The organism is Bradyrhizobium sp. CSA207 (assembly GCF_029051685.1).
Classification (GTDB): domain Bacteria; phylum Pseudomonadota; class Alphaproteobacteria; order Rhizobiales; family Xanthobacteraceae; genus Bradyrhizobium.
Window position 1 is genome coordinate 1 of sequence record NZ_JAACFT010000047.1, and the last position, 52,452, is coordinate 52,452.

Sequence of the window (52,452 nt, forward strand, 5' to 3'; positions counted from 1 at the left end):
GTCCGAGGACGGCAAGGAAGACAACCCCGTCAACCTCGATCCCCGCATGGCCAAGCTCGCCGGCGGCGTCCACCGCCTCGACGGACAGCTCATGGTCGTCCTCGACGTCGATCGCGTCCTCGAGCTCGCGCCCGAGATGATGGCGGCGTGATACGGCGGCATCGCCGCCGGACTTGCAATTGGAAGTGCCCCCGCAAAAAGGGGGAAGGAAGCAGAGGTTCACATGCGCACTTGTCTCGTCGTTGATGATTCCAGCGTCATCCGCAAGGTTGCGCGCCGGATCCTGGAGGGCCTCGACTTCCAGATTCTCGAAGCCGAGGACGGTGAGAAGGCGCTGGAGGCCTGCAAGCGCGGCCTGCCCGACGCGGTGCTGCTCGACTGGAACATGCCGGTCATGGACGGCTACGAGTTTCTCGGCCATCTCCGGCGCATGCCGGGCGGCGACCAGCCCAAGGTCGTGTTCTGCACCACCGAGAACGACGTCGCGCACATCGCGCGTGCCCTGCACGCCGGCGCCAACGAATACATCATGAAGCCCTTCGACAAGGACATCGTGACGGCGAAGTTCCAGGAAGTCGGCCTGATCTGAGCGACCGTCCGAACGTCGAACGGAGCCTCCGGCGCTTGTTTTTCAACTGTACCGTTTCAGTCTGAGTTGGTGAGTAATGAGTGTTGCGTTCGCAGGTAGTTCGACCACGAGCCCGTCGCGCGAAGCCGGGCCGCTACGCGTGATGATCGTCGACGACTCCGTCGTCATTCGCGGTCTGATCTCGCGCTGGGTCGGCGCCGAGCACGACATGGAGGTCGCAGCTTCGCTGCGCACCGGGCTCGAGGCCGTCAACCAGATCGAACGCATCAACCCCGACGTCGCCGTGCTCGACATCGAAATGCCCGAGCTCGACGGCATCTCGGCGCTGCCGCAACTGCTGGCGAAGAAGCGCGATCTCGTCATCATCATGGCTTCGACGCTGACCCGCCGCAACGCGGAGATCAGCTTCAAGGCGCTGTCGCTCGGCGCTGCCGACTACATTCCGAAGCCGGAATCGACGCGCGAAGCGTCCGCTGCGGACATCTTCCACCACGATTTGATCCAGAAGATCCGCCATCTCGGTGCGCGGCTGCGCAGGAAGGCCGCGGTCGCGAGCCCGCCGCTGGCGCCCGCCAGCCCAACTCCCGCCGCGCGCGGACCGGTTGCGCGCCCTGCCGCGCCGGCACCCGCCGCGCATGCTGCGTCGTCGGTATCATTGGTCACGCGCCCGTTCTCGACCCAGGCACCGAAGGTCCTGCTGATCGGCTCTTCGACCGGCGGTCCGCAGGCGCTGATGTCGCTCGTGACCGAGCTCGGTCCGGTAATCGACCGCGTTCCGGTGCTGATCACCCAGCACATGCCGCCGACTTTCACCACCATTCTTGCCGAGCATCTGGCGCGATCGAGCCGCAAGCCGGCGAGTGAGGCGGTCGACGGCGAACCGGTGAAACCGGGCCGCATCTATCTCGCGCCGGGCGGCAGGCACATGCGCGTCGTGCGCAGCGGTGCCGACGTCGCGATCTCGCTCGACGACGGCGCCGCCGTCAATTTCTGCAAGCCCGCGGTCGATCCGCTCTTCACCTCGGCCATCGACATCTGGCATGGCGCTATCCTCTCCGTGATCCTGACAGGCATGGGCTCGGACGGCATGCGCGGCGCCAAGGACATCGTCGCCGCCGGAGGCAGCGTCATCGCCCAGGACGAAGCCTCCAGCGTGGTTTGGGGCATGCCGGGCGCCGCCGCCAATGCCGGCATCTGTTCGGCGATCCTGCCGCTCAACCAGATCGGATCCAAGGTCAACCGCCTGTTCGCGGGAGACCGCTCGTGACGCCCACGGACTATGAGTATCTGCGCAAGTTTCTGAAAGAGCGTTCCGGTCTCGATCTCTCCGCCGACAAGCAGTATCTGGTCGAAAGCCGGCTCTTGCCGCTGGCCCGAAAGGCGAGCCTTTCAGGCATTCCGGATCTCGTCCTCAAGATCAGGAACGGCGACGGCCGGCTTGCGAGCAGCGTGGTCGAGGCGATGACCACCAACGAGACCTTCTTCTTTCGCGACAAGATCCCGTTCGATCATCTACGCGAGACCATCCTGCCCGGACTGATCCAGGCGCGCGCGGCGCGCAGGTCGCTGCGCATCTGGTCGGCGGCTTCCTCGACGGGACAGGAGCCCTACTCGATCGCGATGTGCCTGAAGGAGATGAGCGCCTCTCTCGCCGGCTGGCGCATTGAGATCATCGCCACCGATCTGTCGCAGGAGGTGCTGGAGAAATCCAAGGCCGGCGTCTACAGTCAGTTCGAGGTGCAGCGCGGCCTGCCGATCGGGTTCCTGGTCAAATACTTCACGCAGTCGGGCGACATCTGGCAGCTCAACGCCGACATTCGCTCGATGGTGCAGTTCCGCCAGCTCAATCTGTTGCAGGACTTCTCCCATCTCGGCACGTTCGACGTGATCTTCTGCCGCAACGTGCTGATCTATTTCGACCAGGACACCAAGGCGGTGATCTTCGAGCGCATGGCGAAGTGTTTGGAGGCCGACGGCACGCTGCTGTTAGGAGCCGCGGAATCCGTGGTCGGAATCACCGATGCCTTCCGGCCCGTCGCCGACCGCCGTGGCCTCTACCAGCTCAATCCCGTTCGCTCCGGACGCCCGATGGGCGGATTGATGCCGCAGCCGCTGAAGATCGCAGCGGCGAGATGATCTCTTATTTCTCTCTCCCCTTGTGGGCCTCTTGTGGGAGAGGGTGGCATAGGCGGCCTTCGGCCGCCGTCCTTAGAACGCCGATGCTTCGCATCGGCTATGGCGTAGCGGCGAGACGGGTGAGGGGTTATCTCCGCGAATCCGTCTCTTACGATTTGAGTTTGCCGATGCAACCCCTCATCCGGCGCTTCGCGCCACCTTCTCCCGCAAGGGGAGAAGGAAGAAGAGCAAGCCTCACAAAATCGCGTGCGGCAGGAAGCGCGAGCCGTTGCCGGTGATGGGGCTCTCGTCCTCGCGGATCGACAGACCGCATGGCTCATGGTTCACCAGCCAGCTTCCGACCACCGGATAGAAGTTTGAAAAGTTCGGCAGCGGCGCGAGCGCCTGGTGCACGAAGCCCTCAGTGCCGTAAGGGCCTGCGTGCGCGTCAAGCGGCACGCCGCCGCAGACCAGCGTGACATTGGCGCCCTCGCGCGACAGCAGCGGCTTGCGCACATAGGAGCTGCCGAGCTCGGCGGCGCGCGGGTCGTCTTCGAAGAAGGCCGGCAGCAGATTGGGATGGTTCGGAAACATCTCCCATAACAGCGGCAGGATGCCCTTGTTGGAGAGCACCGCCTTCCACGGCGGCTCGATCCAGCATGTCCGCGCCTCGTCGAGCCTTGCGCCGAAGTCGTCGTGGAACATCCATTCCCAGGGATAGAGCTTGAAGGCGAGCGCGATGTCGCGGTCGTCGAGATCTACGAAGCCGCCGGCCTCGTCGCGCCAGCCGATCTGCGCGATATCGAGCAGCGTGGTCGATAGCCCCGCCTGGCGCGCGGTGTCCTCGAGATAGGCCAGCGTACCGGCGTCCTCGTCATTGCCGGTGGTGCCGGTGAGATGCAGATGGCGGCCCGCGCCGATCGCCTTCCATGCTTCGATCAGCCGCTCGTGGATGGAGTTGAACTGATCGGCGCGCGCGGGGATGATGCGCCGTTCGATGGCCTGCTCCAGCCAGGTCCACTGAAACACCGCGGCCTCGAAGATCGAGGTGGGCGTATCTGCGTTGTATTCGAGCAGCTTCGCCGGGCCTTTGCCATCGAACTTCAGGTCGAGCCGGCCGTAGAGGCTGCGGTCGTCACGCGCCCAGCTCGCCGCGATCAGGTTCCAGAACGCCTCCGGGATCTTCAATCGCCGCAAGTGGCGCTCGTCGCCGATGACGCGGCCGGCGAGCTCCAGGCACATCGCGTCGATCTCGCCGGTCGGTGTCTCGATTCCGCGCTCGATCTCGTCGAGCGTGAAGGCGTAGTAGGCCCGCTCGTCCCAATAGCGCTCACCGTCGATGGTGTGGAATACGAAGCCGCATTGTTCGGCGGTCTGGCGCCAGTCGTCGCGTTCGGGGCAGACGATGCGTTGCATGCCTCAGCCACCGCCCGAGAAGCCATGGGCAAAGGAGCCAAAGCCTCCGCGCGTGACGCCGCCCGAACCCGAATCGGACGACGTCCCCGACGACGAATGGCCGGAGGAATCGCTGCTGAAGAAACTCGATCGTGACGACCATCGCGAGCCGCTGCTGCCGCCCGACGAGCTGCTGCTGCAAGTGGTGCTGGTCTGCGCCGGCGTTCCGGGAGGAGGGGGCTCGCAGCTCTGCCGCGGCATCAGCGTGTAGGCGGTGGTGCCGATCGCGATCGTGCCCATCACCAGCAGCGCAACATGGCCGGAGCGTTTTACAGGTTGTCGCGGTGTCGGCGGCGGGAGCGCCTGCCGGCGCTTGCCGAACTGCTTGCTGGGAGGTTTCTCTGCCATGTCAGTAGATCATGCAGGCTGCGTTCAGGAGGCCCGCGGCCAGCGAGGACAGCCCGAGCCAGATCGCCGGTGCAAGCTCGCCGGCGCCGATCCGGGCTGACAGGTTCGGCACCGGGACCTTGACGAGAAAGAACACGACGATCTGGACGATCAGCGCGATCGTGGCCCAGATCAGGCAGTCCAGCACATTGGCCGAATGGGCAATCGCGCTGACCAGCGGGGCCACGAAGCCGAGCAGGCTGAGGCCGAGCGCAATCGCCGCGGCCGGTTCGTTGTCGCGGATCAGCTGGAATTCGTTATGCGGGGTGATGCGGGTATAGACGAACAGATACGCCACGATCGCGATCAGCCCGGTGCAGAAATAGACCAGGAAGGCGGGCAGGCCGGCGAGTGATTGCAGGATCATCGTTCCCCCATCGTGCAGCGACCATTCGTCGGCGGGAGGAGGATAGCGGTTCAACGACGCCAGGGCGATGAAGTCCTGATCGCGTCCCCAAAAACAAAACCCCGCCATTTGCGGCGGGGTCCAGGCTGGGAGGAGCGAGCCCGAAGGGCTCGCGACGTAAACTGATCAGGCCGGAATGCGCTCTTCCTGCTCGTGCGGCTCGCGCAGCACGTAGCCGCGGCCCCACACGGTCTCGATGAAGTTGCGGCCTTCGGAGGCGTTGGCGAGCTTCTTGCGGAGCTTGCAGATGAAGACGTCGATGATCTTCAGCTCGGGCTCATCCATGCCGCCATAGAGATGGTTGAGGAACATTTCCTTGGTGAGGGTCGTGCCCTTGCGCAAGCTGAGCAGCTCCAGCATCTGGTATTCCTTGCCGGTCAGATGCACGCGCTGTCCGCCGACTTCGACCGTCTTGGTGTCGAGGTTGACGACGAGGTCGCCGGTCTGGATGACCGACTGGGCATGGCCCTTGGAGCGGCGCACGATCGCGTGGATGCGGGCAACCAGCTCGTCCTTGTGGAAGGGTTTGGTCATGTAGTCGTCGGCGCCGACGCCGAGACCCTTGACCTTGTCCTCGATGCCGGCGAGGCCGGAGAGGATCAGGATCGGTGTCTTGATCTTGGAGACCCGGAGCTGCTTGAGCACGTCGTAGCCGGACATGTCGGGCAGGTTGAGGTCGAGAAGAATAATGTCGTAATCGTATAATTTACCGAGATCGACGCCTTCTTCCCCCAAATCGGTCGTGTAAACGTTGAAGCTCTCAGACTTCAGCATCAGCTCGATCGACTGCGCGACGGCGCTGTCATCTTCAATCAGCAAAACGCGCATGCCAGTTCCCCATAGTCGCCGCTCCTGGGCGTCAGGTCGGCCGCATTCGCGGCACTCAACAAAACGCCTTTGAACAACTGATTCGGATCCTGACGACAGATGGTTAACAAACTCTGATTCTGGAACGCAAGTCCCCTTGGTGCAATTTTTGTCGAATCGCCCTAAGGTCTTGCGCGTGAAGCAGCTTTCGTCACCCGATACCGTTCAAGTTCCACTTTAAGAGACGGGCCTAACCGACTCTCGCGACTCAGCCTTCTTCTGAAGGGGAGTCACGCTCAGTCACAAAGACAGTGACGCAATGATTAACGATGCGGGTAAACACGAAGTTAAGCGCCGTTCAGAAATATGGCGAAACTTAAGGTTTGGGCCATGAAGCTCCAATGGATGAAGGCCTTAATGAAGGCTCAGCCCTTATGAAGGCTCTGGCCGAGCAGATCGGCGACATCGACGGTGTCAACATCTATGGCCGCGTGGTCGGCGTTCGCGGCCTGATGGTCGAGGTGGCGGGCCCGATTCACGCGATGTCGGTCGGTGCCCGGCTCGTGATCGAGACCGGCGCCAACCGTTTCATCCCCTGCGAAGTGATCGGCTTCTCGGGCAACAATGCCGTGGTGATGCCGTTTGCCGGGCTCGACGGCGTGCGCCGCGGCTGCAAGGCGGTCATCGCCAATGCCGCCAACCAGGTGCGGCCCTGTGCGGCCTGGCTCGGCCGCGTCGTCAATGCACTGGGCGAGCCGATCGACGGCAAGGGCCCATTGCCGCAAGGCACCTCGCCGATGCCGTTCCGCAACGCGCCGCCGCCGGCGCATTCGCGCAAGCGCGTCGGCGCCCCGCTCGATCTCGGCGTGCGCGCGATGAACACCTTCCTCACCTGCTGCCGCGGCCAGCGCATGGGCATTTTCGCGGGCTCCGGCGTCGGCAAGTCGGTGCTGCTCTCGATGCTCGCGCGCAACGTCGATGCCGATATCAGCGTCATCGGGCTGATCGGCGAACGCGGCCGCGAGGTGCAGGAATTCTTGCAGGACGACCTCGGCGAGGAAGGCCTGGCACGCTCCGTCGTTGTGGTCGCAACCTCGGACGAGCCCGCCTTGATGCGACGGCAGGCCGCATATCTGACACTGGCGGTCGCCGAATATTTCCGCGACGAGGATCAGGACGTCCTCTGCCTGATGGACTCGGTGACGCGCTTTGCCATGGCCCAGCGCGAGATCGGGCTGTCCGCCGGCGAGCCGCCGACCGCCAAGGGCTACACGCCGACCGTCTTCACCGAGCTGCCGAAGCTCCTGGAGCGCGCCGGCCCCGGCCTCGGCGTCGGCGCCATCACCGCGATCTTCACGGTGCTGGTGGACGGCGACGATCATAACGAGCCGATCGCCGACGCCGTCCGCGGCATTCTCGACGGCCATATCGTGATGCAGCGCTCGATCGCCGAGCGCGGCCGCTACCCGGCCATCAACATTCTCAAATCCGTCTCCCGCACCATGCCGAAATCGGCCGATCCGCAGTTCTGGCCGACCATCCAGCGGGCGCGCCAGGTGATGGCAACCTATGCCGACATGGAGGAGCTGATCCGGCTGGGCGCTTACCGGGCCGGCTCCAGCCCCGAGGTCGACGAGGCGATCCGCCTGCACGAGCCGCTGGAGGCCTTCCTGCGTCAGCGCAAGGACGAAAGCGCCTCGCTTGCCGACGGCTACCGGCAGTTGGCGCAAATCATCGGTAATTTGGAAACGGAACGCTAACTTTGTCCCGTCATCATCCGTTCCACAGAGTAGCCAAGCCGGTCTGGGCCCAAATCGGCCCTGTGGGGAGACCGGTGTTGTCCCACGCGCAGCCAGGGGACTTCTGGGGAGTACGAGTCGATGAAGTCACGTGATACCCTTATTCGCCTGAAGAAGTTTCAGGTCGACGAGAAGCGCCGCAGGGTCGCCCAGATCGAGTCCATGATTGCCGACTTCCAGCGGATGTCGGTCGATCTCGAACGGGAGATCCAGACCGAGCAGGACCGCGCCGGGATCAACGATCCCTCGCATTTTGCCTATCCCACCTATGCCAAGGCCGCGATCCAGCGCCGCGAGAACCTGACCCGCTCGGCCGACGAACTGAAGGGCCAGCTCGAGGAAGCCAAGGCTGCGCTTGGCGAGGCCTTCGAGGAATTGAAGAAGGTCGAGCTCCTGGACGAGCGCGACCAGGCCCGCGAACGGGCCGAGGAAAGCGCCCGCGAGCAGGCCGATCTCGACAGCATCGGCCTGATGCGTGCGCGCATGGGCGCCATCGCCTAAAGCGCAGCCAGCGGGCCAACCGCCGAGAATTTGAAAGCCCGGACCCGCAAGGTCCGGGTTTTCGTCTTTGCTGTCCACAGTGTGGCGCTCCCGCCCCTTGGTGGCGGGCTTTGCTGCGCGCTATGGTAGCAAGGATGAAAGCGAGCCAGCGGCCGAGGTGTGTCCACCTCTCCATTTGGGAGAGGTCGGCGCGGAGCGCCGGGCGAGGGGTTACGGTCTGCCGTTAGCCCCGAGCCCCCTCACCCGATTTGCTGCGCAAATCGACCTCTCCCCGTCGGGGAGAGGTGAAGGAAGAAGCGACGGGGCCGCGCGTTGGGGGGCTGAATGCTGACGCCAGCAGAGCTGGTCGGGCTGATTGGGACGGTGGCGAAGGGCGATCAGGTCGCGTTCGAGCGGCTCTACGTCGCCACGCGCGCGAAACTCTATGGCGTCGTGCTCCGTATCTTGCGCCGACAGGATCTCGCAGAGGAGGTCATTCAGGAGACCTACGTCAAGATCTGGAACAGCGCGGGCCAGTTCAATCCGGCGCTGTCATCGCCGATCACGTGGATGGCGTCCATCGCGCGCAACCGCGCCATCGACGTCGTGCGCAAGAAGACGGAAGTCTCGATCGAGGAAGAGCCCCAGGCCATGGAGGTCGCCGCCGACAGTCCCGATCCGCTGGCGCGGCGGGAAATGTCCGAGGAGTTGAAGCGGCTCCTGGAATGCATCGGCCGGCTCGAGCCGGACCGTCAGAGACTCGTGCTTCTCGCCTATTACAACGGCTGGAGCCGCGAGCAATTGGCGGAAAAATTTTCCGCGCCCGTCAACACGGTGAAGACGTGGCTCCGGCGCAGCATGTTGGATATCCGGGAGTGCCTCGGACTATGACGGTGGCTTTGGACTGCAACTGATGGCCTACACGGAGGACCATATCGCGCTCGCCGCGGAATACGCGCTCGGCACACTTGATGCCGACGAGCGCGCGCAGGTCGCGACCATGATGGCGGTGGACGAGGAGTTCGCTGCGATCGTGCGAGCCTGGGAATACCGGTTCGGCGTCCTCAACCAGATGGTCGGCACGATCGAGCCGCGGCCGGTCGTGTGGGAGAATATCAGGTCCGAGATCGCGCGGACGGCCCATGCCCAGGAGCCCCATGTCCAGGAGCCGCCGGCGCTGCCGGAAGCCGCGCCGCCCCAGCCTGTGCCGGAATCGTCCTCGGCGGACACCCCGTCGCAGGAATTTTCATCTGAAGAGGTATCGCAGCCGCAGCCGCCCCAACCGGATGCTATTCCCGACCTCGTCCCGGTATTCATTCCGCAGGTCCATGCGCCGGACCTTGAGGTCGCGCGCGCGCCGCCGGCGCGCGTTGCTGACAATAGCAATGTGATCCGTCTCGAGAGCCGCGTGAAGCGCTGGCGCAGCATTGCCTCCGGCGTCGGCGCGCTCGCTGCCGCGCTGTTGGTGACGATGTCGCTGCAGATCTTCCAGCCCGATGCGCTGCCGGGGCCGTTGCGACCTGCGCCGCGCATCCAGACGGTCGAAGTGAAGACGCCGTCGTCGCCGCTCACTGCGTCCGCGCAATATGTCGCGCTGTTGCAGGGCCAGGGCGGCGGACCCGCCTTCATCCTCACCATCGACGGCGCGACGCGCAATTTCACGGTGCGCAAGGTCGGCGCGACTCCGGAGCCCGGCAAGAGCTTCGAGCTCTGGCTGATCTCCGACAAGCTGCCGCGCCCGCGTTCGCTCGGCGTGATAAGCGCCGGCGATTTCACAGCGCGGCCGGTGCTCGGCTCCTACGACGCCGACGTCGTCAACGGCGCGACCTATGCCGTCACCATCGAGCAGGCCGGCGGCTCACCCAACGGCCAGCCGACCTCGGCGCCGGTGTTTTCCGGCAAGCTGATCGAGACGGTGCCATCCACGCAGCCGCAGGCGCCCGCGAAGAAGTAGTCTGCATCTAAGTGCCGTCATCGCCCGCCTTGTGCGCACTTGCGCACTGGGGCGGGCGATCCAGTATTCCGTGACGGCCGTGATGAACTGATAAGCCGCGGCGTACTGGATACCCCGCCTGCGCGGGGTATGACCGCGACCGTTGGGCTCGAAATTCCATGATGTCGCCACGGTCCATCCCATCGTCGCATTTCGACAAGTCCAACCGAATCCACCCCCGATTTGAACCTCCCCCCGGTTCGCAGCGTCAAATCCGCGCAATCGAGTGTCGGCGTCGATGTTTACGGCGCCCGAGAGGGGCGAGAAGTCAGATGGATGCAGCGAAGACGCCAGGCATCTTCATTCACCAATATGCAGGGCTGCCGCACGGCCCGGCGTTCGAGCATTGGCGCGACAGGGCCTGTGGTCCCTGCGGTCTCGATATCGGACCGAGCCATGGCGACAGCATCGATTGCCGGCTCCAGATCAGCGTGGTCGACAATATCGCGCTCGCCGTTCCCGAAGGCGCCTCCGCGCAATACTCACGCACGCAGAGCGGCCTTGCCGACGGCAACGACGATCTCGTGCTGATATCGGCACATGCGGGCCTCGTCCGCGTTCGGCAGAACGGCCATGCCGTCGAGCTCGCGCCCGCACAGATGATGCTGGTCGACATGAGCGTCACGGGCACCATCGGCCACACCGACGAAGATCGCTTCACCACCATCCGCATGCCGCGCCGCGCGCTGCTCGACATCAATCCGCGCGCCGAGGACAAACTGTCCCAGGTGCTCTGCGACGGTGCGGTTGCCGAGACCGTCTTTCGCTATCACGCGCTCGCCGCCAATCACGCGCCGCATCTCGACGCCGTCGGCCAGCGTCTGACCGCGCAGCACATGGTCGATCTCGTCGGCCTCCTGCTCGGCACCGATGCCGAGCATGCAAGTCTGGCGCGTGGCCGGGGACATGCGGCAGCGCGCCTCGATCTCATGCGGGCCGATGTGATGGCTGGGCTTGGCCGCAGCGATCTCTGCCTGTCCGAGATAGCGACGCGCTCAAGCCTGAGCCCGCGGCAGGCGCAGCGCCTGTTCGAGCAGGCCGGCACGACGTTCACCGAATTCGTGCTGGAGCAGCGCTTGCTGCTGGCGCGAAAGCTGCTCGGCGATCCCCGCGCCAAGGCGCGCAAGATCAGCGATATCGCGCATTCGTCGGGCTTCTCCGATCTGTCCTATTTCAACCGCGCCTTCCGCAAGCGCTTCGGCGCGACGCCGTCGGAGGTGCGGCAAGCCTGAGCTGCGTTCGTGAATGCGTCTTGAGACCGATGTTGGCGCTGTTGGTCCATCGCAGCGGGTAGGCTATATCTATCTGTGCGGGCAGACCGCTCGATCGCATATCGATCTCTAGGGAAAGCGCAGTAGACGGACATGGCGCGTATCGTCGTGCTCGGTGCCGGATTTGCAGGCCTGTGGGCGGCCATCGGCGCCGCGCGCATGCGTGACGAAATCGGCGCGGGCAGCGACATCGATATTCAGGTCATTGATCGCAACCCCTATCACAATATTCGCGTGCGCAATTACGAGGTCGATCTCAGCGAGGTCGTCATTCCGCTTCCGCAACTGCTCGATCCCGTCGGCGTCAGTCATAGCATCGGCGAAGTCGAGGCCATCGATCCCGCACGGCGCGAGATCGCGCTGGTCACGAGCAGCGGCGAAGAGACGCTGGCCTATGACCGGCTCGTGTTCGCGCTCGGCAGCGAAGTGATGCGTCCCGGCATTCCCGGCCTTGCCGACCACGCCTTCGACGTCGACACCTATGCTGCGGCGCTCCGCCTCGAGGAGCATCTCGCCTCGCTCGGACGCAGCGCGCCGTCGCCTGGGCGTTCGACGGTCGTTGTGGTCGGTGCCGGGTTTACCGGCATCGAGGTTGCAACCGAGATGCCGGGCAGGCTGGCGCGTGCGGGCATCACCGGCAGCCGCCGTATTATCCTGGTCGATTCCAATCCCGCCGTGGGCGCCACCATCGGCGCGCATGCGCGCCCCGTGATCGAAACGGCGTTATCGTCGCTCGAGGTGGAGATGCGTCTTGGCGCCCGCGCCGTGTCGGTTGAGGCCGCCGGCATTCGGCTGAACTCCGGCGAGTTCATCGCCGCGCAGACCGTGATCTGGTGTGCCGGTATGCGCGCGAGTCCGCTCGCGGCGAGTTTTCCGGGCGCGCGCGATCGGCTCGGGCGCCTCCTGGTTGATCCCTTCATGCGGGTTGCGGATCAGCCCGGCGTCTTTGCGGCTGGCGATGTCGCCTCTAGCGTGGTCGACGGTCTGCATCCGACCGTGATGTCCTGCCAGTTCGCCCGTCCCATGGGCCGCTTCGCCGGCCACAACGCGGTGGCCGATCTCGCCGGCCTGCCGCTCTTGCCGCTGCGGATCGACTGGTACGTGACCGTGCTCGATCTCGGGAAGTGGGGTGCGCTCTACACGGAAGGGTGGGACCGGGAGGTGCGGACGACCGGCCAGGCCGCGAAGGCAACCAAACAGATCATCAACCGCAAGCGCATCTATCCGCCGCTCACCGGCAACAAGGCCGATCTCTTCGCCGCGGCAGCACCGACCGTGCAGGCGCCGCCGCCGACCTATGGGGCACGGTAGTTGGAGGATGATCGCCGTGCATCCTGCGAGTTTAAGGCGTGCGCTCCCAACCGAAACATTGGTCCAGACATGAGAAAGCGCCCGTGGGGGGCGGGCGCTTTCTGTAGTCGACTTGGGGTTGGGGTCGTCTACATATCCACGTGGCGACTTTGGGGGGCTGGTAAAGAGCCGCGTGAATTCCTGAAACTCAATTCTCCTTAGCGAACGAGCGAAACGTTCGAGCTGGTGATAGCGACCGGCTTGCCGGCCTTCATAACGCGAGCGGTCTGGGTCAGGCCTTCATCTGAACTCGTACGCGCGGTGATGCCGAGACCCGCCACCGTGATGCCGGCGACGAGCGCGACGACCACGATCTTGAGATGGGTCGAGCGATCCGCGCTGTAAATCGAGTGGTTCATGGAAGCCTCCTGCCGCCATCTACCCGAAGTAGTCACCCGCCAGTCCAGGCGGGTTCATGCTTCCGGTCGCCAACAACCTAGTATTGGGCGGATTCGTTCCCAAGGGGCGGTCACAAGAGCGTGACAGGACGTGAACTGCCGCGATCAAAAGCGGCACCTGATCATGCGATTTTACAATTATTTCAATGCTGTAATGTGCATGCAAGGCGCCTTGTCGGCCTTTGGTCCACAAGGCGCCAGGAACTCAAAAACCATTTGCCTGTGGCCAAAAAACATACGGCTTCTTGAGGCAAATCAGACGCTTCCGACCGTTTTCAACCTCGCCCTAGGGTGGATTTCTGCCTGCGACAGCACCGTGGTCTGGGCACGGAACCGCTCGACCAGCGAACGCACGAACGGACGAATTGCCGCAGATGTAACCAGTACCGGCGCCTCGCCTTCGCGGGCCGCGCGCTCGAACGCCTCGCGCACGGCGGTCATGAACTCCGACAGTTTCGACGGCTGCATCGCGAGGCTGCGCTCCTCGCCCTGGCCGATGATGGATTCGGCAAAGGCCTGCTCCCACCGCGCCGACAGCGCGATCAGCGGCAGATAACCGTTATAGGAGGTGTTCTGCGCACAGATCTGCCGCGCCAGCCGGGCACGGACGTGTTCGACCATGGTCGCCGGATTGCGCGAGAAGGCCAGAGAGTCCGCGATGCCTTCGAGAATGGTCGAGAGGTCGCGGATCGAGATGCGCTCGGCGAGCAGAAGCTGCAGCACGCGCTGGATGCCGGAGACCGTGACCTGCCCGGGCACGATATCCTTGACCAGCTCTCCCTGCTCCTTCGGCAGCTCCTTGAGCAGCTTCTGCACCTCGCCATAGGACAACAGGTCCGACATGTTGCCTTTGAGCAGCTCGGTGAGGTGGGTCGAGAGCACGGTCGCCGCGTCGACCACCGTGTAGCCCTTAAGCGAGGCCTCTTCCTTCAGGCTGGCGTCCACCCAGGTCGCGGGCAGGCCGAAAGTCGGCTCGGTGGTGTGGATGCCGGGCAGCTGCACCTGGTTGCCGCCGGGGTCCATGACCATGAACTGGTTCGGCCAGATCTTGCCGGTGCCGGCGTCGACCTCCTTGATCTTGATGATGTAGGTGTTGGCCTCGAGCTGGACGTTGTCGAGGATGCGCACCGACGGCATTACAAAGCCCATCTCGATCGCGAGCGAGCGGCGCAAGGCCTTGATCTGCTCGGTGAGGCGGTCGGTGCCATCGGGACCATTGACGAGCGGCAAGAGCGCATAGCCAAGCTCGATCTTGAGGTCGTCGATCTTGAGCGCTGCCGAGATCGGCTCTTCCTGAGCGGCGGCGCCCGGCGCACCGGGCGTGCCGGCGGCGGGCGCGGCCTTGGCGGCTTCGTCGGCTTTTGCGGTGGCACGGTTGCGTTTGCGCGCCGACCAGGCCAGCGCGCCGGCGCCCGCGCCGAGCGCGAGGAAGGGGAGGGTCGGAATACCCGGCAGCGCCGCCAATACCAGCATGACCGCGGAGGACATCGCCAGCGCCTGCGGATAGCCGGAGAACTGCTTCATCAGCGCCTTGTCGGCCGCACCCGAAACGCCCGCCTTGGAGACGAGCAGGCCGGCCGCGGTCGAGACGATCAGCGCCGGCACCTGGGTGACGAGGCCGTCGCCGACGGTCAGCAGCGTGTAGCTGCGGCCGGCATCGGCAAAAGACAGGCCCTGCTGCGCCACGCCGATGATCATGCCGCCGACGACGTTGATGAAGACAATCAGCAGGCCGGCGATGGCGTCGCCGCGGACGAACTTGGAGGCACCGTCCATGGCGCCGAAGAAGCCGCTCTCGTCCTCCAGCGCCTTGCGCCGTTCCTTGGCGACCTTCTCGTCGATCAGGCCGGCGGAAAGGTCGGCGTCGATCGCCATCTGCTTGCCGGGCATGGCGTCGAGGTGGAAGCGCGCGGCGACTTCGGCGATACGGCCCGAGCCCTTGGTGATGACGACGAAATTGACGATGACCAGGATAGCGAAAACGATGATGCCGATGACGAAATTGCCGCCCATCACGAAGCTGCCGAAGGCTTCGATAACATGACCGGCGGCATCCGTGCCCTCGTGCCCGTGCGACAGGATCAGGCGGGTCGAAGCCATGTTGAGCGACAGGCGCAGCATGGTCGAGATCAAGAGGATGGTCGGGAAGGCGGAGAATTCCAGCGGCGCCTGAATGAACAGCGACGTCATCAGGATCAGGATCGAGAGCGTGATCGAGATCGCCAGGAACAGGTCCAGCACGATCGCGGGCAGAGGCAGGATCAGCACCACCAGGATGGTGAGGATGCCGAGCGCGAGCGCGATATCGCCGCGCTTGAGGACGTTGACGATCTCGGTGAGGGAGGGGAGGCCGGGCCTCGCCCCGCCTACGCCCTGTCCCGCGGTGACATCGACCATGGTAGCTGCCTCCCCGCGCGATCGTCGCCCGCGCGCCCCAAACGTCTGCGCGGCGGCCGATGGGCCGCCGTTTCGAAAGTGAGGCACCGCACTGGCGTCCACGGGAGCTCCCGTTCTACGCGGCTGACGACACTCGACTCCACTGGGCAATTTTTGCCCGGTGTATGGTTAGCAAAGGGTTAACGCGGGGTGCGGCAAGAGTGCGGGCTGGGTGCTTTAGCCCGTCATTCCGGGGCGCGCGTAGCGCGAACCCGGAATCCATCGTGCGGCAAGCGATGTAGAGACATGGATTCCGGGCTCGCGCCAAGAGGCGCGCCCCGGAATAACCCCTGGGGGAGGGGCCCCTATTTCGCCTTCTCGATCTTCGTCACTGTGTACCCCGCCGCGGCCTCCTCGGCCTCGAAGGTCACCTTGTCGCCGACCTTGACCTGCTTGAGCACCGCCGGGTCCTTGACCCGGTAGACCATGGTCATGGGTTCATCCATGCCGAGGTTCTTGGCGGGGCCGTGCTTGAGCGTGATCTTTCCCGCGCCCTCGTCGATCTTCTTCACCTCGCCATTGACGGACGCGGCTTGCGCGGGTGCGCCTGCGGTCAGGCCGAGCGCCAGTGTGAGGGCTGCGGTCATGCGGATGATCGGTTTCATGGTTCTCTCCATTGGTTATTTCACCGTGACGCGGCCGACCATGCCGTAGTCGCGGTGGTCGGGGATCAGGCAGGAAAATTCGAACGTGCCGGCCTTGCTGAACTTCCAGAGGACCTCGGTCGTCTTGTTCGGCGCGAGTCGCACTCCGTTTGGCTCGTCGTGCTCCATGTGCGGATGCTTCTTCATCACCTCGGCGTGTGCGAGATTCTCTTTGGTGGTGGCGAGCAGGAATTCATGGTCCTCCTTGCCGACGTTGCGCAGCACGAAGCGGATCTGCTCGCCGCGTTTGACCTCGATCCTTGACGGCTCGTAGTTCATCTCGCTCATCGCGATCTCGATGACGCGCGCGGGCTTTTTGGGATCGCCTGGCTCGCCGGCCGAGAAAGACTCGTGGCCGTGATTTTCATGCGCGCTGGTGGGCGCAATCGAGAGCGCAGCCAGCGCCAGGACCAGTTTGATCGTCTTCTTCATTGTCGTCTCCAGTTGGTGGTTCATCGAAACGTTCACATCTTCATCTTCTGCATCGGCGTCCCCGGCTGCCGTGCAGGTTCTGCCGCCGGTGAGGCGACCTCGTAGGCGACGGTGCCTTGCGGGAACTGGTAAGGCCCGGGATCGCGGTAATCGTCGCGCGCCATTCCCTCGCGGATCTTCATCACCGTGAACATGCCGCCCATCTCGATCGGGCCGAACTGCCCGGTGCCGGTCATCATCGGCAGCGTGTTGTCGGGCGCGGGCATCTCCATGTTGCCCATCGCCATGCCTGTCGAACCCATTGCCATGCCGTCCGGCGCGAGCTTGCCGACGGCCTTCGCGAGATCCTTGCGCGACACGCCGATCATGTTGCGCATGTCGTGGCCCATTGAGTTCATGGTGTGATGCGACTTGTGGCAGTGGAACGCCCAGTCGCCGGGATTGTCGGCGAGGACATCGAACACGCGCACCGCGCCTACCGGAACGTCGGTGGTCGTCTCCGGATATTGCGCGCTCTCCGGAATCCAGCCGCCGTCGGTGCTGGTCACCGCAAAACTGTGGCCGTGCAGATGGATCGGATGGTTGGTCATGCTGAGATTGCCGATGCGCACGCGCACCTTGTCGCCGAGCCTGACCGGGAGCGGATCGATGCCGGGAAACACCCGCGAATTCCAGGTCCACATGTTGAAGTCGGTCATCTCGTTGACTTTCGGCAGATACGTGCCGGGCTCGACGAGGTAGGTGCTCATCACGAAGACGAAATCGCGGTCGACGTGACGGAAATTCGGGTCGCGCGGATGCACGACGAACATGCCCATCATGCCCATCGCCATCTGCACCATCTCGTCGGAATGCGGGTGGTACATGAAGGTTCCGCTCTTCTTCATCTCGAACTCGTAGACGAAGGTCTTGCCGGGCTCGATGTGCGGCTGGTTCAGCCCGCCGACACCGTCCATGCCGCTCGGCACGATCATGCCGTGCCAGTGCACGGTGGTGTATTCGGGCAGTCTGTTGGTGACGAAGATGCGGACCTTGTCGCCCTCGACCGCCTCGATGGTCGGGCCCGGCGACTGGCCGTTATAGCCCCACAGGTTCACCTTCATACCTTCGGCGAACTCGCGCACCACCGGCTCGGCGACGAGATGAAATTCCTTCCAGTCGCCGTTCATGCGGAACGGCAGGGTCCAGCCGTTCAGCGTGACGACGGGGCGGTAGTCCGGGCCGCTGGCCGGATGCAATGGCGGCTGCATCACCGCCTTGTCCATATGCGGGGCTTCCGGAATGCTCGCGGCCTGGACGCGGCCTTGAATCGCGCTCGCGCTCACGAGCGCGGCGGTGCCCAAAAATCCTCGGCGGGAAAACATGTTGGCCTCCATCTCAGTGGCCGCCCTCGGCAGGTGCTGCCGCGGCGATGGTGGTCGGATTGTCGCCGCTGGAAGCCGGCGAGCCGCCGCCATTGACGACAGTCTGCAACTCGGACTGGGCGAGGAAGTAGCTTTGCTTCGCATCGATCGCCCCGCGCAGCGATGCCAGGCGCTGCCGCGCTTCGGTCAGTAGCGCGAAGATATCGACCTGCATGCTGGAGAAACGGAGCTGCATCTCCTCGGTGATGATCTTGCGCAACGGCACGATCTCGCGCTGATAGTGGCTGGCGATGTCATAGGTCGATCGGTAGGTGCGGTAAGCATCGCGCGCTTCGGAGCGGACGTTGACGGCGCGCTCGGTCAGACGATTGAAGGCGAGATTGTAGGTCTCCGCCGCCTGCCGCACCCGCACCTCGCCGCCGTCGAAGATCGGGATCTGGAACTGCACGTCGAAGCCGCGCTCGCGGAACGGTGCGCTGTCCGGATCCTGGGTGCGGCGGGAAATGCCGGCCAGATCGAGCAGCGTCACGAAGCGCGTCGCCTCGGTAAGGTTGAGCGCTTTGGCCAGCGCGGTCAGCTCGAGCCGCGCGATCTGCAAGTCGATGCGATGACCAACGGCGTCGGCCTCGATCGAAGGCAGCGCCAGCGGCCGGCGCGGTAGTGGCGGGAGCTGACTGGGCAGACGGAAGTCAAGGCCGTCGTCCCACAGCCCCATCAGGCGCGCGAGCCTTTCCCGCCCGCTCGTCGCGGCCTGACGCGCGGCGGCGAGATCGGCGGTGGTCTCGGCGTAAAATACCTGCTCGCGGGCCTGGTCGAGCTTGTTGATCGAGCCGGTCTCGCCGAGCTTGGCGGCGAGCTGCGCGGTCGATTCCGCCATCGACTTGGCGTCCGTCAGCAGCACCACCATCTCGTTGGCCGCGACCGCCCTGACATGGGCGCGCCGAACATCGGCGGCGAGCCGGAGGGTCGCCAGCGCTGCGCGCAACTGCGCCTGTCGGAAACGCTCGCGCGCGATGTCGGAGCGGAACGGCAGTGTTGCCAGCGCCAGGATGTCGCCGACCACTTGGCGTTCGATTTCGTTCGCGCCGTTGCCGCTGATGCGCGAGACTGAGAACACCGGATTGGGCGGCAGGCTCTGTTCCACCAGATCAGTCTCGGCCAGTGCCAGCTCGTTATAGGTGGCTTGAAGTCCCTTGTTGTTGAGCAGCGCGATCTGCACGGCCGCGTCCGTGCTCAGCGTGCGCGACAACAGCCGGCGGACGGTTTCATTGGCTGCCTCCGCACCCTCAGGCGACCGGACGAAGGCCACGTCCTTGTGGATGGTCTGGCTGGTCAGGTCCGAGACCGCGGACATGCCGCTGTCAGGCGAGAAGGCGGCGCAGCCGGCAAGACCGGGTACGGAGAGGCCGAGCGCAGCCAGCAGCAGGCCGCGCGCAAAATGGTGTGCCATGGCGCGCTCCTACCGGGGTTGCTTGGGCTGCGGCGCAACGTTGTCGTTGCGCTCGAGCCATGGTGCCGGTGTCGCGGGCCGCAGACTGGTGTAGGGCGCGATCGTCGAGCGATAGCCGACAGGCGCGACCTTGGCCGCTGGATCGGCCGGGTCGGCGCTGGCGAGCGGCACGGCGGCCGGCATGCAGCCTGACAGCGCCAGTCCAACCGCCGCCAGCAACAGCCATCTGAATCGAAAGTATCGTCCGCGCGCCGAGAATACGGCAGCGGATCTCGCTCCGAAAAGCGTAAGCATGAATCATCCCTGATCTGTCCGAGGACCACGGGCGTGCGCGCGCAGACGCGCGACGCCTCAAGTCGTGACGTTGCTCAGATCAGACGATGGGAGGGCGGTAGAGTAGGGGCGGCGCCTCGCTGTGCACGCGAACGGCGATCTCCGGGGCGCAAGTGGAGATCGGCAGGATCGGCTTTGCGATACCAGGCAGATCGGCCGGCAGCGCCGTCACGCACATCGTCCCGCAGCACGGGCTCAGCTTGCCCTTGCCGTCGTGATGATGCTGTGCGGGCGCGTCCTGCGCAGCGGCGTGGTCATGACCATGGCTCTTGGCATGATCATGCGCTGTGTTGCCCGCGTGAATATGGCTGGTCTGATGATGTGCCGGCACAAGATCGGCCAGCACGGCGTCATCGGTCAGGCATGGCGCCGCCGTGCCCAAGGCAAGTGCCGCGGCCGGCGCGACGACGCAGAACAGATAGGCGAGGGCAACGAGCCATCCCGCCCTTATCCGTACTGATCGCGTCAACCGAAGGAACATGCGTCCGAAACACCTGTCGCGCGCCATGATGCACACGCAGATTGCAGACTAATGGCAAATCGCGATTTCGCCAAGCACTTCTTACCGCAGTGCACCGCGCATGCCCAATATCGCGGCACGATGCTTGACCGTGCGGCGATCACCGAACATGTTCCGCGCGTGCACGCACCAAATCCAGGACAAAGACCGGCTGCTTTCAGCCCTGACTCGCGTCAGGCCTGGGTGCGGCTCATTATTGCGCTTCTGATCGGCTCGATCGGCGCCGTCGGCATGTGGGCGGTCGTTGTCGTGATTCCCGTGGTGCAGGCCGAGTTCGCCGCCACGCGCGGCGCGGTGTCGCTCGCCTTCACCCTCATGATGTTCGGCTTCGGGATAGGCGGCGTGATCGCCGGCAAGATCACCGACCGGTTCGGCATCGTGCCGGCGATGGCGATCAGCATCGCCTTCCTCGGCGTCGCCAATATCCTGGCGGGGCTCTCGACCATGCTCTGGCAGTTCGTCGCCGCCTACTTCCTGATCGGCCTCGGCACGTCGGCGACGTTCGCGCCGCTGATGGCGGAGGCTTCGCATTGGTTCGAGCGCTATCGCGGGCTGGCCGTGACCATCGTCGCCAGCGGCAACTACGTCGCCGGCACCATTTGGCCGCCGATCGTGAGCTTTGGCATGCAGAACTACGGCTGGCGCTACACCCATATCGGCATCGGCCTCGTCTGCGCCAGCCTGATGACGATGCTCGTGCTGGTCCTGCGTTCGCAGATGGGTGACGACAAGGTCCGCAATCACGCCAACGCGACGCCGCCGCGGGTCGACCTCAAGCTTTCGACCAACACGCTGACGGTGCTGCTCTCGATCGCCTCCATCGCCTGCTGCGTGGCGATGGCAATGCCGCAAGTGCACATCGTTGCCTATTGCGGCGATCTCGGCTTCGGCGTGGCGCGAGGGGCGGAGATGCTGTCGCTGATGATGGCCTGCGGCATCGTCAGCCGGATCGGCTCAGGATATCTCGCCGACAAGATCGGCGGCATTCCCACGCTGCTGATCGGATCGGTGGCCCAAGGCTTCGCACTGGTGTTTTACCTGTTCTTCGACAGCCTCGCCTCGCTCTATCTGATCTCCGCGATGTTCGGCCTGTTCCAGGGCGGCATCGTGCCGAGTTACGCCATCATCGTGCGCGAGGCGATGCCGGCCAGCGAGGCGGCAACGCGCGTCGGCATCGTGATCTTCGCCTCGGTGTTCGGCATGTCCTTCGGCGGCTGGGTGTCCGGCGTCATCTTCGACGGCACCGGCTCCTACGCCGCGGCCTTCGCCAACGGCGTCGCCTGGAACGCGCTCAATGTCGGGATCGTCGTGCTGCTGCTGATCCGCTCGCGCATGAATTCGGTGAGAGCCGGACCGGGCTTTGCGACCTAAACCGCCTGTCCCGCCTTCAAGAGCGAGCAGCCGGTGTAGCTGCCGTCGCCCTGCTGCTCGAGCGTGTAGAGCGCCTCCCAGGCTTCGCCATTGGCATCGACGATGTGGACGCGCTGCGCGATCCGGTTGCCTTCGATCCTGCTCTCGCCGAACTCAAAACTCTTGTGCCGGTAGACCGGCGCGTAGCCGTTTTGCACCATGGACATAAAGATGTCCGGCGCGGGAAAGATTTCCCTGATCGCCGGTGCGGCGTGGGAATAGGCAGCAGCCGAATCGTCGCGGACGAATGCCTGCTCCTGGGCGCGAATCACGCCTTGTGCCGCTGCGACATCGTCGGCCGTGCGTGCGGATGCGCCGCCCAGCAGCACAAATATCACGACAAGGACCGCACGCACGGCAAAACCTCGCTTGGCCATCCCGGTTCAGCAAGCATATCGCCAGGCGGATGCCCAGGCAAACGGCCTAATGTGACAGCGGATCGAGGAAGGGGGTGTCGACCGCGCTGACATAAAAGATCACGACCCTGGTCTCGCCGCTCGTCCGATTGTAGCCGGTCATCGCCACGTTCGGCGGTTCCACCAGTGCCTCGCCGGCCTTCACCGTTAGCGGCGGCTTGCCCTCGAGCTCGAGTGTGAAGGCGCCTTCGAGCACATAGACAGTCACCGGGAAGCGGTGGCTATGATAGGGCGTCTTGTCGCCCGGCTTGAACGACGCGGTCATTACCCGCACGGACTGCTTCTCGTCCTTCGGTAAGCCTTCAACCACTTGGCCAAGCACCAGATTCGGTTTGGCGAGACCCTGTGCCCCGTGGTCCTGCGCGGCGGCTGCGGCTGACCATCCCAGAACGATTGCGGCGCTGAGAACGAAACGGGGGCGCATCCGAAGTCTCCATTTGTAAGGTCGCTGAAGACATCAGCCTAGGTGCCGTCGCTCAGGCGCGGGAGCCGCAACATTGCGGTCGGCGGCCGCAGAAGTGCATAATCCCTTTATGTTCGACTGGAATGACCTCAAATATTTCCTGGCGGTCGCGCGGCACGGCAGCACCATTGCCGCCGGCAAGGCGCTCGACCTCAGCCAGTCGACCGTGCACCGGCGGCTCGAGGAGCTGGAGCGGCGGCTCGGCCGCACTCTGGTGACGCGTCAGCCGAGCGGCTACCGCCTCACCGAATTCGGTCACATCATGCTGCCTTATGCCGAGCGGATCGAAGCCACCATCGACGACTTCCAGCGTCGGACGATCGACGCCGAGCAGGATATGAAGGGCGTGATCCGCGTCACCTGTCCCGAGCCGATCGTCGCCCGGCTCATCCAATCCGGTCTCGTCGGCAATTTTCACGGGCTGCATCCCTCGCTGCGCGTCGAATTCGTGATGAGCGACGGCTATCTCGACCTGTCGAAGGGCGAGGTCGATATCGCTTTTCGCTCGGGCGATACCGACGACGAGCTGGTCGGGCGCAAGATCGCCGAGTCGATCTGGGCGGTTTACGCCAGCCGCGACTATCTCAACCGGCACGGCCCCCCGGAGCGTGTCGAGGATCTCACGCGTCATTTGCTGGTCGGGCTGGACGAATCCCTTGCCAATCACCGCGCCGTCAAATGGCTGAAGGAGGTCGCGCCCAATGCCAAGATGGCTGCGCGCGTTAACAGCGTGCTTGGCCTCGTTTCCGCGATCAAATCCGGCGTCGGCATCGGTCCGCTTCCCGTCGCGCTCGGCGATGCCGAAGCCGATCTCGTGCGCGTACTTGGCCCGATTCCGGAATTGACGCGGAGCTGGCGCATCCTGACGCACCCCGATCTCCGGCGCGTGCCGCGGATCGCCGCCTTCTTCGACTTTATCGTGCACCAGCGCGAGGCGCTGAAGCCGATCCTGACAGGGTGATGCTATCGACTCCGCTTCGCGGCTGGCTTCGCCGGTTTGGTGGCGCGCGGTTTTGCCTTGACGGCGGTCTGAATGCACAGCCCATCGACGAGCACGCCAAGCATTCGCAGCACCGAGGATTGCCAGCCGGGCTGGTCGTGCATGTAGCACATCCCGATCAGCGCCCGGAGCAGGTCTTCCGGGCTGATGTCGGCACGCATCTGCCCGGCCGCAACCGCGCGGTCGAGCAGTGAGCCGATCGCCTTGGTCAGCCGGTCCATTGAGAAGGCGGCGAGCTCCGACGAACTCTGAAAGGTCAACGCCAGCGCGGCCGACATGCCCTTTTTCGTGGCAACGAATTCGACGGCGGAACACAGCCAGCGGCGCAGCGCGTCGACGGGGTCCTTGGCGCTTCGCAGATGCTCGGCGAGTTCGCTGAGCTGCTCGACCTCGCGACGGTACACCGCCTCGTATAAATCCTCTCGGGTCGGGAAGTGCCGATAGAGCGTGCCGATGCCGACGCCGGCGCGCTTCGCGACGGCCTCGAGGCTCGCCTCGGGCCCGCCCGCATTGAACACGGTTTTCGCCGCCTCAAGCACGCGCTCGCGATTGCGCACGGCATCGGCGCGGGGTTTGCGGATCTGGTCGGCGTGGTCGTCCATGCCGGCAATGTAGATCACGAATTGGTTAGATTGAACCCTTGCAGGGCTGCATCGCGTTGTCTGCGCACGGGCTTTTGACGAATTCCAAATATTTTCGGGCAGCTCTTGTTAAACGGAGGGAGCCTCCGTATCTTCGTTCAAACGTCGGCTCGGATCGCGTCCGGTCGGCGCAAAAATCGACGGCGGCCACGGCGGTGGCGCGACGCGCGATCACTCATGTCCATATCTGATCGGAGCCTTGTATGAACCACTCCATCAGCCTCACCGTGAACGGTGCGCGGCGCGACTTCGTCCTCGACGATCCGCGCGTCACGCTGCTCGATCTCCTGCGTGAGCGCCTCCATCTCACCGGAACCAAGAAGGGATGCGACCGCGGCCAGTGCGGCGCGTGCACCATTCTCGTCGACGGCAAGCGCATCAACTCCTGCCTGGCGCTCGCCATCAGCCATGACGGCGCCGATATCCTCACCATCGAAGGTGTCGCGCACGGCGACCAGCTTCACCCCGTACAAGCCGCCTTGATCGCCCATGACGGCTTCCAGTGCGGCTTCTGCACGCCGGGCCATATCATGAGCGCGATCGGCATGATGCGCGAAGGCCAGGCTGGCAACGATCCCGAGCGGGTCCGCGAATGCATGAGCGGCAATCTCTGCCGCTGCGGCGCCTATGCCGGCATCGTCGATGCCGTGCTGGAGGCGCAGGCCGGCATGGACGAATCCAATCAGAGGCGCTCCGCATGAAACCGTTCGATTATGTCAGGCCGGCCACGGTCGCCGAGGCCGTTGCCGCCGCCGCCCAACCGGGCGCCGTCTATCTTGCCGCCGGCACCAATCTGCTCGATCTGATGAAGGGCAATGTCAGCCGCCCGGATCGCCTGGTTGATGTCACCCATCTCGGAGGGCTCGACCGCATCGAGCATCTCGCCGACGGGGCGCTGCGCATCGGCGCGCTCGTGCGCAATGCCGATCTGGCGCATGATCCCGAATTCGCAAGCGCCTATCCCGCCATCGCTGAAGCGCTTCTCTCTGGCGCCTCAGCGCAACTGCGCAACACCGCGACGGTCGGCGGCAATCTCCTGCAACGGACACGCTGCGCCTATTTCTACGACACCGCCAGCCGCTGCAACAAGCGCGAGGCCGGCAGCGGTTGCGACGCCCGCGACGGCGAGAACCGCTCCCACGCCGTGCTCGGCTGGAGCGACAGTTGCATCGCCACGCATCCTTCCGACTTCTGCGTTCCGCTGGTCGCACTCGATGCGGTCGTCGAGATCGAGGGCGGGAACGGCCGGCGCGAAATCGCCCTTGACGAATTGCATCGCTTGCCCGGCGATACACCGGAGCGCGACACCACACTTGAGCCCGGTGACCTTATCGTCGCGGTGCGTCTGCCGCCTGCGGCCCGCGGCTTCGCCGCGCATGCGCGCTACCTCAAGGTTCGCGAGCGCACGTCCTATGCCTTTGCCGTCGTCTCGGCCGCCGCTGCGTTGCTGATCGAGAATGGCAAGATCAAACAGGCGCGGCTCGGGCTCGGCGGCGTCGCCGCAAAGCCGTGGCGGGCTCGTGCTGCGGAAGACGTTCTCAAGGACGTCGCGCCGACCGCAGACGCTTTCCAGGAAGCCGCCTGGCGCGCGCTCAGTGACGCAAAACCGTCCGGCGACAATGCCTTCAAGATCGAGCTCGCGCGCCGCATCGTCGTGCGCGCGCTGACACTTGCCGCCGCCGGTACGCCGGCGCGTATGCCGGCGCTGCCGGCATCTCCCTTTGCCTCGACCTCCGGAGCCCTCCATGCCTGAGCTCAATCTCACCAGCGCGCCCGCCCATCTGCGGCACGGCTCGAACATCGGCCAGCCGCTGACCCGCCGCGACGGCGTTCTCAAGGTCAAGGGGCAGGCGACCTACGCCGCCGATAACCATCCATCCGGGATGCTGTTTGCGGTGATGGCCGTGTCCAGCATCGCGCGCGGCCGCGTGACCTCGCTCGATGTCGCCGCCGCCAGGCGCCATCCCGGTGTGGTCGACGTCATGACATCAGACCACAAGCCGCCGCTCGCGATCGATCCTGAGATCAAGACCAATCCGTTCGTGTTCCGGATGGAAGTGTTGCAGAGCGACGAGGTTCGCTACGCTAACCAGCCGATCGCCGTGGTGATCGCGGAAACGCTGGAGGCGGCGACGGAAGGCGCGGCGTTGCTGGCACCGCGCTATGAGACGCTGCCTGCGCTGATCGGGCTCGACGCCGGCGACAGCTTCGTGCCGCCGGTCGTCGGTGTCGGCAACCCGACCGAGAATCACCGGGGCGACGTCGAGGCGGGCCTTGCTTCAGCCGAGAAGCGGATCGAAGCCGTTTACGAGACGCCGCCGCAATATCACAACGCGATGGAGCCGCATGCGATCGTCGCCGCGTGGGACGGCGACAATCTGTCGGTCGACATGCCGACCCAGGGTCTATTCCTGTCGCGCGCCCGCATCGCCGAACTGTTCGGCATAGCGCCGGACAAGATCCATATCCGCAGTCCGTTCCTCGGCGGCGGCTTCGGCTCCAAGGGCCTGATGGCCGGCCCGCAGGTGCTTGGCGTCATGGCCGCAAGGCTTGTCGGCAAGCCCGTCAAGCTCGTGCTGCGCCGTGAGCAGATGTATGGCCCGGTCGGCCATCGTGCGCCAACGCGTCAGCGGCTGCGCATGGGCACGGACGGCGAGGGACGCCTGACCGCGCTCGATCACCACGCCAGGACCGTATCGAGCACATTTGACGACTTCTACGAGCCCGCGGCCGACGCCTCGCATTCGCTCTATGCCAGCCCGGCAATCCGCACCTCGCATGACGCAGTGCGCGTCAACACCGGCACGCCGCTGTTCATGCGGGCGCCGGGCGAAGCGACGGGCTCGATCGCGCTGGAGAGCGCGATCGACGAGATGGCCTGGGCCTGCGGAATCGATCCGCTGGCCTTCCGCCTGAAGAATTATGCGGAAGTCGAGCCGATCACGGGCAAGCCGTTTTCCTCCAAGGCGCTGCGCGCCTGCTACGAGCAGGGGGCGGCGCGCTTCGGCTGGGCGAAGCGGCCGTTGCAGCCGCGGCAGATGCGTGACGATGCCGGGCTTCTGGTCGGCTGGGGCATGGGCACCGCGACTTTCCCGGCCTTGATGTTCCAGGCCGAAGCCCGCGCGGCGATCCGCCGTGACGGCACGGGCGCCATGGAGATCGGCGCGCATGACATGGGGCAGGGCGCCTGGACCGCGCTGGCCCAGATCGCGGCCGACGGGCTCGGGCTCGACATCGATCGGGTCGCGTTCAAGGCGGGCACATCGGACTTGCCCGATGCCGGCATCGCCGGCGGCTCTGCACATACCGCGACCGCCGGTGCGGCGATCCACAGCGCCGGCGCCGCCGTCATCGCCAAGCTCGCCGATCTGGCTACCGCTGACGAGCGCTCGCCGCTATTCGGCGCCGGCAATACCGGTGTGATCGCGCGCGACGGCAAGCTGTTCCGGCGCGACGATGAGAGCCGCGGCGAGAGCTACACCGAGATCCTTGCGCGCGCGGGTCTCGCCGAGATTGAAGCCCGCGGCATGGGCGCGCCGAACCCTGCGGCGATGGAAGAATATGCCATGCATGCCCATGGCGCGGTGTTTGCGGAAGTGAAGGTCGATCCCGAGCTCGGCCAGATTCGCGTCACGCGGATGGTCGGCGCTTTCGCGGCCGGGCGTATCGTCAATCCGCATCTGGTGAAGAGCCAGCTGTTCGGCGGCATGATCTGGGGCATGTCGTTTGCGCTGCACGAGGAGGCCATCACCGACCGGCGCAGCGGCCGGATCATGAACGCCAATCTCGGCGAGTACCACATCCCGGTGAATGCCGACGTGCCGCCGCTCGACGTGATCACGATCGAGGAGCACGATCCGCATGTCAATGCGCTCGGCATCAAGGGCGTCGGCGAGATCGGCATTACCGGCAGCGCCGGCGCGGTCGCCAATGCCGTCTGGCATGCGACCGGCGTGCGCGTTCGCCGCTTTCCGATCCGGATCGAGGAGTTGTTGACGCAGCGTTGAGGCTGCGGGCGGGCGAGGCTCTGTCGTCCCCCGCAGTTCCTTAATTCATCAGCCTGCGGAGAGCGTTGATCTGCTCTTTCTGCATCTCGATGTATTTGGCGATGGCCTCGCGCAGCTCCCGCGAGCTGAGCTTGTCAGTATCGCGCTGAACTTCGTTGAGCGCGGCTTCTGCATTGGCGAGCGTGGTCTTCATCTGCGGGCCTTGTTACGAAGCGGCCCCGGGGTGCCTAGGAGTCCGGGGCCATAACCTCAACACCTTTGCGCGAGGCTGCTCGGCTACGGCTTGCAATGTATAGCTGTTTGGGCGGCGGAAATTGAGATGGCTCAAGCTCCGCGAGATAACAGTGGCTCCGTAAGATTCCGGATGGCGTTGATCGCGCCTCAAAACGTTGGCGGCGTGCAGGCCGAGATCACCTCGCACGCTTTGCCGCCGACGCAGCGGAAGCGATGCGGGCGGCGGCTCTCGAAGTAATAGGCATCGCCGGGGTTGAGGATGCGTCGTTCGTCCTCGACGGTGACCTCGAGCTTGCCGGAGATCACGATGCCGCCTTCCTCGCCCTCATGCACCAGGTGAACGCGCCCGGTATCGCTGCCGGGCTCGTAGCGCTCCTTCAGAATCTGAAGACTGCGGCCGAACAGATTGTCGCCGATCTGGCGGTAGGAGATCGGCTTCTTGCCGACCTCGGTCAGCTCCTCGGCGCGGTAGAAGATCTTGCGCCGCGTCTCCGGCTCCAGCGCGAAGAACTCGGCAAGCCCCATCGGGATGCCGTCGAGGATGCGCTTGAGTGCGCCGACCGAGGGGTTCATCTGGTTGGATTCGATCAGCGAGATCGTCGAATTGGTGACGCCGGCGCGCTTGGCGAGCTCGCGCTGCGACAGCTTCTGGCGCGTCCGGATGAATCGCAGCCGCCCACCGATGTCGACGCTCATGCACGGTCCCCTGTTGCAGGTGTTGCGGATCGCGCAAATATGGACCGGGAGCCCCTGTTAAATCAATGGGTTGCTGGCAGACAGAAAAGGACTTGTTGTGCTTTTGAAGGCGTGGTTCGGCTAATGGGTCAGCAAAGGAGCGTGGCCCGTGACCCTTCATCAGATTCCGAACACCATCAAGACCGATTCGTTCTGGATGCCGTTCACGGCCAATCGGCAGTTCAAGAAGGCGCCGCGGCTGTTCTCCTCGGCCGAAGGCATGTACTACACCACCGTCGATGGCCGTAAGGTGATCGACGGCTCCGCCGGCCTCTGGTGCGTCAATGCCGGCCACGGCCGCAAGCAGATCGCCGCCGCGGTCGAGCGGCAGCTGATGACGCTGGACTTCGCGCCGTCGTTCCAGATGGGCCATCCGCTGGCCTTCGACTTCGCCGAGCGGCTCGCCGAGATCGCGCCGAAGGGCCTCGATCGCATCTTCTTCACCAACTCCGGCTCCGAGTCGGTCGATACCGCGCTGAAGATCGCGCTCGCCTATCACCGCGCCAACGGCCAGTCGAGCCGCACCCGCCTGATCGGCCGCGAGCGCGGCTATCACGGTGTCGGCTTCGGCGGCACGTCGGTCGGCGGCATGGTTGCCAACCGCCGCGCCTTCGCAACCCTCCTGCCGGGCGTCGACCATATCCGCCACACCCATGATCTCACCCGCAACGCCTTTGCCAAGGACCAGCCGGAGCATGGCGCCGAGCTCGCCGACGATCTCGAGCGCCTCGTCGCTCTGCACGGCGCCGAGACCATCGCCGCCGTCATCGTCGAGCCGGTGCCGGGCTCGACCGCGGTGCTGCCGCCGCCGAAAGGCTATCTGCAGCGCCTGCGCGAGATCTGCGACAAGCACGGCATCCTCCTGATCTTCGATGAGGTCATTACCGGCTTCGGCCGCCTCGGCACGCCGTTTGCCGCCAACTTCTTCGGCGTCACGCCGGACCTGATGACGACCGCAAAGGGCATCACCAACGGCACCGTGCCCTGCGGCGCGGTGTTCGCGAGCCGCAAGGTGCATGACGGCCTGATGGTCGGTCCGGAGAACCAGATGGAGCTGTTCCACGGCTACACCTATTCGGCGCATCCGGTGGCTTGCGCGGCCGGCATCGCGACGCTCGACATCTACAAGGACGAAGGCCTGCTCACGCGCGGTGCGTCGATCGCCGACTATTGGCGCGATGCGCTGCATTCGCTGAAGGGCCTGCCCAACGTCGTCGATATCCGCAATTGCGGCCTGATGGGCGCGGTCGAGCTGTCGCCGCGCGACGGCGCGGTCGGTGCGCGCGGCTATGACGTCATGGTCGACTGCTTCAATCGCGGGCTGTACTTCCGCATGAGCGGCGACTCCTTCGCGCTGTCGCCGCCGCTGATCGTCGAGAAGAGCCACATCGACGACATGATGTCGATTCTCGGCGACGCCATCAAGCGGGTGGCCTGATAATTGCTCTCGCCGTTGCGAGTTGTTTCCTGGCAGCGGCGAGCGTGATGCCGCGGGAGTTTGACCAAGCGTGAAAGTTCTGATCCTCGGCAGCGGTGTCATCGGTGTCACCTCTGCCTACTACCTCGCGCGCGCCGGCCATGAGGTGACGGTCGTCGACCGTCAGCCGGAGCCGGCGCTGGAGACCTCTTTCGCCAATGCCGGCGAGGTCTCGCCCGGCTATTCCTCGCCCTGGGCCGGCCCCGGCGTGCCGGTCAAGGCGATCAAATGGCTTCTGATGAAGCACGGTCCGCTGGTGATCCGGCCGAAGCTCGATCCCGTGATGTGGGTCTGGCTGCTTAAGATGCTGCGCAACTGCACGAGCGAGCGCTACGCCGTCAACAAGAGCCGGATGATCCCGATTGCGGAGTACAGCCGCGATTGCCTGCGCGATCTGCGCCGCGACATCGGCATCCAGTATGACGAGCGTTCGCAGGGTACGCTCCAGCTGTTCCGCTACCAGGCGCAGCTCGACGGCACCGCTGAGGACATCGCCGTGCTCAAGCAGTATGGCGTGCCGTACGAGGTGCTGAGCCGCGAGGGCTGCATCGCGGCCGAGCCGGCGCTCGCCGGCGTGAAGGAAAAGTTCGCCGGCGGACTTCGCTTGCCGCAGGACGAGACCGGCGATTGCCACATGTTCACGCAGGCGCTCGCCAAGCACGCCGAAGCGCTCGGCGTCCGCTTCGTGTTCAACACCGGCATCGACAATATCATTACGGACGGCGCACGCGTCAGCGGTGTTGCGACCAGCGCCGGCATGTTGCAGGCCGACGCCTACGTCCTTGCGCTCGGAAGCTGGTCGTCGCGCCTCGTTGCGCCACTCGGCATTTCGCTGCCGGTCTATCCGGTGAAGGGCTATTCGATCACGGTGCCGATCAAGGACGCCTCAGGCGCGCCGGAATCCACCGTGATGGACGAGAGCTACAAGGTCGCGATCACGCGGCTCGGGAATCGCATCCGCGTCGGCGGCACAGCGGAGATCTCCGGCTATTCCGACAAGCTCTATGACGCGCGCCGCGCCACGCTCGATCACTCCCTGACCGACCTGTTCCCACGCGGCGGCGATCTCTCCAAGGCCACGTTCTGGAGCGGCCTGCGCCCGATGACGCCGGACGGTCCGCCCGTGATCGGCGCCACGAAGTACGCCAATCTCCACCTCAACACCGGCCACGGCACGCTCGGCTGGACCATGTCCTGTGGTTCCGGCCGCGTGCTCGCGGACCTGCTGTCGGGCAAGAAGCCGGACATCGATGTCAGTGCGCTGACGGTGGATCGGTACGATCACCGGTTTGGCTAAGACTCTATCCGCTCGTCATTGCGAGGAGCCCTTGCGACGAAGCAATCCAGAGTGTCTCCGCGGCGAGATTCTGGATTGCTTCGCCTCGCTCGCAATGACGGTGTGGGAGCATTGAGCCCTCTTCGCCTCTCCCCGCTTGCGGGGAGAGGCCGGAATTTGCGTAGCAAATTCCGGGTGAGGGGGTTCTCCGCGATTCTGTCTGTCACCGTCTGCGTGGATAGAGCCCCTCACCCCAACCCTCTCAGCGCGAGCGAAGCTCGTCGCGGCCCCGTAAGAACGGGAAGAGGGAGAAGAGAACTATCCCGCTCCCGTCACGCAGTTCACCCACAGCACGACGGCTTTCGTATCATCCGCCGGATTGGAAAACCGGTGCGGCCTCCGGCTGGCGAAGCGAAAGCTGTCCCCCGACTTCAGCGACCAGGTCTCGGTATCGACCGTCAGCATCATCTCGCCTTCGAGCACGAGGCCGGCTTCCTCGCCGTCATGGGTATAGAGCTCGTCGCCGGTGGAGCCGCCCGGCTCCAGGTGCACCAGGAACAAATTGAGCCGGTTGTCGGCGCCGGCCGGACTCAGCAATTGCTTGGAAACGCCCGTGCGCCAGAGTTTCAGCTCGGGCCGCTGCAATCCGCGCGTCACCACCTGATCGGATGCGCCGTCGCTGTTCGGGCTCGCGCCGAACAGCGCGGCGATGCCGACGCCGAGTACGTCGGCGAGCGTCGCCAGCACGCGCAGCGACGGTGACGACAGCCCGCGCTCGATCTGGCTGAGGAAGCCGATCGAAAGCGAGGTGCGCGCTGCGACCGTTTCGAGCGAGAACCGCCTGACACGTCTGAGATCGCGGATGCGCCGGCCGACCGCGACGTCCATCGCCGGCTCGGCCGGCTTTGCGATAGTCTTGGCCTCCGGCTTCCGCGCCGGCTTTGCGGCGGCCGGTTTGCGCAATCTTTTGCCACCGCTCACGTCAAACCGCTTCCTTCATGTGCATGAAAACCGCTTGCGCCGGCCGCCAAAGTGTGACCAAATTTTCATATTGGTGAAAATAGGCCGAAACGGCGTGGCCCGCAACGTCTGAGATCACGACACGCGCGAGTGCCGCCACCGGCCGGACCTAAAGGGGGATGCGATGCCGTCGAAGCGTTTTGTTCAGTCCGCGATCGCGGCGCTTGCGCTGTTCGCCGTGATGCCGGTTTCGGCGCAGCAGGTGCTGAAGGTCGGCTCGACGCCGACCGGCATTCCCTTCACCTTCCTCGATACCAAGACCAATACCATCCAGGGCATCATGGTCGATCTCATCACCGAGATCGGCAAGGATGCCGGTCTCACCGTGCAGATCGAGCCGATGCAGTTCTCGGCGCTGATCCCGTCGCTGACGTCCAGCAAGATCGACATCATCGCCGCCGCGATGTTCATCACGCCGCCGCGCAAAGAGGTCGTCGACTTCTCCGATCCGATCTACACCTACGGTGAGGGGCTGGTCGTGCCGAAGGGCAACACCAAGGCGTACACCACGCAAGAAGACCTGAAAGGGGAGACCGTCGGCGCCCAGGTCGGCACCGCCTTCGTTGACGCGCTGAAGAAGTCCGGCCTGTTTGCCGAGGTCAAGGCTTACGACACCATCCCCGACATCCTGCGCGACGTGAACACCGGCCGCCTCAAGGCCGGCTACGCCGACTACCCGATCCTCGCCTACAATTTGAAGCAAGGCGGCTTCCCCGAGGTGCGTCTGGTCGACGGCTACAAGCCCGTCACCGTCGGCTCGGTCGGCATCGGTGTGCGCAAGGGCGAGACCGCACTGCTCGGCAAGATCAACGCCTCGCTCGCCAAGCTGAAGGCCAACGGCACCATCGACAAGATCCTCGATAAATGGGGCCAGAAGGCGCAAGGCTAGATGATGAGAAAGGCTGATCGGTGAAGGCTGGCCGATGAGAGGCTTCTGGCACGACACCGTCGAGTTTTTCCCGATCCTGATGAACGGCGTCGCGCTGACGATCGTCGTCACCATCGGCTCGCTGCTGCTGTCGACGGTGCTGGGCCTGGTCTGGGCGATGATGCGGGTGTCCGGCATCAAGGTCCTGTCGACGATCAGCGCCAGCGTCATCAACGTGATCCGCGGCATTCCGATTATCGTGCTCTTGTTCTACCTCTATTTCGTGATGCCAGATCTTGGCGTCACGCTGTCGGCGCTGCAGGCCGCGATCCTCGGGCTCGGCATCGCCTATTCGGCCTACCAAGCCGAAAACTTCCGCGCCGGCATCGAGGCGATCGACAAGGGCCAGGTCGAGGCGGCGCAGTCGATCGGCATGGGCTGGTGGCTCACCATGCGCCGCGTGGTGCTGCCGCAGGCGGTGCGCATCGTGCTGCCGCCGTACGGCAACGTCATGATCATGATGCTGAAGGATTCCTCGCAGGCCTCGACCATCACGGTGGCCGAGCTCGCTCTGCAAGGCAAACTGATCGCCTCCTCGACCTTCAAGAACACCAATGTGTTCACGCTGGTGGCGCTGATGTATCTCACCATGAGCATCCCGCTGATCCTGCTGGTCCGCCACTTCGAAAAGCGGGTGGGCAAGAAATGATCGCGCTCACCGACGTCCACAAGAGCTTCGGCGAGAACGAGGTGCTCAAGGGCATCTCGGCCTCCGTGCACAAAGGCGAGGTGGTCTGCATCGTCGGCCCCTCCGGCTCCGGCAAATCGACGATCCTGCGCTGTATCAACGGGCTCGAGAGCTATGACCGCGGTGAGATCAGCGTCGAGGGCTTGAAGGTCGACCGCGATGCGCCGTCGATCGTCGCCATCCGCACCCAGGTCTCGATGGTATTCCAGCGCTTCAACCTGTTCCCGCATCGCACCGTCCTCGAAAACGTCGTCGAGGGTCCGCTTTATGTCAAGAAGGAGCCGCGCGCCGTTGCGCTCGAGCGTGGCCGGGCGCTGCTCGCCGAGGTGGGGCTTGCCGAGAAGGCCGACGCGCACCCGCCGCAGCTCTCCGGCGGCCAGCAGCAGCGCGTCGCGATCGCGCGCGCGCTGGCGATGCAGCCCAAGGCGATCCTGTTCGACGAGCCGACCTCGGCGCTCGATCCGGAACTGGTCGGCGACGTCCTCGGCGTGATGCGCAAGCTCGCCGACGACGGCATGACTATGGTCGTCGTCACCCACGAGATGGGTTTTGCCCGCGATGTCGCCGACCGCGTGCTGTTCATCGACGACGGCGTCATCGTCGAGCAGGGACAGGCCAAGGCCGTCCTCAATCAACCTCAGCATCCGCGGACGCAGGATTTTTTGCGCCGCGTGCTGCATCTGCTCTGATCGGTCCTTGCCATGAACGCGCCCGCCCGCCTGCCGTTGCCGCCGTCACTCTATGCCGACACCGCCGTCGCGGCGGCCGCAACGCCGCCGCTCGATGCCGACAAGAACGTCTCCGTCGCGATCATCGGTGGTGGCTTTACGGGCCTGTCCACCGCGCTGCATCTGGCCGAGCAGGGCGTCGGGGCCCTGGTGCTGGAGGCGCAGGAGCCGGGCTGGGGTGCATCCGGCAACAATGGCGGTCAGACCAATCCCGGCCTCAAGCACGATCCCGATCAGATCGAGGCCGACTTCGGCCCCGACCTCGGCCGCCGCATGATCGACTTCTGCTACGGCACCACGAACTTCACCCACGGGCTGATCCGCCGCTATCAGATCCCCTGCGAGGCGCGGCAGAACGGCACGCTGCGCGCGGCCTACAATGAAGCGAGCGCGGCGGCAATCGACAAGACCGCGCAGCAATGCATCCGCCGCGGCATGCCGGTGAAGCTCCTGAACCGCGACGAGTTGCGCGAGATGACCGGCACCGATCGCTATCTGTGCGCCATGCTGGACACGCGCGGCGGCGATTTGCATCCCCTCAGCTATGCCCGCGGCCTTGCGCGTGCCGCGATCTCGGCAGGCGCGGGCGTCCATGGCGAGACGCCGGCGCTGTCGCTGCGCCGCGACGGCAGCCGGTGGCGCATCGAGACGCCGCGTGCGGTCGTGCATGCCGAGAAGGTGCTGCTCGCCACCAACGGCTTTACTGACGATCTCTGGCCGGCACTCCGCCGCACCATCGTTCCGGTGTTTTCCTCGATCGCCGCCACCGCGCCGCTCTCCGACGAGGTCGCCCGTTCGATCATGCCGACGCGTCCCGTTCTCTATGAGAGCGGCCACATCACGGTCTACTATCGCATCGATCAGCAGGGCCGTCTGCTGATGGGCGGCCGCGGCCCGATGCGCTGGATCAGCTCGCCCTCCGACGTCGCCTATCTGATCCGCTACGCCGAGCGGCTATGGCCGCAGCTCAAAGGCGTTTCCTGGACCCACGGCTGGAACAGCCGCCTGGCCATCACGAAGGATCATTATCCGCACGTGCACGAGCCCGCCGAAAACATTTTGATCTCGCTCGGCTGCAACGGCCGCGGCGTTGCGCTGTCGACCGCGATGGGCGCCCAGCTCGCGCGCCGCCTGATCGGCGGCGCCAATGCCGAGATCGACATGCCGATCACCGGCATCAAGCCGATTCCGATGCACGCGTTCTGGCCAGTGGGCGTGACAAGCGCGGTGATCGCGGGCCGTGTCCGGGACCGGCTGGGAATCTAAAAGCATTGCGCCGCCCCTGTGAGGGCGGCGCCGTGTCGTTCAGATCCGGGATTTCAGCAGCGGCCTTGCTTCCACAGACCGGGCGGGCAGCCCATGCCGCGCCAGCCGACCTTGCGCCCGTGGTACCATCCTGGCGGCGTGCCATGGCCATGATGGCCCATCGCGTGGCCATGACCGTGTCCATGGCCGCCGCCGTGGCCACCTTTGGCAAAAGCTGGGCTGGTTAGCGTGAATCCGGCCGCTATGATCAGCGACGCAGCTAGCGCAAGTTTCTTCATCATGTCCTCCACCAAGGCGAGCGCACTTGTCCGTCGAATGAACGAACTGTGGACAGGTGAGTTCCCTGTAAATGTGGAGGGAGCATGACGCTCAGCCTTCCGCGACCGCCTCCGCCCACGGCTGAAAAATCTCGACCGCGCCGGAGTTGACGTCGCCCTCGCGCATCACCACGCTTGGGCAGGCGAATTTCATCGGCAGCGCCTGCACCTGCGTCTCCTCGTAGTCGAAGCGCGCCGCGAGCGCCTTGCGTGCGTCCGCGGGCAAGCGGCTATCGCCGATCACGACGGCGCCTTCGCTGGCGTCGATGCGCGGCTGGTGGATCGCGGTGTCGAGGTCCATGCCGAAATCCATCGCAAATGACGCGAGCTGCATCACCGCCGGCAGGATGCGGCGGCCGCCGGAGGCGCCGATCGCAAGGCGCCCGCCATGCCTGGTTTCGGCAATGACGGGCGTGTAGTTGGTGAGGCAGCGCTTGCCGGGGGCGAGCGAGTTGGTCGTGCCCGGCGTCGGATCGAACCACATGATGCCGTTGTTCATGGGGATGCCGGTGTGCGGCGTCACATATTTTGAGCCAAAGGTCGAGAGCAGCGTCTGGGTCACCGCCGCCATGTTGCCGTGGCGGTCGACCACTGAGAAATGCGTGGTGCAGGCCGGTGCCAGATATTCCGCGCCGAGCGAGCGCTTGCCGTCGGCATCGCCCATGTCGCCCAGCCGCTGGCGATAAGCCGATTGCAAGGCAAGCGCGTATTCGGCATAGGTCGCCGCGTCCGGCGCGCCTGCGGGCTTCAGGTTCTGCTGCAACAGGCGTAGCGCATGCGCCAGCGTCGGGCCGGCCGTGAGCTCCGGCGTCGCAAACACCTTGCCGCCGCGATAGGGGATCGCCAGCGGCTCGCGCAGATGGGCGCGGAACGCGGCGAGATCCTCCACCGACAGCGAGCCGCCGTCGGCCCTGATGTCGGATGCGATGCTTTTGGCGAGATCGCCCTGGTAGAAATCGCGCGGACCGGCCGAGGCGAGATGCGCCAGCGTTGCTTTCAATTTCTCCTGCGGCAGCCGCGTCTCGGCCTTGATGCCCCAGGGCGCGTTCGGCGGCAGGCCGTCCTTGAGGAAGGTTTCCGCACTGGCGGGATAGCGCCTGAGGTCGGCCGCGGTACTGGCGATCATCAGCGTCGTCCACCAGTCCACCAGCAGGCCTTCGCCGGCGATTGTCGCGGCCGGTGTCAGCAGATCCTTCCATGGTAATTTGGCGTGGCGGCGATGCGCCTCCTCCATGCCGGCGACGACGCCGGGCACGGCGATCGAGCCGGGGCCGTGAATATTGCGGTCGTCCTTCACCCGCGGCCAGGGAAACAGGTCGGAGGCCGCACCCTCGCCGGTGAGCGGATAGTCGGCGACGCGCAGGCTTTGCGGCGCGCACATGCCGTAGTCGATCACCTCGTAGCGATTTTCCGTGGCACGGTAGAGCACCATCGCGCCGCCGCCGCCCATGCCACTCATCCAGGGCTCGAGCACGTTCAGCGCGAAGGTGGTCGCGACGATCGCGTCGACGCAATCGCCGCCGGCCGTCAGCACCTGCGCGCCGACCTCGGCCGCCCGCCGCGATTGCGCGGCGACGATGCCGCTTGTGGCCTTGACTGCGGGTTTGCGGATGTGTTGGGCGCGGCTGAATTGATGAGGCATGATGTCGGTCGGGGCTTCGTTGCGTTGATGTCGAGGCTCCGCGATCGGCGAAGCGCGCAGACAATGGCACATTGCGGCCAACGAGAACATCCAGAGGGAGAAGCGACATGGCTGGTGTGAAACAAGCGCGGGATGGCGCGGCTACAGAGCCGTCGAGACGGGCACATTGTCTCCGCGTCGTCATGGCCGGGCTTGTCCCGGCCATCCACGCGCTTTCGCGATTGCCGCGAGACGTGGATGCCCGGGACATCTGGCGCGAAGACGCGCTTCGCGCTTTTGCCCGGGCATGACAAGTTTGCGGGAGCAGTGCTAAAAAAGAGACGAAGCCGCAGCGATCAGAGCGGGCGGTCCAGCCGGCTGGCCTGATACTTGGCGCGCCATTTCGGGCCGGGGCCGCGCATGTAGTGAAGTTCGGGACGGTAGGGGTTGCCTGCAGTCCTCACCAGCGTCTGCCATTTGGCGGCGACGAAGCTGAGGGGCTGGCGGAGCAGGCTCAATGAAGCGAGCAGCACGGCATCACCTCAATGCGGCTTGCCGAGCATGGCGGTGAAGGGGAGGTCGAAGATCTCTTCGCCGTCATCGCCGCTGACATGGATCACCCAGTCGCGCCAATCCTCGTTGCTCGGCGTCAGGATCATCGAGCGCATAATCTGGTCGGCGCGATCGCGCGCCTCGGTCAGATTGGCGACAGCGGTGCCGTAGCGATCGACCAGCGTGCCTTCGGTATTGGAGCAGTGGAAATACATCTGAACCATATACGCCTCCTGTAGAGAGCGGCTTGGACGGCAAACCGATACCATCCGAAACGACCGAAAGACATTCGGGCCAAGCCCGGTAAGGGAATCTACGGAGATTGGTCGGAACGAAGACCCCTGGGGGTTTGATCACAGCGGGGTGATGATCAACTGGACGGCGTCCTTCCACCATGGAAGTCTGGACTTTCGACGGGAAAGTCCGGGAGATCGCCGTGAATCGCCTCATATTCTGGTGCGAGCGCCCAAGCCTGCGCGCATGTGTCGCCGCCTTCGTTGGAGCCTTGGTCTTTGGAGCCTTGGTCTTTGGAGTCCTGGTCTTTGGAGTCCTGGTCTGTCTCGCCTCGGTGGCGTCTTCGCAGCCGCTTCGCAAAAGCGGCTATGCGATCGGCACGGAAAGCTGCGGCAGCGGCGATCTCGGCTTTTCCAGGATCCCGATCGACATGAAGGCGGGGTTTTGCGCCGGTCTCGTCGCCAGCGAAGAGGATCATCTCAAGTTTCCCCGTTCGATCATCCAGGTGCCCGGCCACGATCTGTTCGTGGTCGCCGACATGGGCGGCTGGGGCCACGCCGACGGCCGGCTGCTGCTGCTCGATCCGCATGCCGCGCAAGGCAAGCGGTTCAAGGAGCTGCTGACTGCGATCGAATATCCGTTCGGCCTCGTGATCGGCCCCGACAGGAAGCTCTATGCCTCGACCGCGGAGACAATCTTCCGGTTCGATCCGCTTGCGGACAATCCGCGCGGCACCGTCGAGACCATCATCCGCCATCTGCCCGGCCGGCGGATCACGCTGCCCGGTGGCACCAGGCTCGACGAGAGTGCGCATCCGCTCAAGCAGTTCGTGTTCGATAGGAACGGGCGGCTGTTCGTCAATGTCGGATCGCACAGCGACGATTGCATCACGCTGGCGCCGATAAACCGGCCCTGCGCTGCGGCCGAAGGCGCCTCCGCGATGGCTGCGATCTGGCTGTTCACGCCGCCCGCGGGCGGCGTCTTTCCGGAGTTGAAGCCGAACGATCCCGATCCGCCGCACGCGGTTTACGCCCGGGGCCTGCGCAATTCACTGGCGCTGGCGCTGCACCCGAATTTCCCCGATGCGGGCTACGCCTTCCTGCAAGGCGAGAATGGCCGCGACCTGCCTGATATCTTCAAGCCGAACGAGGAGCTCAACGCGATCGAGCAGGGCAGGCACTACGGCTGGCCCTATTGCTACGATTTGTCGACGCCGAGCGCCGAATTCAAACTCGTGCTGCAATCCGGAGTCTACAAATCGCTCTGCACCGCCAATGCGCTCTACAAGCAGCCATTCTCGCTGATGCCGCCGCACGGCGCGCCGCTCGCGATGCTGTACTACCACGGCGCCAAATTCCCGGAGCTGGAAGGCAAGCTCCTCGTCGGCCTCCACGGCTATCGTCCGACCGGCAGCCGCGTCCTCGTCTACGATGTCGACGATCACGGCTTTCCGAAGCCAAGCCCGCCGCCGGTGCGTTACCACGTCAGCTGCGCGGCCGATCCGACCCACAGCTTTCAGATCGATGCCGGCGAAGTCGCCGCCGCGCCGTTCGAGGAGCTGATCGCCGGCTGGCACCGCGTCAACGGTGCCCGGCCGCAGGGCGCGCCGGTCGGCATGACAGTCGCGGAGGATGGCGCGATCTGGCTGGTCGAGGACAAGAACCAGACGGTGATCCGCATCGATCGCGCTGTTGGCGATGTCCCGGAGCCGCTGCCCTGCGACATGCGCAGTCAGGCGCTGATCGACCAGCTCTCGGCATTCGTCGCCAAGGATGCGCAGAACAGGATCCGGCTCACCACGCTGCGCAAGGGGCTGGTCGAAAAGCACTGCCTCGGCTGCCATTCCGATTTCGGCTTGAAGGCCGGACAATCGGACGCCGAGAAGGACACCACCGTGCTGCGCTTCATGCTGTCGCAAGATGGCTGGATCTATCCAGGCGATCCCGCCTCCGGCAAGCTGCGCACGCGGCTGCGCGGTCTCGGCGCTGAGAAACTGATGCCGCCCGGCGGCGAAAAATTGCCGAAGACCGAGCCCGGCTATGCGGGCCTGCTCGAGACGGCAGACCTGCTCGTTGCGAAAATGGTTCCGGGCGCGCGGATGCGCATCAAGTCCGGTCCGCCGCAGCGAAAATTCTTTGGCAAGGCGAACAAGGAATGCGGCGAAATGCCGGCCGGCAAGGTCGTCGTCGTGACACAAAGGAGCGCTGTAGACAAACCCGGCTTCAGCCGATTCTTCCGGCCGGCCGATCCATATCTCGATGGCGAGTGCACTGACGACGATGGCTATTACATCCGGCAGGAATTTCTGGTGCCTGTGCAGTAGCATCCTTCTCGTTCTCGCGGCGGCACCGGTCCGGGCCGAAACCAGGCTGTTCGAAAGCGTGCAGGTGACGCCTCCTGGCGAATACACTTTCGGCATCGAGGGGCCGGCCGTCGATGTTGAGGGCAACCTCTTCGTGGTCAATTTTGCCAAGCCCGGCACCATCGGCAGGCTGCCTGCGGGCGGCGCGGCTTCGCAGCAATTTTCGGCACTTCCCGAAGGCAGCGTCGGCAACGCGATCCGCTTCGATCGCAACGGCACCATGTTCATCGCCGACTACAAGAAGCACAACATCTTCGCGATCCCGAAGGGCGCCGCCGAGCCGGTCGTCTGGTTTCACTCCGACGAGATGAGCCAGCCCAACGACATCACGCTCGCCCGCGACGGCACGATCTATGCGAGCGATCCGAACTGGAAGGGTCGGGAAGGCCACATCTGGCGCATTGCCAAGGCCGCTGACGGATCGGTGCAGGGGCAGGTCATGGCGGCGCCGCGCGCGATGGGGACCACCAACGGCATCGATCTCAGCCCGGACGGCAAGACGCTCTATGTCGGCGAATCCAGCAGCGGCCAGATCTGGTCCTACGCGATCAGCGGCAATGCGCTCATTGATGCAAAGCTGGTCAAGGCATTTCAACCCGATACCGTCGATGGTATCCGCACCGACGTCGCCGGCCGCCTCTACGTCGCGCGCATTCTCAAGGGCACGATCGCGCTGATGAAGGCCAACGGTGCGGTCGAGCGCGAGATCGTGCTGAAGGGCAAGGAGCCGACCAACCTCGCCTTTGGCGGCAGCGACGGCAAGACTGTCTTCGTCACGCAGCGCCAGGGCGGCTTCATCGAGTCGTTCCGGACCGATCAGCCTGGCCGCGAGCACTGCCTTCAGCGCGGACGCTGCTGAACGCAAGGGACTCGAACCCGGTCTGCTTCCAGCGCAGAGCGGCGAGGCAGCAGCGGCATTCTTCTTGCTTGCATCTGGCCGCCGCGAGGATCAAGACATCCGTGGCACGTCAAAGAGCATTGCGACCACGGAGTGTTGAGTGAAAGCCGTCCATACCGAACTGCACCGCAGCCACGATCCGCAATTCTTCCTGGTGCGCGGTGTCGTCAAGCGCACCACCGAACAGCCCGAGCGCGCCGACCGGCTGCTCAAGGGGTTGAAGGACGGCAAGCATCAACTGGTCGAGCCGACCAAATTCGGCCAGGGCCCCCGCGCGCGCATTCACAGCCCGGAATATCTGTCGTTCCTGAGCGAAGCCTGGGACGCCTGGACCGCGCTCGGCGATTCCGGCCCGGAGATGATCGGCAACATCCATCCCGTGCGCCATGCCGCGACCTATCCGACGCATATCATTGGCAAGCTCGGCTGGCACACCGCCGACACCGCGGCGCCGATCGGCCCCGGCACCTGGGCCGCGGCTTGCGCGGCAACCGACGTTGCCGTCACGACGGCGCAGATGGTGATGGACGGCGAGGATGCGGCCTACGCGCTCTGCCGTCCGCCCGGCCATCACGCCTATCGCGACATGGCCGGTGGCTTCTGCTTCCTCAACAACAGCGCGATCGCCGCTGCTCATCTGCGGACCAAGCATGAGCGCGTCGTGATCCTCGACGTCGACGTCCATCACGGCAACGGCACGCAAGGAATTTTCTACGCGCGATCTGACGTCTACACGGTATCAATCCATGCCGATCCCGTCGCGTATTATCCTTACGTGTGGGGCTATGCCCATGAGCGCGGCGAGGGGCCGGGCCTCGGCACCAATCTCAACATTCCCCTGGCCATCGGCACCGGCGACGACGGCTACATCCAGGCGATGGATGTCGCGCGCAAGGCGATCGAGTCCTTTGCGCCCGGCGCGCTCGTCATTGCGCTCGGCCTCGATGCCTCCGAACACGATCCGCTGAAGGGCCTCGCCGTGACCACGCCGGGCTTCCGCCGCATCGGCCAGGCGATCGCGAAGATGGGCCTGCCGACCGTGTTCGTGCAGGAGGGCGGCTATCTCTCGGATATTCTCGGCGCGAATCTCACGTCGGTGCTGGCGGGATTCGAGGAAGCGCGCTGAGGTGAGCGCCTCTCGACGCTTGCGGCAGGGCTCTCGCATATGACGTTTTGGGGGCTGCCTGAGCGCGCGCCTCGTCCTTCGAGACGACCGCTCCGCGGTCTCCTCAGGACGAGGCTCGTCGGCATCGGTGCTCGTTGACACTGCTGCCGCGCACTCCATCCTCATCCTGAGGAGCCCGCCTCAAGCGGGCGTCTCGAAGGATGGGCCGCAGGAAGACCGCCCTCAAGTGCGATAGCCCTGCCGCTTGCTTGCAGAGGAATAGGACTCTCAAAACACCCCGCTCGCCGCCAGCGCCTTGCAGACGTGCTGCATCTCGGCTTCGTCGGCGACCATGTCGAGCATGATCGTGCTCAGGCCGTTCGCCGCGAAATCCTTCAGCCTCGCGCCGATCTCGGCGTAGCTGCCGACGAGGTAGGGGCAGTCGGCCTGGAAGGTCAGGAACGGCAACAGCCAGTAGCCGTTGTCCTGGAACTCGGCGCTCTGGCCGTCATAGAGGTGCCGCTTCCACACGGAGTCGGTGTTTTCCATCGTGAGCGACAGCAGCTCGCGATCGTCGGGATTGTCGCGAAAGCGCTTTTTCGCCGCCTGTCGCGCCTCGTCGGCGCTCTCTCGCGCAAAAATTCCAAAATTCATCCCGGGCGTAGCGAGGCCGCGATCGAGATCGGGCGGCAGCATCTGCATCTTGATGCAGCCGGTTTCCTTCGCCACGCGCTGCGCCGCCTCCGACTGGCCCGCGATCAAGAATTCCGGCATCAGCTCGGCCGGCAGGCGCGGCCGGAGCTGCAAGCTGCTTGCGCGATAGAACCGGCCCTCGAAATCGACCGGCCGTAGGCTCGACAGCAACTGACGCACCAGCGCGACGAATTCGCCGAGCCGGACGTAGCGGTCGGCATGCGACTGGTCGTCGCCGAGTCCCTGCAAGTCGCTGACCGCGGTCCCCGTGATCATGTTGAGATAGATCTTGCGGCCGTAGAGCTGCGCGAAAGACGAGACGAACTTCGCCGCCGTGAACGGATGCATGTAGACGGGGTTGACGGCGATCAGCGCCGAGCTCCGCGTCGTGCCTGCCATGATGTGCTGGGCCATAGCCCAGGGCTCGACGAACACGTCGTTGCCTTCGAACAGCAGGATGCCTTCAAAACCATTGCGGTCGGCAAATTGCGCGACCCGCATCAATTCGCCGACGTATCTTTTGGGGTCGCGGTTCCGCGAAATCGCAGGAAAGACGCGAAGCCGCGGGGGCATCATTCAGCCGCTTGCTGGAGCGGCCAGGCATGACGGCTGATGGGAAGACCGCCGGCCGCACGCGAGCCGTCCGCGATTGCGAGGCGATGCGAAGGCGACGGCGAGCATAACTGGAAGCGCCAGCCCCGGGGATCGTCGGCGATATCGGGTTTGAAACTGATCCCGATCGCCTCTTGCGACACCTGCATCGCGAACGCGTCGAGCGGAAGGTTGAGCCCGAAGCCCCTGGCTTTCAAATAGGCCTCCTTGAGCGTCCAGTAATCGAAGAATCGCTCGATCGCGGCCGGCTCCGGCAGTCCGCGCAGGGTTTCGATCTCTTCCGGCGCAAAGAACCGAAGCGCGGTGGACAGCGGGGCCACCCGCCGCGACACGGTTTCGACGTCGACGCCGACCGCCTCGTGCCTGGATACGACACAGGCGACGCAGCCGTCGGCGTGGGACAGGCTGAAATGCAGCGCGGTCGAGGTCGCAGGCGCTGCGACAAAGGGCCGCCCGTAGCGGCCAGTCGCGAACGACCAGTCGGCGGGTGCGACATTTGGCGCGGCCTGCGAGAGCGCGAGGCGCAGCAAGGCGTGTGCGAAGATATATTGCCGCCGATGCCGCTCGAACATGAAAAGTTCTGCCCGCACCCGTTCCTCGATCGAGAGCAAGCGTCGGCACGCATCGACCACGCCGGGCGTGTCGATGCTCTCGATCAGTCCGACAAACAGTTCAATTCCGTCGTCTGCCATCAATAAGGCCCATGACGTCAGGCCGAGGCCCCACCCCCCGGCTCTGACGAAAGAAGTCAACTGAACAAGAACCAACTGCGCGGACCCAGTTCTAGCGGTCCACCCGGGGCAGATTCGTGTCAATTGCTGGACGGTTTACGGACGCAAGCTTGTGCGAGCCCCCCAGCCCGACAGGCGTGCGACCGTTCTCCGAAGATTCGTGCGGCGTCCCGGCCGACGAGTCTTACTTTTTCTTCTTGGCCTTCTTCCCGCCGAGCACCGCCATGCTGGCATCGACGTCCTTCAGCGCAGCCTGAAGCTTCTTCTTCTCGGCGGCGAGCAGCTTCTGGAGGGCCTTGCGGTCCTTGTCGCTCAACGAGGTGCCCTTGGTAAATTTGATGAAACCCATAACAAACTCCCCCGGTTGAAAATAATCGTCCAAATCAAAACGCGAGAATAATCTTGCGCGGCGAACGCCAAATAATCAAGATGCAACTTGATCATTCACAGCTCTGGCGAGTGAACCAGTATTCGCCCGGTGCGAATTCAGGCTGCTCAAGCCGCCCTGCGATCGAGCAACCGCCCGAGCGGCGTATTGGGCTGGGCGACCGCTGCCGCCAGCAGCGTGACGAGGTCCTCCATCCATTCGCCGACCAGGCGGCCGTCGAGCAGCTCGCGCTTGTAGTTGCACGAACCGGTGATTCCGGCCGGGCGCTCCTTGAGCATCAGCGACAGCCAGGTCTGGTCGATCGGCAGCACCGGCTGGCCCTCGCGCGCGACATTTCCAATGGACCGTACCGTGATGTCAGGCAGGTCGAGCGGCCGGCGCAGCGGATTTTGCAGCGTGAAATAGACCTGGAGCAGCGAAGCCGGATCGATCCCCTCTTGCTCCAGATGGTCGGCCATGACGTTGAACGGCAGCTCTTGCCGCGCATGTGCCTCGAGCACGCTCTGGCGCACTCTGGCCAAGGCTTGCGCGAACGATAGGTCCTGCGTGATTTGGGTGCGCACGATCACCGTGTTCTCGAACGGGCCGACGATCCGGTCGGTGTCCGGCTGGCTGCGATTCGCCATGGCGGTGGCGACTGAAATGTCGGTGCGACCGGTTCGCGCCAGCAGCAGGGTCTTCAGACCCGTGAGAAGGCACATGAATAGCGTGCCATTGTGTTGGCCCGCGAATGCCGTCAGCCGCGCGATCAGCTCGCGCTCAAGACTGACCGGATGATGCCCGGTGGACGCGCTTGCGCTTGATTCGCCGTCGAAGACGGGGGTGGCGCCGCGCAGGGTCTCCGTCCATTCGGTCGCCTGCCGGCGAGCCGCCTCCGTGCCGCACCACCAGCGCTGCCAGCGCGCGACGTCTGAAAAGGCCAGCGGCAGCTTCGGCAGCGGCACCGATGGATATCCGGCCAGCGCCGCATAGCGGTTGGACAATTCCTCGAGCAGCACGCCGATCGACCAGCCGTCGGCTATTGCGTGGTGCAGCGTCAGCAGCAGCACGTGGTCGTCGTCGTGGAGCCGCAACAGCCGGGCGCGCAACAGCGGCGCGCGCGTGATGTCGATCGGGGTATAGGTCTCCTGTTCGGTCAGGAGCTTGATCTTCCTGAGTTCGAGCGCCTTGCGCCGCTTATTGTTGTGCTGGTGACCATCGCCGATGGTCTCGACGGTCAGCACCCGGCGGGGTGTGCCCGGTGCGGCGATGCGGGTGGCAGGCTCCTCGCCGTCCCAGCCGAAACTGGTCCGCAGCGATTCGTGGCGGCGCACGACATCATCGATCGCGTGCGCCAGGGCAGCCGCGTCGAGCGGCCCCTCAAGATGGAAAGCGAAAGGCAGGTTGAACAGCGGGAGGCCCGGCAGGTTCTGCTCGATCCGCAGCATCTGGTCCTGCGCGATCGAGAGCGTGGGCGGACCGCCATCGGCCAGCCGGGCGGCACTTGCCTGTGGCGTGTGCGGCTTCGCCGCCACGGCCTCATCGACCCGCCGGGCAAGCTGTTCGATCGTCGGTGCCTCGAAGATGGTCTTGATCGGCAGCGATACGCCGAGTGCGCGAGCGACACGCGCCATCACTTGGCCCGCCAGTAGAGAATGGCCGCCGAGATCGAAGAAATTGTCAGTGACGCCGAGGCTTTCGACCTTCAGCAGGTCGATCCAGATGTCGGACAGGACCTTTTCAGTGAAGCGGCGTGCTGGCACGCTAGCATCCGCCGCGGCGATGTCCTGTTGCGCGGGCGCCAGCAGCGCCGACCGGTCGATCTTGCCATGAGCATTGAGCGGCATCCGCTCCAGGAACAGGAATGCGGACGGGATCGCATGGCCCGGCAGGCGGCTTTTGAGGAAATCGCGCAGCTCGCTGGCGTTGATTCGGCCGCCGACCTTAGGGACGATATGGGCGATCAGCCTGACATCGCCGCTCGTCTCGCGGCGCGGCTCGACAATGCCGGCGCGCACGGCACGATGGCCGGCAAGCGCGTTCTCGATCTCCTTGAGCTCGATGCGGTAGCCGCGGACCTTGACCTGGTGGTCGGCGCGGCCGAGGCATTCGATCGTCCCGTCGGCGCGGCGGCGGGCGAGATCGCCGGTCCGGTACAGCCGGCTACCTGCCTGGCGCGCGAACGGATCGGGCAGGAAGCGCTGCCGGCTTTGCGCGGGATCGTTGATATAGCCGCGGCCGACGCCAGCGCCGGCGATGCAGAGCTCGCCGACCACACCGACCGGCAGCGGCTCCAGGTTCGAATCGAGCACGTAGAGCTGGGTGTTAGGGAGCGCCGCGCCGACCGGGACATTGGCGGTCGCCGCCGTTGGCGCCTTGGTCAGCCGATGCAGGGAGACGTCGTCGGAACATTCCGATGCGCCATAGGCGTTGATCAGCGGGACTTTTGGAAAGCGGACGAACCAGGCGCGGCAGAGGTCGACGGGCAGCGGCTCGCCGGTCGAGATCAGGAGGCGCAGCCGCGCAAAGGCGCGCTGGATGGCCGACTCGTCGATGCGTTCGAGGATCACACGCAATAGCGAGGGAACGATCTCGAGCACCGTGATGCCCTCGCGTTCGATTTCCCCCGCGAGCAGCGCGGGGTCTTGGACGATTGCGTTGCCACAGACATGGACGCGCGCGCCGACCATCGGGCCGGCGAGGAACTGCCAGACCGAGATCACGAAACTCTGCGGCGCGGTCTGCGCGATCACGTCCCTGGCCGAGAGGCGGAGCTCGGAAATGAGCGAGGCCAGATGGTTCGACAGGCCGCGCTGCTCGATCATGACGCCCTTCGGCGCGCCGGACGAGCCGGAGGTATAGATCAGATAGGCAAGGCTCGAGGCTATGCGCCGTGCAGCACGCGCCGGTTTGGTCGATCCGAGCGCGATGGCGTCTTCTAGCTCCGCCACCTGGATACGTGTGACCAGAGGCTCGAGCAGCGCTTCGACCATGGCGGACTGCGCGCGTCCGGTCAGCAGCATGCGGGCGCAGCTCGAACCGAGGATGGTCGCAAGTCGCGCCGACGGCTGGTCGGGATCGAGATTCAGGAAGGCCGCGCCCACCCGCTGGATCGCGATCATTGCGGCGAGCAGGTCGGCTCCGCGATTCGCAAGCAAGGCGACCACCGTCTCGGCGCCGACGCCCTCGCGCGCAAGCCAGCGCGCGATCGCTTGACTGCGATGGGCCAGTTCGCGATAGCTCAAGCAGGCGCGCCCGTCCGACACCGCCACCGCGTTCGGTGTCCGCCTCGCCTGGCGGTCGAAGCGTTCGCATAGATTGCCGCGCATGGTGAAATTGGCGCGAACGCCGTGGCCCACAGTCAGCAGCTGCCGGCGTTCGGCCGCCGTCAGGAGCGGAAGGCGCGAGATGCGCTGCTCCGGATCGGCGATGACGGCCTTCAGCAGCGTCTTGAACTGAGCGGCCATGTCCTCGATCGTCGCTGCGTCGAACAAATCGGCGGCGTATTCGAAGAAGCCGGTGAAACGGCCGTCGGCCTCGACCAGCTCGAGCGTGATGTCGAAGCGTGCGACCTTTGGGTCGATTTCCAGCCGGCGCGACGACAGGCCGGGGAAACGTGCGGCCTCGATCGACGCGTTCTGGAGGATGAACATGATCCGGAACAGCGGATTGCCGTCGCTCCGGCGCGCGACCTGCAACGCGCGCAGCACTTCCTCGATTGGAAGATCTTGATTGCGGTAGGCATCGAGCGTGACCTGACGCACCCGCCGCAACAACTCGCCGAAGGTCGGGTCGCCACCAAAATCGTTGCGCAGGATCAGCGTGTTGGCGAACAGCCCGATCAGGCGCTCGCTCTCGATCTGGTTGCGGTTCGCGATCAGCGAGCCCGTCGCCACGTCCTCATGTCCGGTGTGCCGGAACAGGAGGCACTGGAACACCGCGAGCAGCGTCATGAACGGCGTGACGCCCTGATCCTGGCTCAGCGCTCTCAGATCGGTTGATAGGGCCTTCGTGAATTCGAGATAATGACGGGCGCCGCGGCCGCTCCAGACCTCCGGCCTTGCGCGGTCGGCCCGCAGCGGCAGCGTCGTCATTCCGTTGAGCTGTGTCCGCCAGTAATCGAGCTGCTCTTTGACCGCCGGCGTCTGCGCCCAGCTCTGCTGCCACAAGGCAAAGTCGCGGTACTGGAAGGAGGGCGCTGGCAGTGCCGCCGCCCTTTGCCTGCGTGCGCTGGCATAATGGACGGCAAGCTCTTCCCAGAACAGCCGTTGCGACCAGCCGTCGGTCACGAGGTGATGAACGTTGACCACCAGCGCATGGCTGTTCCTGTCGAACGAGAGCAGCGAGACCTTCAGCGGCGGCTCGCACGCCAGATCGAACTGGTATTGCGCGAGCTCGAGCGCTTTGCGCCGGATCACCGCGGCCCGCTTGTCCGCCGGGCAAGGCTTGAGCTTGATCCGCTCGAATCGCGCTGCGGTTCGAAGCACCCGCTGCACCGGCTCGCCGTGGCGTTCGACGAAGACCGAGCGCAGGACGTCGTGGCGTTCGCAGATTGCTGCGAGGCTCGCTTCAAGCGCGGCGGCGTCGACCTGGCCCCTCAACACGGCGACTTCGACGACATTATAATTGTAGCGCGTCGGATCGAGCCGCGAGAGCACGTACATCCGCTGCTGCTGGAACGACAGCGGCGAGTCTGCTTCCGCGGCTGCAGCCTGGTGCCAGGCCGGCAACATCGTTTCGCGAAGGGCCGCGGCGGTCTCGATCCGGGCTGCGAGCGCAGTCACCGTGGCGCAATCGAAAATGTCCTCGAACGAGAAGTCGACGTTGAAGCGTTCGCGCAGGCGCGAGCGCATTTGCGTCACCGCGAGCGAGTCTGCGCCGAGCGCAAAGACGTCCTGCTCGACGCTAATCTGCGGCAGCTCCAGCAGATTGGCCCAGATGTCCGCGAGCTGGGTCTCCAGCGCGTTGCGCGGCAAGTGTGCCTCGTCGCCGTCCCTGGGCGTCGCGATCAGCTCGGCCAGCGCGTTGCGCTTGACCTTGCCGCTCGCGCCCTTGGGCAGCGCGGCGACGCTGCGGATCAGGCTCGGCACCTTGTAGGCCGCGAGCCGCTTTCGCACGAATTGCCGCAACTGGTCCGAGCTCGCCTCCGAATTCGGCCGCATGACCACGACGGCGGCGACGTTCTCGCCGAGCTTGTGGTGCGGGATGGCGAACACGCCGGCCTCCAGCACCGCTGGATGACTCAACAGGACCTCTTCCACCTCCAGGGGCGAGATCTTCTGTCCGCCTCGGTTGATGACGTCCTTGATGCGGCCGACGATGAAGAGATAGCCGTCGCTATCGAGGTAGCCGAGATCGCCGGTCCGGAACCAGCCGTTGCGGAAGGCGGCCTCTGTTGCCGCATCGTCATTATAGTAGCCGCGGCTCATGTTCGGCCCGCGCAGCACGATCTCGCCATGCTGGCCGCTCGCAAGCGCACGGCCTGCTTCGTCCATGATCGCGATCTCGGGGCCTGCGGCGCGGCCGACCGATCCGACCTTGCGCAGTTCGAACGGATTGGCTGCGATCTGCGAGGCCGCTTCCGTCATGCCGTAGGTCTCGAGCACGGGGACGCCGAACATCGCCTCCAGCCCTTCGAGGATCGTGGGCGCCAGTGAGGACGAGGCCGAGCGGATCACGCGCAGCGACGATGACCGGACGCGGTCCGGGTCGGCTTGCGCCGCCGTCAGCAGCACGCGATGAATGGTCGGCACCGCCGTGTACCAGGTCGGCTGCAACTCCCGCATCCAGCCGAAGAAGGACGACGCGTCAAAACCATTGGTGCAGATCACGCTCGAGCCCGCGGCGAGCGCGGTCAGAAGGCCGGAGATCAGACCATGGGCGTGGAACAGCGGCAACACGTTGAGCAGGCGATCGCGGGACGTGAGCGACAGCACGCGGCCGGCATTGGTGGCGGACAGGCAAACGTTGCGATGCGTCAGTGGCACCATTTTCGGCCGCGCGGCCGTGCCCGACGTCAGGAGGATGAACGCGTCGTCGTTGCCGCCCGAGACGCCGCTGGCATTCGCGGGTCCGATCGTTGGGCCAAGGAATTCGCAGCCGCCGAGATCGTTGTCCGGACCCGGCACGAAATCGATCACCGCGAGATCAAGCATCTTGGCGACGTCGCGACTCGCTGAATTCATATCGGCCCGGGTGACCAACGCGCTCAGCTTCAATTCGCTGAAATAGCGTTGCTGCTCGTCCGCGGTCAGATCGGGATTGACGGGAACGCAGGCACAGGCCGACGCAACGGCGATCAGCGCCAGCGCACTGTCGGCCCCGCGCGGCAGCGCAACGGCAATACGATCCGCAGGTCCGATCCCGAGCCTGCGCAGCGAGCGGACCAGATGCCCGGTCCTGGCACCGAGCTCGCCGTAGTTAAGGGGCGGCCGGCTAGGGG

Annotated in this window: 49 protein-coding genes and 1 pseudogene; 24 read left to right on the forward strand and 26 right to left on the reverse strand. The window is 65.0% G+C overall.

From position 1 onward, the window contains the following. The 4 genes and pseudogenes from GWG65_RS35670 to GWG65_RS35685 all read left to right on the forward strand — a co-directional run. A pseudogene (locus GWG65_RS35670) lies at positions 1 to 151 on the forward strand (chemotaxis protein CheW); the annotation flags it as partial. Positions 152 to 223: 72 nt separating this feature from the next. Continuing rightward, positions 224 to 589, forward strand: coding sequence for a response regulator (locus tag GWG65_RS35675; RefSeq protein WP_007600538.1), 366 nt, complete (start codon positions 224 to 226; stop codon positions 587 to 589). A 76-nt stretch (positions 590 to 665) separates the two neighbouring features. After that, positions 666 to 1,856: a chemotaxis response regulator protein-glutamate methylesterase gene (locus tag GWG65_RS35680; RefSeq protein ID WP_275200119.1), complete on the forward strand. Its 1,191-nt coding sequence runs from the start codon at positions 666 to 668 to the stop codon at positions 1,854 to 1,856. Then, entirely contained in the window at positions 1,853 to 2,725 is an 873-nt protein-coding gene (locus GWG65_RS35685) for a protein-glutamate O-methyltransferase CheR (RefSeq protein WP_275200120.1), read from the forward strand. The genes GWG65_RS35680 and GWG65_RS35685 overlap by 4 nt, the downstream gene beginning before the upstream one ends. Before the next feature lie 234 nt (positions 2,726 to 2,959). Here the strand turns inward: GWG65_RS35685 and GWG65_RS35690 are convergent, their stop codons facing one another. From GWG65_RS35690 to GWG65_RS35705, 4 genes are all read right to left on the reverse strand, one after another. Then, complete coding sequence (locus GWG65_RS35690; protein ID WP_275200122.1) at positions 2,960 to 4,120, reverse strand: glutathionylspermidine synthase family protein; 1,161 nt, start codon at positions 4,118 to 4,120, stop codon at positions 2,960 to 2,962. A 3-nt stretch (positions 4,121 to 4,123) separates the two neighbouring features. Beyond that, the gene (locus GWG65_RS35695; RefSeq protein ID WP_275200124.1) at positions 4,124 to 4,507 is read right to left on the reverse strand and encodes a hypothetical protein; all 384 of its coding nucleotides are present in this window, start codon (positions 4,505 to 4,507) and stop codon (positions 4,124 to 4,126) included. 1 nt (position 4,508) lies between these two features. Beyond that, the gene (locus GWG65_RS35700; protein WP_275200125.1) at positions 4,509 to 4,913 is read right to left on the reverse strand and encodes a DUF350 domain-containing protein; all 405 of its coding nucleotides are present in this window, start codon (positions 4,911 to 4,913) and stop codon (positions 4,509 to 4,511) included. A 165-nt stretch (positions 4,914 to 5,078) separates the two neighbouring features. Continuing rightward, positions 5,079 to 5,780, reverse strand: a complete 702-nt coding sequence (locus tag GWG65_RS35705; RefSeq protein ID WP_015688285.1) for a response regulator transcription factor — start codon at positions 5,778 to 5,780, stop codon at positions 5,079 to 5,081. Positions 5,781 to 6,193: 413 nt separating this feature from the next. On the opposite strand from GWG65_RS35705, the gene fliI reads away from it, so the two are divergent. The 6 genes from fliI to GWG65_RS35735 all read left to right on the forward strand — a co-directional run bounded on the left by fliI (position 6,194) and on the right by GWG65_RS35735 (position 12,613). Then, entirely contained in the window at positions 6,194 to 7,519 is a 1,326-nt protein-coding gene (gene fliI, locus GWG65_RS35710) for a flagellar protein export ATPase FliI (RefSeq protein ID WP_275200169.1), read from the forward strand. Positions 7,520 to 7,639: 120 nt separating this feature from the next. After that, positions 7,640 to 8,059 carry a flagellar export protein FliJ gene (gene fliJ, locus GWG65_RS35715; protein ID WP_148737232.1) on the forward strand — a complete coding sequence of 140 codons (420 nt, stop codon included), beginning with the start codon at positions 7,640 to 7,642 and terminating at the stop codon, positions 8,057 to 8,059. Between the two features lie 324 nt (positions 8,060 to 8,383). Next, on the forward strand, positions 8,384 to 8,929 hold the full coding sequence (locus GWG65_RS35720; RefSeq protein ID WP_275200129.1) for a sigma-70 family RNA polymerase sigma factor: 546 nt from the start codon (positions 8,384 to 8,386) through the stop codon (positions 8,927 to 8,929). 22 nt (positions 8,930 to 8,951) lie between these two features. Next, entirely contained in the window at positions 8,952 to 9,992 is a 1,041-nt protein-coding gene (locus GWG65_RS35725; protein ID WP_275200130.1) for an anti-sigma factor, read from the forward strand. A 311-nt stretch (positions 9,993 to 10,303) separates the two neighbouring features. Further along, positions 10,304 to 11,263, forward strand: a complete 960-nt coding sequence (locus GWG65_RS35730) for an AraC family transcriptional regulator (protein WP_275200131.1) — start codon at positions 10,304 to 10,306, stop codon at positions 11,261 to 11,263. Positions 11,264 to 11,395: 132 nt separating this feature from the next. Beyond that, positions 11,396 to 12,613 carry an NAD(P)/FAD-dependent oxidoreductase gene (locus GWG65_RS35735; protein ID WP_275200132.1) on the forward strand — a complete coding sequence of 406 codons (1,218 nt, stop codon included), beginning with the start codon at positions 11,396 to 11,398 and terminating at the stop codon, positions 12,611 to 12,613. A gap of 197 nt (positions 12,614 to 12,810) precedes the next feature. Here the strand turns inward: GWG65_RS35735 and GWG65_RS35740 are convergent, their stop codons facing one another. From GWG65_RS35740 to GWG65_RS35775, 8 genes are all read right to left on the reverse strand, one after another. Continuing rightward, positions 12,811 to 13,011 carry a hypothetical protein gene (locus GWG65_RS35740; RefSeq protein ID WP_275200133.1) on the reverse strand — a complete coding sequence of 67 codons (201 nt, stop codon included), beginning with the start codon at positions 13,009 to 13,011 and terminating at the stop codon, positions 12,811 to 12,813. A 294-nt stretch (positions 13,012 to 13,305) separates the two neighbouring features. Then, positions 13,306 to 15,447 carry a flagellar biosynthesis protein FlhA gene (gene flhA, locus GWG65_RS35745; RefSeq protein ID WP_275200134.1) on the reverse strand — a complete coding sequence of 714 codons (2,142 nt, stop codon included), beginning with the start codon at positions 15,445 to 15,447 and terminating at the stop codon, positions 13,306 to 13,308. A gap of 344 nt (positions 15,448 to 15,791) precedes the next feature. Next, the gene (locus GWG65_RS35750; protein ID WP_275200135.1) at positions 15,792 to 16,091 is read right to left on the reverse strand and encodes a copper-binding protein; all 300 of its coding nucleotides are present in this window, start codon (positions 16,089 to 16,091) and stop codon (positions 15,792 to 15,794) included. A gap of 15 nt (positions 16,092 to 16,106) precedes the next feature. Then, positions 16,107 to 16,562, reverse strand: a complete 456-nt coding sequence (locus GWG65_RS35755) for a cupredoxin family protein (protein WP_275200136.1) — start codon at positions 16,560 to 16,562, stop codon at positions 16,107 to 16,109. Between the two features lie 32 nt (positions 16,563 to 16,594). Continuing rightward, positions 16,595 to 17,926 (reverse strand): copper oxidase, encoded by a 1,332-nt coding sequence (locus tag GWG65_RS35760; RefSeq protein ID WP_275200137.1) that lies wholly within the window; start codon positions 17,924 to 17,926, stop codon positions 16,595 to 16,597. Between the two features lie 13 nt (positions 17,927 to 17,939). Continuing rightward, on the reverse strand, positions 17,940 to 19,376 hold the full coding sequence (locus GWG65_RS35765; protein ID WP_275200138.1) for a TolC family protein: 1,437 nt from the start codon (positions 19,374 to 19,376) through the stop codon (positions 17,940 to 17,942). A gap of 9 nt (positions 19,377 to 19,385) precedes the next feature. Continuing rightward, positions 19,386 to 19,670 (reverse strand): hypothetical protein, encoded by a 285-nt coding sequence (locus tag GWG65_RS35770; RefSeq protein WP_275200139.1) that lies wholly within the window; start codon positions 19,668 to 19,670, stop codon positions 19,386 to 19,388. Between the two features lie 79 nt (positions 19,671 to 19,749). Continuing rightward, positions 19,750 to 20,190: a hypothetical protein gene (locus GWG65_RS35775; protein WP_275200140.1), complete on the reverse strand. Its 441-nt coding sequence runs from the start codon at positions 20,188 to 20,190 to the stop codon at positions 19,750 to 19,752. Positions 20,191 to 20,412: 222 nt separating this feature from the next. Here GWG65_RS35775 and GWG65_RS35780 point away from each other — a divergent pair, with 222 nt between their 5' ends. Next, the gene (locus tag GWG65_RS35780) at positions 20,413 to 21,600 is read left to right on the forward strand and encodes an MFS transporter (protein WP_275200141.1); all 1,188 of its coding nucleotides are present in this window, start codon (positions 20,413 to 20,415) and stop codon (positions 21,598 to 21,600) included. Here GWG65_RS35780 and GWG65_RS35785 read toward each other — a convergent pair. Continuing rightward, positions 21,597 to 21,995 (reverse strand): DUF4864 domain-containing protein, encoded by a 399-nt coding sequence (locus tag GWG65_RS35785; RefSeq protein WP_275200142.1) that lies wholly within the window; start codon positions 21,993 to 21,995, stop codon positions 21,597 to 21,599. The genes GWG65_RS35780 and GWG65_RS35785 overlap by 4 nt on opposite strands. Positions 21,996 to 22,062: 67 nt before the next feature. After that, the gene (locus GWG65_RS35790; RefSeq protein ID WP_275200143.1) at positions 22,063 to 22,479 is read right to left on the reverse strand and encodes a cupin domain-containing protein; all 417 of its coding nucleotides are present in this window, start codon (positions 22,477 to 22,479) and stop codon (positions 22,063 to 22,065) included. A gap of 94 nt (positions 22,480 to 22,573) precedes the next feature. Between GWG65_RS35790 and GWG65_RS35795 the strand changes: the two genes are divergently transcribed. Next, a complete protein-coding gene (locus GWG65_RS35795; RefSeq protein ID WP_275200144.1) occupies positions 22,574 to 23,479 on the forward strand; it encodes a LysR family transcriptional regulator in 906 nt (301 codons plus the stop codon). 2 nt (positions 23,480 to 23,481) lie between these two features. Here the strand turns inward: GWG65_RS35795 and GWG65_RS35800 are convergent, their stop codons facing one another. Next, positions 23,482 to 24,120 (reverse strand): TetR/AcrR family transcriptional regulator, encoded by a 639-nt coding sequence (locus GWG65_RS35800; protein ID WP_275200145.1) that lies wholly within the window; start codon positions 24,118 to 24,120, stop codon positions 23,482 to 23,484. A gap of 242 nt (positions 24,121 to 24,362) precedes the next feature. Here GWG65_RS35800 and GWG65_RS35805 point away from each other — a divergent pair, with 242 nt between their 5' ends. Genes GWG65_RS35805 through GWG65_RS35815 form a run of 3 tightly spaced genes read left to right on the forward strand, consistent with a single transcriptional unit; the run spans position 24,363 to position 28,166 of the window. Then, on the forward strand, positions 24,363 to 24,860 hold the full coding sequence (locus tag GWG65_RS35805; protein ID WP_275200146.1) for a 2Fe-2S iron-sulfur cluster-binding protein: 498 nt from the start codon (positions 24,363 to 24,365) through the stop codon (positions 24,858 to 24,860). Continuing rightward, positions 24,857 to 25,912 (forward strand): xanthine dehydrogenase family protein subunit M, encoded by a 1,056-nt coding sequence (locus GWG65_RS35810; RefSeq protein ID WP_275200147.1) that lies wholly within the window; start codon positions 24,857 to 24,859, stop codon positions 25,910 to 25,912. The genes GWG65_RS35805 and GWG65_RS35810 overlap by 4 nt, the downstream gene beginning before the upstream one ends. Beyond that, positions 25,905 to 28,166, forward strand: a complete 2,262-nt coding sequence (locus GWG65_RS35815) for a xanthine dehydrogenase family protein molybdopterin-binding subunit (RefSeq protein ID WP_275200148.1) — start codon at positions 25,905 to 25,907, stop codon at positions 28,164 to 28,166. The genes GWG65_RS35810 and GWG65_RS35815 overlap by 8 nt, the downstream gene beginning before the upstream one ends. Before the next feature lie 40 nt (positions 28,167 to 28,206). On the opposite strand, the gene GWG65_RS35820 is transcribed toward GWG65_RS35815, so the two are convergent. Both GWG65_RS35820 and GWG65_RS35825 read right to left on the reverse strand, forming a co-directional pair. Further along, entirely contained in the window at positions 28,207 to 28,359 is a 153-nt protein-coding gene (locus GWG65_RS35820; RefSeq protein WP_275200149.1) for a hypothetical protein, read from the reverse strand. 188 nt (positions 28,360 to 28,547) lie between these two features. Continuing rightward, positions 28,548 to 29,096: a cupin domain-containing protein gene (locus GWG65_RS35825; RefSeq protein ID WP_275200150.1), complete on the reverse strand. Its 549-nt coding sequence runs from the start codon at positions 29,094 to 29,096 to the stop codon at positions 28,548 to 28,550. Positions 29,097 to 29,244: 148 nt separating this feature from the next. On the opposite strand from GWG65_RS35825, the gene GWG65_RS35830 reads away from it, so the two are divergent. Next, positions 29,245 to 30,573, forward strand: a complete 1,329-nt coding sequence (locus GWG65_RS35830; RefSeq protein ID WP_275200151.1) for an aspartate aminotransferase family protein — start codon at positions 29,245 to 29,247, stop codon at positions 30,571 to 30,573. A 70-nt stretch (positions 30,574 to 30,643) separates the two neighbouring features. After that, complete coding sequence (locus GWG65_RS35835) at positions 30,644 to 31,909, forward strand: D-amino acid dehydrogenase (RefSeq protein WP_275200152.1); 1,266 nt, start codon at positions 30,644 to 30,646, stop codon at positions 31,907 to 31,909. Positions 31,910 to 32,206: 297 nt separating this feature from the next. On the opposite strand, the gene GWG65_RS35840 is transcribed toward GWG65_RS35835, so the two are convergent. Continuing rightward, a complete protein-coding gene (locus tag GWG65_RS35840) occupies positions 32,207 to 32,869 on the reverse strand; it encodes an XRE family transcriptional regulator (protein WP_275200153.1) in 663 nt (220 codons plus the stop codon). 163 nt (positions 32,870 to 33,032) lie between these two features. On the opposite strand from GWG65_RS35840, the gene GWG65_RS35845 reads away from it, so the two are divergent. From GWG65_RS35845 to GWG65_RS35860, 4 genes are read left to right on the forward strand one after another with little or no spacing between them, the layout of a single operon-like run. Continuing rightward, positions 33,033 to 33,797, forward strand: a complete 765-nt coding sequence (locus GWG65_RS35845) for an ABC transporter substrate-binding protein (RefSeq protein ID WP_275200154.1) — start codon at positions 33,033 to 33,035, stop codon at positions 33,795 to 33,797. A 34-nt stretch (positions 33,798 to 33,831) separates the two neighbouring features. Further along, entirely contained in the window at positions 33,832 to 34,485 is a 654-nt protein-coding gene (locus GWG65_RS35850; protein WP_275200155.1) for an amino acid ABC transporter permease, read from the forward strand. Beyond that, complete coding sequence (locus tag GWG65_RS35855; protein WP_275200156.1) at positions 34,482 to 35,213, forward strand: amino acid ABC transporter ATP-binding protein; 732 nt, start codon at positions 34,482 to 34,484, stop codon at positions 35,211 to 35,213. The genes GWG65_RS35850 and GWG65_RS35855 overlap by 4 nt, the downstream gene beginning before the upstream one ends. Positions 35,214 to 35,225: 12 nt before the next feature. Next, positions 35,226 to 36,518, forward strand: a complete 1,293-nt coding sequence (locus tag GWG65_RS35860) for an FAD-binding oxidoreductase (protein ID WP_275200157.1) — start codon at positions 35,226 to 35,228, stop codon at positions 36,516 to 36,518. 53 nt (positions 36,519 to 36,571) lie between these two features. Here the strand turns inward: GWG65_RS35860 and GWG65_RS35865 are convergent, their stop codons facing one another. The 4 genes from GWG65_RS35865 to GWG65_RS35880 form a co-directional block, all read right to left on the reverse strand. Beyond that, the gene (locus GWG65_RS35865) at positions 36,572 to 36,799 is read right to left on the reverse strand and encodes a hypothetical protein (RefSeq protein WP_275200158.1); all 228 of its coding nucleotides are present in this window, start codon (positions 36,797 to 36,799) and stop codon (positions 36,572 to 36,574) included. A gap of 88 nt (positions 36,800 to 36,887) precedes the next feature. Continuing rightward, on the reverse strand, positions 36,888 to 38,477 hold the full coding sequence (locus GWG65_RS35870) for a gamma-glutamyltransferase (RefSeq protein WP_275200159.1): 1,590 nt from the start codon (positions 38,475 to 38,477) through the stop codon (positions 36,888 to 36,890). 335 nt (positions 38,478 to 38,812) lie between these two features. Then, positions 38,813 to 38,989, reverse strand: a complete 177-nt coding sequence (locus GWG65_RS35875; RefSeq protein ID WP_275200160.1) for a hypothetical protein — start codon at positions 38,987 to 38,989, stop codon at positions 38,813 to 38,815. Between the two features lie 9 nt (positions 38,990 to 38,998). Next, the gene (locus GWG65_RS35880; protein WP_275200161.1) at positions 38,999 to 39,232 is read right to left on the reverse strand and encodes a hypothetical protein; all 234 of its coding nucleotides are present in this window, start codon (positions 39,230 to 39,232) and stop codon (positions 38,999 to 39,001) included. Between the two features lie 212 nt (positions 39,233 to 39,444). Between GWG65_RS35880 and GWG65_RS35885 the strand changes: the two genes are divergently transcribed. The 3 genes from GWG65_RS35885 (at position 39,445) to GWG65_RS35895 (ending at position 43,628) form a co-directional block, all read left to right on the forward strand. Beyond that, positions 39,445 to 41,565, forward strand: a complete 2,121-nt coding sequence (locus GWG65_RS35885; protein WP_275200162.1) for a PQQ-dependent sugar dehydrogenase — start codon at positions 39,445 to 39,447, stop codon at positions 41,563 to 41,565. After that, positions 41,522 to 42,463, forward strand: coding sequence for an SMP-30/gluconolactonase/LRE family protein (locus GWG65_RS35890; protein WP_275200163.1), 942 nt, complete (start codon positions 41,522 to 41,524; stop codon positions 42,461 to 42,463). The genes GWG65_RS35885 and GWG65_RS35890 overlap by 44 nt, the downstream gene beginning before the upstream one ends. Positions 42,464 to 42,602: 139 nt before the next feature. Next, positions 42,603 to 43,628 (forward strand): histone deacetylase family protein, encoded by a 1,026-nt coding sequence (locus GWG65_RS35895; protein WP_275200164.1) that lies wholly within the window; start codon positions 42,603 to 42,605, stop codon positions 43,626 to 43,628. Positions 43,629 to 43,895: 267 nt separating this feature from the next. Here GWG65_RS35895 and GWG65_RS35900 read toward each other — a convergent pair whose 3' ends face one another. The 4 genes from GWG65_RS35900 to GWG65_RS35915 form a co-directional block, all read right to left on the reverse strand. After that, a complete protein-coding gene (locus GWG65_RS35900; RefSeq protein WP_275200165.1) occupies positions 43,896 to 44,876 on the reverse strand; it encodes an LLM class flavin-dependent oxidoreductase in 981 nt (326 codons plus the stop codon). Further along, on the reverse strand, positions 44,873 to 45,604 hold the full coding sequence (locus GWG65_RS35905) for a 4'-phosphopantetheinyl transferase superfamily protein (RefSeq protein WP_275200166.1): 732 nt from the start codon (positions 45,602 to 45,604) through the stop codon (positions 44,873 to 44,875). The genes GWG65_RS35900 and GWG65_RS35905 overlap by 4 nt, the downstream gene beginning before the upstream one ends. A gap of 223 nt (positions 45,605 to 45,827) precedes the next feature. After that, positions 45,828 to 45,992: a hypothetical protein gene (locus GWG65_RS35910; protein ID WP_275200167.1), complete on the reverse strand. Its 165-nt coding sequence runs from the start codon at positions 45,990 to 45,992 to the stop codon at positions 45,828 to 45,830. Positions 45,993 to 46,138: 146 nt separating this feature from the next. Next, positions 46,139 to 52,452 (reverse strand): non-ribosomal peptide synthetase (locus GWG65_RS35915; protein WP_275200168.1); only part of this gene is annotated, 6,314 nt, incomplete at its 5' end.

Bases quoted from the DNA above. Each gene is read 5' to 3' on its own strand.
- GWG65_RS35860 (WP_275200157.1), top strand. From the start codon at position 35,226: ATGAACGCGCCCGCCCGCCTGCCGTTGCCGCCGTCACTCTATGCCGAC.
- GWG65_RS35695 (WP_275200124.1), bottom strand. From the start codon at position 4,507: ATGGCAGAGAAACCTCCCAGCAAGCAGTTCGGCAAGCGCCGGCAGGCG.
- GWG65_RS35910 (WP_275200167.1), bottom strand. From the start codon at position 45,992: ATGGGTTTCATCAAATTTACCAAGGGCACCTCGTTGAGCGACAAGGAC.
- GWG65_RS35870 (WP_275200159.1), bottom strand. From the start codon at position 38,477: ATGCCTCATCAATTCAGCCGCGCCCAACACATCCGCAAACCCGCAGTC.
- GWG65_RS35740 (WP_275200133.1), bottom strand. From the start codon at position 13,011: ATGAACCACTCGATTTACAGCGCGGATCGCTCGACCCATCTCAAGATC.
- GWG65_RS35700 (WP_275200125.1), bottom strand. From the start codon at position 4,913: ATGATCCTGCAATCACTCGCCGGCCTGCCCGCCTTCCTGGTCTATTTC.
- GWG65_RS35755 (WP_275200136.1), bottom strand. From the start codon at position 16,562: ATGAAGAAGACGATCAAACTGGTCCTGGCGCTGGCTGCGCTCTCGATT.
- GWG65_RS35705 (WP_015688285.1), bottom strand. From the start codon at position 5,780: ATGCGCGTTTTGCTGATTGAAGATGACAGCGCCGTCGCGCAGTCGATC.
- flhA (WP_275200134.1), bottom strand. From the start codon at position 15,447: ATGGTCGATGTCACCGCGGGACAGGGCGTAGGCGGGGCGAGGCCCGGC.
- GWG65_RS35790 (WP_275200143.1), bottom strand. From the start codon at position 22,479: ATGCGCCCCCGTTTCGTTCTCAGCGCCGCAATCGTTCTGGGATGGTCA.
- GWG65_RS35675 (WP_007600538.1), top strand. From the start codon at position 224: ATGCGCACTTGTCTCGTCGTTGATGATTCCAGCGTCATCCGCAAGGTT.
- GWG65_RS35725 (WP_275200130.1), top strand. From the start codon at position 8,952: ATGGCCTACACGGAGGACCATATCGCGCTCGCCGCGGAATACGCGCTC.
- GWG65_RS35815 (WP_275200148.1), top strand. From the start codon at position 25,905: ATGCCTGAGCTCAATCTCACCAGCGCGCCCGCCCATCTGCGGCACGGC.
- fliJ (WP_148737232.1), top strand. From the start codon at position 7,640: ATGAAGTCACGTGATACCCTTATTCGCCTGAAGAAGTTTCAGGTCGAC.
- GWG65_RS35845 (WP_275200154.1), top strand. From the start codon at position 33,033: ATGCCGTCGAAGCGTTTTGTTCAGTCCGCGATCGCGGCGCTTGCGCTG.
- GWG65_RS35890 (WP_275200163.1), top strand. From the start codon at position 41,522: ATGGCTATTACATCCGGCAGGAATTTCTGGTGCCTGTGCAGTAGCATC.
- GWG65_RS35865 (WP_275200158.1), bottom strand. From the start codon at position 36,799: ATGATGAAGAAACTTGCGCTAGCTGCGTCGCTGATCATAGCGGCCGGA.
- GWG65_RS35775 (WP_275200140.1), bottom strand. From the start codon at position 20,190: ATGTTCCTTCGGTTGACGCGATCAGTACGGATAAGGGCGGGATGGCTC.
- GWG65_RS35720 (WP_275200129.1), top strand. From the start codon at position 8,384: ATGCTGACGCCAGCAGAGCTGGTCGGGCTGATTGGGACGGTGGCGAAG.
- GWG65_RS35825 (WP_275200150.1), bottom strand. From the start codon at position 29,096: ATGAGCGTCGACATCGGTGGGCGGCTGCGATTCATCCGGACGCGCCAG.
- GWG65_RS35760 (WP_275200137.1), bottom strand. From the start codon at position 17,926: ATGTTTTCCCGCCGAGGATTTTTGGGCACCGCCGCGCTCGTGAGCGCG.
- GWG65_RS35820 (WP_275200149.1), bottom strand. From the start codon at position 28,359: ATGAAGACCACGCTCGCCAATGCAGAAGCCGCGCTCAACGAAGTTCAG.
- GWG65_RS35800 (WP_275200145.1), bottom strand. From the start codon at position 24,120: ATGGACGACCACGCCGACCAGATCCGCAAACCCCGCGCCGATGCCGTG.
- GWG65_RS35690 (WP_275200122.1), bottom strand. From the start codon at position 4,120: ATGCAACGCATCGTCTGCCCCGAACGCGACGACTGGCGCCAGACCGCC.
- GWG65_RS35750 (WP_275200135.1), bottom strand. From the start codon at position 16,091: ATGAAACCGATCATCCGCATGACCGCAGCCCTCACACTGGCGCTCGGC.
- GWG65_RS35900 (WP_275200165.1), bottom strand. From the start codon at position 44,876: ATGATGCCCCCGCGGCTTCGCGTCTTTCCTGCGATTTCGCGGAACCGC.
- GWG65_RS35765 (WP_275200138.1), bottom strand. From the start codon at position 19,376: ATGGCACACCATTTTGCGCGCGGCCTGCTGCTGGCTGCGCTCGGCCTC.
- GWG65_RS35810 (WP_275200147.1), top strand. From the start codon at position 24,857: ATGAAACCGTTCGATTATGTCAGGCCGGCCACGGTCGCCGAGGCCGTT.
- GWG65_RS35880 (WP_275200161.1), bottom strand. From the start codon at position 39,232: ATGGTTCAGATGTATTTCCACTGCTCCAATACCGAAGGCACGCTGGTC.
- GWG65_RS35770 (WP_275200139.1), bottom strand. From the start codon at position 19,670: ATGCTTACGCTTTTCGGAGCGAGATCCGCTGCCGTATTCTCGGCGCGC.
- GWG65_RS35850 (WP_275200155.1), top strand. From the start codon at position 33,832: ATGAGAGGCTTCTGGCACGACACCGTCGAGTTTTTCCCGATCCTGATG.
- GWG65_RS35735 (WP_275200132.1), top strand. From the start codon at position 11,396: ATGGCGCGTATCGTCGTGCTCGGTGCCGGATTTGCAGGCCTGTGGGCG.
- fliI (WP_275200169.1), top strand. From the start codon at position 6,194: ATGAAGGCTCTGGCCGAGCAGATCGGCGACATCGACGGTGTCAACATC.
- GWG65_RS35680 (WP_275200119.1), top strand. From the start codon at position 666: ATGAGTGTTGCGTTCGCAGGTAGTTCGACCACGAGCCCGTCGCGCGAA.
- GWG65_RS35805 (WP_275200146.1), top strand. From the start codon at position 24,363: ATGAACCACTCCATCAGCCTCACCGTGAACGGTGCGCGGCGCGACTTC.
- GWG65_RS35730 (WP_275200131.1), top strand. From the start codon at position 10,304: ATGGATGCAGCGAAGACGCCAGGCATCTTCATTCACCAATATGCAGGG.
- GWG65_RS35855 (WP_275200156.1), top strand. From the start codon at position 34,482: ATGATCGCGCTCACCGACGTCCACAAGAGCTTCGGCGAGAACGAGGTG.
- GWG65_RS35905 (WP_275200166.1), bottom strand. From the start codon at position 45,604: ATGGCAGACGACGGAATTGAACTGTTTGTCGGACTGATCGAGAGCATC.